This window comes from Nitrospirillum pindoramense, assembly GCF_007827955.1.
Taxonomy (GTDB): Bacteria; Pseudomonadota; Alphaproteobacteria; order Azospirillales; family Azospirillaceae; genus Nitrospirillum; species Nitrospirillum amazonense_B.
The window spans coordinates 114,514-172,184 of the sequence record NZ_VITR01000011.1 but is presented as its reverse complement, the minus strand read 5'-3'; the positions used below and the strand labels follow the sequence as shown (position 1 = coordinate 172,184).

The window sequence follows — 57,671 nt, the reverse complement described above, 5'->3', positions numbered from 1 at the left end:
GCGGCGTATGTACCGATCGACCCGGACATGCCGGCGGCCCGCTTGGCCCTGGTGTTCGAGGATGCCCAACCAGCGGCCCTGTTGACCACGCCGGACGTCGCCGCCGGCCTGCCGGACAGCGCCATTCCCCGCCTTATGGTGGACCTGCCGCCCGATGGCGTGGATCTGGACTGGCTCACCTCCCTGAACCCCACGGACCAGGAACGACGGCGGCCATCCCGGGCCCTTGATCCCGCCTACGTCATCTTCACGTCCGGCTCAACCGGCCGTCCCAAGGGTGTCGCGGTGTCCCAGGGGAACATCGTGAACTTCCTGGGCGCCATGAAGGCGACGTTCCCATTGACCCCGCGGGATCGCCTGTTGGCGGTCACCACCGTGTCCTTCGACATCGCGGCCCTTGAACTGTTCCTGCCCCTGCTGGCGGGCGCGCGCATCGACATCGCGCCCCGCACGGTGGTGCGGGATGCCCCCGCCCTGGCCGAGGCGATGCGCGTGGCCGGCACCACCCTCATGCAGGCCACGCCGTCCCTGTGGCAAAGCCTGGTGGAACAGGCGTCGGACATCTTCCCCGGCTTGCGCGTGCTGGTGGGCGGGGAGGCCCTGCCCCCCTCCCTGGCCCAGGCCATGATGGATCGCGGGGCCGTCGTCACCAACCTGTACGGTCCCACCGAAACGACGGTGTGGTCCACCGCGCGGACGCTGAACCGGGCGGACCTGGATGCGCCCCCCATCGGCAGTCCCATCTGGAACACCCAGGTCTATGTCCTGGATCCGGCCCTTCAACCGGTGCCGGTCGGCGTGGCCGGTGACCTTTACATCGCCGGCGACGGTGTCGCCATCGGCTATCTGAACCGGCCCGGCCTGACGGCCGACCGCTTCGTCGCCAACCCATTCGGCCCGTCGGGAAGCTGCTTCTACCGCACAGGCGACCTGGCCCGTTGGCGGGAGGACGGCATGCTGGAGTTCCTGGGCCGCACCGACCACCAGATCAAAATTCGCGGCTTCCGCATCGAACTGGGGGAGGTTGAGGCCGCCCTGGCCGCCTGCCCCGGTGTGGCGCGGGCCGTTGTCACGGCCTGGGACGACCCCGCGTCGGGCGCGAAGCGGCTGGTGGGATATATCGTCCCGGCAACGGGCGTCTCCCTGGATATCGCCGTCCTGCGGCGCGATCTGGCCGGCCGGCTGCCCGATTACATGGTCCCGGCGCTTTTCGTGACGCTGGACGACCTGCCCCTGACGGCGAACGGCAAGGTCGACCGCCGCGCGTTGCCGGCCCCCGAACGCACGGCCGTGTCCAGCTATGCCGAACCCCGGACCCCGACCGAACAGGCCCTGACCATACTTTGGGCCAAGGAATTGGGCGTGCAGCGGGTGGGCATCCATGACAATTTCTTCGATCTTGGCGGGGATTCCCTGATGGCCACGCGCCTGCTGACGCGCATACAGAACATCTTCCCCGGCAAGATATCACTGGGCACCCTGTTCGAGGGGGCGACCATCGCCGAACTGGCGGCGCAGTTGGAGCATAGTTCCAGCAGCGACCCGCTGGGCGTACTGCTGCCCTTGCGCACTCAGGGCCACGGCGCGCCGCTGTTCTGCATCCACCCCGTGGTCGGCCTGGGCTGGGCCTACGCCGGACTGCTGCGCCACATCAGCCCCGAACATCCCGTCTACGCCCTTCAAGCCCGGGGATTGGCGGACGAGGCCCCTCTGCCCCGGTCGGTGGAGGAGATGGCGGACGAATACCTGAAGCACATCCGGCGGGTGCAGCCGCAGGGCCCCTATCATCTGCTGGGCTGGTCTTTCGGCGGCCTGGTGGCGGTGGCGATCGCCCACAAGCTGCAACGGGAGGGGGAGAAGGTCGACCTGCTGTCGCTGCTCGACGCCTACCCCTTCGTGCAGAGCCCCGCCGGCCAGGAACCGTCCGAAGCGGAGCTGGCCACCGCGGCGCTGGGCTTCCTGGGATACAGCCCCGGGGACGTGGCCGTCACGGGGGGCGACCGCCCCCTGGACATGGCCGCCGTCGCCGATTTCCTGTGTCGTGAATACGACGTGCTTTCCATGCCGCTGGTCCAACAGATGCGGCAGGAAAACAGGGACATCGTTTCATCCGTCCTGAGGGTCATCCAGAACAACCTGGCGATCGCCCGGAAGTTCAAGCCCCAGCCGCTGAACACCGGCCTGCTGTTCTTCCGCGCCACCCACCTGACCGGTCCGTCGCTGAAGGGCCTGCTGATGCATGAGACCGAGGCATGGGCCCCCCATGTGCGCGGCCCCGTCCAGGAGCACCGCCTGGCCTGCCACCACCAGGCCATGATGGACCCGGTGCCGTTGGAGGAAATCGCCCGCATCGTGGCCCGTGAGCTGGCCGGCGGCCGGAAAGTCCCCCCCGTCCCCGGCCCGTCCAGTCCCCGCATGGCGCAGCAGGAATTCGAGGTCATCCCGTGCGCGTGACCATCTTCACCGTCGGCACCCAGGGCGACATCCGTCCCTTTATCGCCCTGGGACGCGGCCTGGCGGAGGCGGGCCATGCCGTCCGCATCGCCACCGGCCAGTCGTTCCAGCCCATGATCACGGGGGCGGGGCTGGACTTCGCCCCCCTGGCCGCCGACTTCCGCCACATCATGAGCAGCGAGCCGGACACGATGAACCGGGCGCTGAACCCCCTGGTGGTGGCCCGGACGGCCCGCCGCCGCTTCAGGGAGGCGGCGGACCCCTGGGTTGAGGCCGGACTGGCCGCCGCCCGGGACAGCGACCTGATCATCGCCAGCGGCATCGTCACGCGTCTGGCCACCGCCGTGGCGGAGGCGACGGGGACCGCATGCGTGCAGGCGCAGCTTTTGCCCATGACACCGGCGCCCGACCTGCCGCCCATGATGCTGACACCCCCCCGCCGCCCCCTGCCCGGCATCGTCAACCTGGCGCTTTATCATGCGCTGCGCTTCGCGACATGGCAGGTGATGGCGCCGGCCATCAACGACGTCATCCGCAAGCGCCTCGGCCTGCGTGCCCTTCCCTGGTATGGCCCCTACTTCGACGACGCCGCCAACAACCGTATCCTGTATGGCTTCAGCACACATGTGGTGCCCAAACCCAAGTCCTGGGGTGAAGGGGAGGTGGTGACGGGTTATTGGCACCATGACGAGGCCGACACCTGGACCCCGCCCCAGGACCTGGAGCGCTTCCTGGCGGACGGTCCCCGGCCGATCTATCTCGGCTTCGGCAGCATGTTGAGCCATGACGCCGAAACCTTCACCCGCACCGTCATGCGCGCCCTGGCGCTCAGCGGCCAGCGGGCCGTCCTCGCCCGTGGCTGGGGCGGCCTGGCGCCGCCGCCCGAGCTTGACGACCGCGTCATGGTCATCGACCACGCGCCGCACGATTGGCTTTTCCCGCGCGTGGCCCTGGCCGTGCATCATGGCGGCGCTGGCACCACGGCGGCGGCCGTGCGCGCTGGCATCCCATCGGTCATCGTTCCCTTTTTTGGCGACCAGCCCTTCTGGGGATGGCGTCTGAACCAGTTGGGGGTGGCGCCACCGGCCCTGCCCCGCGCCCGCCTGACGGCGGAAGCCTTGAGCGCCGCCATCACCGCCGCCGGGGGCGATACCATGCGGCAGCGGGCCGAAGCCCTGGGCCGGCAATTGCGCGCCGAGGACGGCGTGGGACAGGCGATCGAGACCCTGAACCGCTGGGGATTGTTGTCGGACCGCCGGCCGGGAAGCCAGCAGGGTGACGCCCAGAAGGGGAGCGCGCCGCCGCTACCGCGCCGGTTCATCGACGCCGCGGGCGCTGCGGCGTTGGTGTTGATGCTGTCGCTGCCCGGGATCGCCATGCCCCCGATATCCGCCGGGGCGCAGGCGGCGGAAGCGCCCAGTGAGCCTGCCGTACCCGTCGTCGTGGCCCCCGTCCGCGCCGAGGACGTGCCCCTGTATCTGGGCGGCATCGGATCGGTCCAGGCCTACAACACCGTCGCCATCCGCAGCCGCATCGACGGGCAGCTCATGGACCTGCGCTTCCGGGAGGGCCAGGAGGTGGCGAAGGGCGCGGTGCTGGCGATCCTGGACCGCCGGCCCTTGGAAGCGAACCTCAAGCAGGCCGTGGCCACCCTGGCCAAGGATCAGTCGCAACTGCAGAACGCGCAGGCTGATTTGGTTCGGTATCAGGGCATGAAGGAATACGCCAGCCGCAAGACCCTGGATACGCAGCAGGCGCAGGTGGCGCAATACCAGGCGCAGGTGACCGCCGACGAGGCGCAGGTCGACTATGCCCGGGCGCAGCTGGACTACGCCACCATCACATCCCCCATCGCCGGGCGAACCGGCATACGCCAGATCGATGCCGGGAACATCGTCCACGCCGCGGATACGGCCCCTATCGTCACCGTCACCCAGTTGCACCCCATCTCGGTCATCTTCACCGTGAACGCCGACGATTTGCCGGCGTTCAATCTTGGCGCTTCTGGAGCGGCCTCCGGGCCGGCAACCGCCTTGCCGGTCCAGGCCTACGCCAAGGACAACAAGACCTTGCTGGCGGATGGCACGCTGGAGCTGGTGGACAATCAGATCGACCAGAGCACCGGCACCGTGAGGCTGAAGGCCAGCTTCCCCAATGAGGACAACCGCCTGTGGCCCGGCCAGTTCGTCAACGCCCGCGTCCGCGTTGCGGTCCGGCGCGGCGGCCTGACGGTGCCGGTCACCGCCGTGCAGCAGGGGCCCACCGGCGCCTATGTTTGGGTCGTGTCCGCCGAGGGCCGGGCCGCCATGGCGGCCGTCACCGTGGCGCGAACGGACGAGGGCCGCGCCCTGATCGACAAGGGCTTGACCGCCGGGCAGCTGGTCGTGACCGACGGGCAGTACAACCTGAAACCCGGAACCCGGGTGGCGCCGCAGCCGTCCCGGTCGGCTGACGGCCGGTCTGGAACGGGGGCCGGGCCGGCATGAACGTTTCGGGCCCCTTCATCCGGCGACCGATCGCGACCACCCTGCTGGTGGTGGGGGTCCTGCTGCTGGGGTGCCTAGGCTATCGCCTGCTGCCGGTGGCGGCGTTGCCGTCGGTGGACCTGGCCACCATCCAGGTTTCGGCCCAGTTGCCCGGGGCGGGGCCGGACGTCATGGCCTCCTCCGTGACGACACCGCTGGAGCGCCCGCTGGGCGCCATTTCCGGCCTGACGGGCATGAATTCGATCAGCGCCTATGGCACCAGCCTGATCACCCTGCAGTTCAATCCCGGCCGCGACATCGATGCCGCCGCCCAGGATGTGCAGGCGGCACTCAACGGCGCCGCAGGCCTGCTGCCCCTCTCATTGATGCCCAGCCGCCCCAGCTACAGCAAGGTCAACCCGGCCGACACGCCGATCCTGATCCTGGCGCTGACCTCCGACACCCTGCCCCTGAACACGGTGGGCGATTATGCCGACACGGTGCTGTCGCAGAAGCTGTCGCAGATCAAGGGCGTGGGCCTGGTGACCCTGGAAGGGGGCCAGAAGCGGGCGGTGCGGCTTCAGGTGAACCCGACGGCGCTGAGCGGCTTGGGCCTTTCCCTGGCGGATGTCAGGACCGCCATCGCGGCGACAACCGCCGACCTGCCCAAGGGCAGTCTGGACGGCCCCCGACTATCGTACCAGATCGACGCCGACGACCAGCTGTTCGACGCCGCCGCCTACCAGGACACCATCATCGCCTACAGCGATGGGGCGCCGGTTCGCCTGCGCGACGTGGCGCGGGCCGTCGACGGGGTGGAAAACGACACGCTGGCCGGCTGGTACAACGGCAAGCCGGCCATCATCCTGGACATCCGCCGCCAGCCGGGCGCCAACATCATCGACACGGTCGCGGCCATCCGCAAACAGATGCCGCAGTTGCAGGCCGCTCTGCCGCCATCGATCGGCATCGCCGTCGTGGCCGACCGCACGGAAACGATCCGCGCGTCGATCGCCGAGGTGCAGACGACCCTGGTGGTCACCATCGCCCTGGTGGTGATGGTGATCTTCCTCTTTCTGCGCCGGTTCTGGGCAACGGTCATTCCCAGCGTCACCCTGCCCGTCTCGCTGATCGCCACCTTCGGCGTCATGGCCGTCGCGGGTTTCAGCGTCGACAACCTGTCCCTGATGGCCCTGACCATCGCGTCGGGCTTCGTCGTGGACGACGCCATCGTCATGATCGAGAACATCGTGCGGCATATGGAGGCGGGACATCCGCCGCTGCACGCGGCGCTCAAGGGCGCCCGCCAGATCGGCTTCACCATCGTGTCGCTGACCGTGTCCTTGGTGGCCGTCTTCATTCCCCTGCTGTTGATGGGGGGCATCATCGGCCGGCTGTTCCGCGAGTTCGCGGTGACGCTGAGCGCCGCCATCATCATCTCGGCCGTGGTGTCGCTGACCCTGACACCGATGATGTGCGCCCGATTGTTGACAGGGGCACCGTCCGATAGCCGTCCCAACGCCCTGTTCCGGTGGAGTGAGGGTGTCTTCACCCGCGCGGTCGGGGCTTATGAAAGGGGCCTGCTGTGGGTGTTCCGGCACCGGCGGCTGACCCTGGCGGCAACCCTGGCGATGCTGGCCGGGGCCGGCCTGCTTTATGGCGTGGTCCCCAAGGGCTTCCTGCCGCAACAGGATACGGGCCTGATCATCGGCGTGCTGGACGCGGCGCCCGGCATGTCCTTTTCCGCCCTGTCCGACCGGCAGCGTCAGATCGCCGATATCCTGGGGCGCGACCCGGCTGTGGCGACCGTCGCCGCCGTGACGGGCGGCGGCTCACTGAACACCAGCGGCAATGCCGGCCGCCTGTTCATCGGTCTGAAGCCACGTGGCGAGCGGCCGGCGGCGGACGTGGTGGCGCGGCGCCTGGCCGCTGCCACGGCCGGGGTCGGCAATGTGCGGCTGCACCTGCAACCCGCCCAGGACATCCAGGTTGACACGCGCGCGGCACGGGCGGGCCACGTCCTGACCCTGCACGCCGCCGACCGATCGGACCTGACCACCTGGGCGCCCCGGCTGATCCAGGCCATGGAACGCCGGCCGGAGTTGGCGGACGTAGCCGGCGAGCCGCTGGGGGGCGCCCCGCAGGCCCGGCTGCGCATCAACCGCGACGCCGCCGCCCGCGCCGACATTAGCCTGCAGGCCATCGACGACGCGCTCTATGACGCCTTCGGCCAGCGGCAGGTCGCCACCGTCTATGGCCAGCAGAACCAATACCATGTGATCCTGGAGGTCGACCCCCGCTTCCGCGACGGGCCCGCCACCTTCCAACTTCTGCGCCTTCGGTCAGCGTCGGGGGACATGGTGCCGCTGTCGGCCCTGGCCACGGTGGAGATGGGGGACACGCCCCCCGCCTTGATCCACGAGGGCCTGTTCCCGGCGACCACCATCGCCTTCAACATCGGTGACGGATACGCCCTGGACCAGGCGCTGACAGCGCTGGACCAGGCCATCGGCACCGTTGGGCTGCCCCCCGCCATCACCACCAGCCTGTCCGGCGTGGCGGGTGAGTTCCGTGGCTCGCTGGGCAGCCAGGCCGGCCTGGTCCTGGCGGCGCTGGTCACCGTCTACATCGTGCTGGGCGTTCTGTACGAAAGCTACATCCACCCGGTGACCATCCTGTCCACCCTGCCCTCGGCCGGCGTGGGCGCCCTGCTGGCGCTGATGCTGACCGGCCATGACCTGAACCTGATCTCGCTCATCGGCATCGTGCTCTTGATCGGCATCGTCAAGAAGAACGCGATCATGATGATCGATTTCGCGCTGGAGGCGCAGCGCGGCGGGCTGTCCGCCCAGGCGGCCATCCATCAAGCCTGCCTTCAGCGCTTCCGCCCCATCATGATGACGACCCTGGCGGCCCTGCTGAGCGCCCTGCCCCTGGCGTTGGCCGGTGGGACGGGGGCGGAGCTGCGCCAGCCGCTGGGCATCGCCATCGTCGGCGGGCTGGTGGTTTCCCAGGTCCTCACCCTCTATTCCACCCCGGTGGTGTACCTGGCCTTTGAAAGGGTCAGGGTGTCCTTCGGGCGGTGGCGGGGCGACAGGGACGGGACGGACGCGGTGACCACCGCATCCCCGCCCGTGCACCCCATGCCCACGCCCGCGCGGCAAGTGGCGGAGTAGCGGGCATGGGCTTCTCCTCCCTTTTCATCCACCGCCCCGTGGCCACCGGCCTTTTGGCCGCCGGCCTGCTGCTGCTGGGCGCCGTCGCGTATCGGTCCTTGCCGGTGGCCTCGGTTCCCAGTGTCGACCTGCCCACCCTGTATGTCCGCGCCGACCTGCCGGGGGCCAGCCCGGAAACGATGGCGGCCACGGTGGCGACGCCCCTGGAACGCCAGATCGGGGTGATCGCCGGCCTGTCCGAACTGACCTCGGTGAACACGGTGGGGGGTAGCACCATCGTGGCGCAGTTCGACCTGACGCGGGACGTGGACAGCGCCGCGCGGGATGTGCAGGCGGCCATCACCACCGCCGGGGGCTTGCTGCCCTCCAGCCTGCCGGCACCCCCGTTCTATGTGAAGGCCAATCCCAGCGCCTTCCCCATCCTGACCCTGGCGTTGACCAGCGACACCCTGCCGGGCAGCCGGGTCTATGACTACGCCAGCACCGTGCTGGCCCAGGCGTTGATGGAGATCGACGGCGTCGCCCAGGTGGAAATCGGCGGCGCGGAGAAGACGGCGATCCGCGTCCAGGCGGATCCCGGCGCCCTGGCCAGCCGCGGCCTGGGCCTGGAGAACGTCCGCCAGGCGCTGGCAAACGCCACGGTCAACCTGCCCAAGGGCAGCCTGGACGCGGGCGACAGAAATTTCCTGGTCGCGGCGGACGATCAGGTTTTTGAGCCGGCCGCCTATCGCGACCTGGCCATCGCCTACCGGGATGGCGCCCCGGTGCGCCTGGGCGACGTCGCGGCCGTCCAGGCGGGCACGGTGAACAACAAGCTCGCGTCCTGGTGGAATGGCCGCCCGGCCATCATCGTGCAAGTCCGCAAGCAGCCCGGGGCGGACATGGTGGCGACCGTGGACAGGATACGCGCGGCGCTGCCCCGCCTGGCGGCCTGGCTGCCACCCTCCATAGCGCTTCACATCACGGGGGACCGCACCCGCGTGGTGCGCGCTGGCATCGGTGACCTGTACGTCACCCTGGGGCTGACCCTGACCCTGGTCATCCTGGTCATCGCGTTGTTCCTGCGCCGGCTGTGGGCGGTGGTCATTCCCGGGGCCACCATCGCAGTGTCCGTCGCGGGCACCGTCGCGATCATGGCGGCGACGGGCTGCGGCCTGAACAACCTGACCCTGATGGCCATCACCGTGTCCATCGGCTTCCTGGTGGATGACGCCATCGTCGTCATCGAAAACATCACCCGCCTGGTGGATCAGGGTGTTCCGCCCCTGACGGCCGCCATCCGCGGCACGCGGCAGATGACGTTCACCGTGGTGTCCATCACGGCGGCGCTGCTGGCCGCCCTGATCCCGGTGGTGTTCATGGACGGGGAGCTGGGCCTGTTCTTCCACGAATTCGGCATCACGCTGTGCGCCGCCATCCTGGTTTCGGCGGTCGTGTCCCTGAGCCTGACACCAGCGATGTGCGCCCGCCTGCTGACGCCGTCCCCCAAGCCGAGCGGTACGGGAACGGGATCGGAGGCCGCCAGCCGCCGATACGGGGCGGGATTGGAACGGGCGTTGCGCCATCCCCGGCTGATGCTGCTGGGCGTGGGGTTGAGCGTGGCCGCCACCCTGGCGCTGTTCGCGGCGCTGCCCAAGGGCCTGCTGCCCAGCCAGGACACCGGCGTCATCCGTGGCGTGACCGAGGCACCGCCCGACATCTCCTTCACCGCGATGCGCGACCGTCAGCAGGCGGTCGACGCCCTGGTGCGCGCCGATCCGGCGGTGGAGAGCGTGACCTCGTCCATCGGCGTCGGGCTGTGGAACGCGCTGAACACCGGCACCCTGTCCATCACCCTGAAACCGCCGGGGGAGCGCCCAGGGGAACGCGACATCGCCACCGACGCGGTGGCGGCCCGCCTGCGCCAGGCCCTGGCCCGGGTGCCGGACCTGGCGGTCTACCTGTCGGCCGTCGATGACTTCGGCGTCGGGGGTCGGATGGGCCGGGCGCGATACCAATACACCCTGCGCGGGCCCAAGCTGGATGACCTGATGGCCGTCGCCAGCCAGGTGCGCGACCGCATGCGTACCCTGCCGGAATTGACCGACGTCTCCACCGACCAGGAGGCCAACGGCCTGCAGGCCAACCTGGCCATCGACCGCGCCAGCGCGGCCCGCCTGGGGGTTTCCACCCAGGCCATCGACCAGACGCTGTACGACGCCTTCGGCCAGCGGCAGGTCGCGACCCTGTTCACGGAATTCGACCAGTTCAAGGTGGTGCTGGAGGCGGACCCCACCTTTCAGAAGGACCGTCAGTCCCTGACGCGGCTCTACGTGCCGTCCAACGCCGGACCGCAGGTGCCGCTGTCGGCGGTGACGCGGCTGGACAGCGGGTATGCCCCCCTGCTGCTGAACCATGAGGGGCAACTGCCGGCGATCACCCTGGGCTTCAACACCCGCGACGGCATCGCCATCGGCCAGGCGATCACCGTCATCGACGATGCCGTGCGATCCTTGCGCCTGCCCCCCGGCGTCACGGCGGGCTATGCGGGAACGGCCAAGGCCGCGAACCGGTCCAACGCCAACCAAGGATGGCTGCTGCTGGGCGCCGTCGTCGCGGTCTATCTGGTGCTGGGCATCCTCTATGAGAGCGTCGCCCATCCCCTGACCATCCTTTCCACCCTGCCATCCGCCGGACTGGGCGCTGTCCTGGCCCTGTGGATCACCCGGACGGAGGTGTCGGTAATCGCCATGATCGGCCTTATCCTTCTGATCGGCATCGTCATGAAGAACGCCATCATGATGGTGGATGCGGCCCTGATGGCGGAACGGGTCCTGGGCCTGGCGCCGCGCGCCGCCATCGTCCGCGCGGCCACCTTGCGTTTCCGGCCCATCGTGATGACCACCCTGACGGCGGCGCTGGGCGCCCTGCCCCTGGCCTTGGGGCTGGGCACCGGCGCGGAACTGCGCCAGCCCCTGGGGATCGCGGTGGTGGGGGGCCTGCTGCTGTCCCAAGTGGTGACCTTGTACACCACCCCCGTCGTCTACCTGGCCGTGACCCGCCTGCGGGGGCGCAAAGCGGCGCTGCCCGTCCTGCAACCGGCGGCATGAGGAGGGGGAAGCCATGCGCATCGCCATCGTGATCCCAGGTACGCAAGGGGACGTGCGCCCCCTGGTGGCGTTGGGGCTGGGCCTGGCAGCCCGCGGGCATACCGTGCGCATCGTCACCGTCGACGAGTTCAAACCCCTGGTCCGGGGGGCGGGGCTGGAGTTCGGCGGGCTGTCAGGCGACCTGAAGGCCACTGCCGCCCAGCACCAGGCGGCTTTCGAGCGCGGCCAGGGCATTGCCACCATGCTGCGCACCGCCCAGCAGGTCATGCGCGCCCTGGTCGCCCCCTGGGTGGCCGAGGGGCTGGCGGCCTGCCAGGACACCGACCTGGTGCTGGCCGGCGGTGGCGCCGTTCCCCTGGGCGCCTCCCTGGCGGAGGCGCTGGGCCGCCCCTTCGTCCAGGCCTATCTTCAGCCCAACGTACTGTTCGGCCATCTGCCGTCTCTCCGGCTTCCCGTTCCGGCGCGCACCCTGCCGTCCCCGGTCAACCGATCGCTCAACCGAGTGTTGGATCTGCTGGCCTGGCAGGCGCAACGACCGGCCGTGAATGACGTCGTGCGGAAAGGGCTGGGCCTGAAACCTTATCCTTGGCCGGGCCCGGGTGCGCAGATGCGCACCGCCTGGCCGATCCTGTTCGGTTTCAGCCCCACCATCGTCCCGCCCCCGCCGCACTGGCGGGCGCGGGCCCGCGTGACGGGCTATTGGTCCCTGACAACGGACGCGGCGTGGACACCGCCGGCCCGGCTGGTGGACTTTCTGGCGGCTGGGCCGGCGCCACTGTACATCGGTTTTGGCAGCATGACGGACCAGCAGGCGCCGGCACGGGCGGAGCTGGTGAAGCGCGCCCTGGCGCTGACCGGCCAGCGGGCGGTGCTGGCGACAGGGTGGGGCGGTTTGCCCCCAGGCATCGACGCACCGGAAGACCAGCTGATGGTCATCGATGGCGCGCCGCATGACTGGCTGTTCCCCCGCGTCCGCGCCGCGGTGCATCATGGCGGTGCCGGAACCGTTGCCGCCGCCTTCGCCGCCGGCATTCCGTCCATCATCGTTCCCTTCCTGGGCGATCAGTTCTTCTGGGGATGGCGGGCCCGGCAACTGGGCGTCGCGCCCGCCCCCCTGTCGCGCAAGACCATAACGGCAGATGATCTGGCGGCCGCCATCGGACGCACGGAGGAGTCCGGCATGCGGGATCGGGCGCGGGCGCTGGGCATGCGCATCGCGGCGGAGCGGGGCGTGGACGCCGCCGTGACGGCGCTGGGCGACTGGGGCCTGCTGGCCGACGCCGCGCTGCCGGCCCTGGATGTCGCGTAGGGGGATGGGAATGCCACGCAACGTCCGCGAAGCGCTCATCCTGCTCGTTCTGCTGTTGGACGCCCTGGGCTGCGGGGTGGTCACGCCGGTGCTGCCCACCCTGGTGCTCGGCTTGTCCGGAAACGAGGCGGCGGCCGGGCGTGACATCGGCCTGCTCAACGCCACCTATGCGGCGGCCTTGTTCCTGTTTTCCCCCATTCAGGGCCGCCTGTCCGACCGCTTCGGCCGGCGACCCTTCATCCTGCTGGGCTTGATGGGCGGACTGGCGCATTACGTCACGGCGGCCTTGACGCCATCCCTGTGGCTGCTGTTCGCCGCCCGCCTGCTGGGCGGCCTCTGCGGCGCCAACGCCGCCGCCGCCAATGCCTACATGGCGGACATCGTGCCGCCGGACCGGCGCACGGCGATGTTCGGCTGCATGGGGGCGGCCTTCGGCCTGGGATTGGGCCTGGGGCCGGGGTTGGGCGGACTGTTGGGCGGTCTGGATCCGCGCCTTCCCTTCTGGATGGCGGCGGCATTGACCGGCACCACGGCCATCCTGGGCTGGGTCCTGCTGCCGGAAAGCCTTCAGCCCGCCGCCCGGCGCACCCTCGACTGGACCGCCGCCAACCCCTTGGCCCCCTTCCTGTCCCGGAGGCAGACCGCCACGGCCCATGATCTGCTGGCTGGGATCTTCCTCTATGTCGCGGGGCAGACCGCCTTGCAGACCACCTGGGTTCTGTTCCTGCGCCAGAGCCTGGGATGGGGGGCGGCGGAGGTGGGCTTGTCCCTCACCGTGCTGGGCTTGGTTTGGGGAGTCGCCCAACTGGGGCTGACGCCCCTGGTCACGCGTCATCTGGGGGACGGACGCGCCCTGCTGCTGGGCCTGACCATGACCATCGTGGCCTACACGTTGTATGGCTTCGTCCAGGAGGGGTGGCAGCTTTACGCCATCATGGCGGGCACGGCGGTGGCCTTCGTCACCGGCCCCACGGCGCAAGGCGTGCTGTCACGCCAAGCCCCCCCCGGCCGCCAAGGCGAGCTGCAGGGCCTGGCGACCAGCATTACCAGCCTGGGTGCCATCGCGGGGCCCATTTTGGGCGGCGCCAGTTTCAGCTACCTGACGGATCCCGAAGGGTCCATGGCCCTGCCGGGCGGCGCCTTCCTGGTCAGCGCCCTGCTGTCCCTGATGACACTCGGCTTCGCAATCCGCGCGCTATCCCGTGAGCGGCGCCAGCAAGGCGGCATGGCGGGCGGCGACGGCGGACTGATGGAGGTCCGGCTGGCCTCCGCCCTCGATCATAACGGCAATGGGAGATAGATCATGGCGTTTGAAGACGATGCCCCGTGCCAGGTTCTGGCCAACCTGAGCGGACGTTATTCACTGTGGCCCCTGAACCACGCCATACCGGATGGATGGCGTGCCATCGGCTTCTCCGGCCCCAAGGCCGACTGCATGGCCTATGTGGACAAAGTCTGGACCAACATCCTGACCCAAGATAGGCCGACCCCCAGCGCTTAACGAAACGCGTCATCGCGCAAGACGAACCGATCATCCCGCCGCCCGGCCGACCCGTGGCGGCGGGTTCACCCTCATTGGTTCGCCGCGATGTAGGACGCCGCATCACGGACGGTGATCATTTTCCGGATCGCCTCGTCCGAGATGGGACAGCCGAACTCCCCCTCGAAGGCCAACACCATTTCCATGGCATCCAGGCTGTCCGCGCCCAAATCGTCCACGAAACTCATGTCATTGCTGAGCGCGTCCTCCGGAACACCCAGTTGGCGCACGACAATTCTTCTGATACGCGCAGGAATATCGTCCATTTTCAGCTCCTTTCATCATCCAAGGTCAAAGTGAAGGCCAAGGTCAAAGTGAAGGCGTTGAAATTCACTCGATCATGAAAAGCGGCTGGTCGAATTCGACGGGCTGCCCATCCTGCACCAGGAATTGTACCACCCGACCGGCCCGCGGCGCGGGAATGGCGCGCCGGATGGTCATCATTTCCACCGCCATGACCGTCTGTCCCCGCCGGACCTGGGTGCCGGCCACCTGGGAGCCGGTGAGATTATGACGGCCGGCCTCCTCAGCGGGGCCGAGCAGGCGCGCCACCCCGACAAAGGGGCATGTTACGGTTATCGGAAGAGCGGGTGGCGCATCGGCCCGCTCAATAGCCGCGCCATAGGATGCCGGCGTGGCAAGGGCGATCCCGAGGTCGGTCGTTATCCCATCGCGACTGATCCGCAGCCGGCGGTTATGCCAACTGCACTCCATCTCCCCTAATTCCGTCTGGTGCATCAGCTCCACCATTTGGCGCACCATGGTCGAGATGACCGTCAGTTCCTGAGACGCCGCAACCCGATAGCTTTCAACCATATGTCCCCCTTGCCCGGTCTAATCCTTCCGGGACCGCTGATTTCATGGATGAAGAAAGCCAATTGACCTTTCGACACATCCCACCGCCGTTCAGACAAGGCTGTCACTATACTAAAGGATAGAGCATTATAAAAATTTATGCATTCTCCTATAAGTAAAATTTTTGATGTCGCTGCGATATGTGGTCAAATTCGACAGAAATATATAATCAATGAGGGTGTCAATCTCCGGCAACACCATCATCAAAACCGCATAAAATTTTATTTTTCTGTGGTGCATGCTATGAGTATTTATTTTTTTCTATATCGCACAAGCGAAAAAGGTTGAGATGAAAGATAAGCTATGTTGATATGTTAATTATGCGCCAATCTCTCGAACTCGATCTGTTGCAAACCCTGGTCGCTATCGCGGATAGCGGCAGCTTCGCCGCGGCTGCGGCGCGGGTGCATCGAACCCAGTCCGCGGTATCCATGCAAATGCGTCGGCTGGAATTGATCGCCGGCAAGCCGCTGTTCGATCGGGACGGACGTCGGGCACGCCTGACACCGACTGGGGAGACCCTGTTGGCCTATGCGCGCCGCATCCTCAATTTGCAGGATGAGGCGTTCTCGCTGCTGAATGAGGGGGAGATCGCGGGAACGGCGCGGCTGGGCATCGATGAGGTCTATGCCGACCCCCTATTGCCCCTGATCCTGACGCATTTCGCCCGCAATCATCCCCGGGTGGAGGTCATGCTGCGGTGTGAACCCAGCGCCACTTTGCGCGACCTGATTATGTCAGGTGATCTTGACATGGCCCTGGTATCCAAGAAAAGCGCCACTTGGATGGATGTCGAGACTCTGCGACACGAACCCCTGGTCTGGATAGCGGCGCCCACCTTCGACCATACGGCATCACCCCTGCCCCTGGCTTTGCCCGAACCCGGCTGCCCCACCCGGGACCATGCCTTGAAGGCCCTGGCCCGCAGCGGGCTGGCCCATCGCGTGGCCTACAGCAGCCCGAATTTTTCCGGTCTGCTGACACCGGTGCGGGCGGGCCTGGCGGTCACGGTCGTCGCGCAGTTCAGCGCCCCGCAGGACTTGCGCATCCTGGAGGAGGGGCACGGCTTCCCCCGTCTGCCGAACATAGAGATCGGCCTGTTGCGCGCACAAAACCGGGGGAAGCCGGCCGACGCCTTGGCCGAGTGCATCACCGGCAACATAGAGCCCCCGGTGTGGTGGCCGGAACCCCGGCGCCGCGCCGCGCCCCTCCCCGTTTTCATGGATGCCCTATGCAACCCGGAAGACTGAAAATGGTGGCCGATCTGCTGTGGGGCGGCGGTGTCGCCGCCGCGCTGTTGGCCAAAGGGCTGTTCCAGCGGCTGCCTGCCGTCTCGACGGAGGAACGGCTGGCGAGCCTGCCCACCCACGGTTTGCCGATCACGCACCCGGTGACGATCCATTGGAACAAATACCAGGTTCCCTTCATCGAGGCGGAGACGGACGAGGATTTGGCGGTGGCGCTGGGCCTGGTCCATGCCCACCTGCGCCTGGGGCAGATCGAGATCATGCGCCGCGCCGCGTTTGGGCGCGTGGCGGAAATGATCGGCCCCCTGGGCATTGAAATCGATCGGTCCCTGCGGCTGCTGGACGTCGGCCGCGCCGTGCCCGAGATCGCCGCAGCCCTGGCCCCGGACAACCGGCGCTGGATAGAAGGGTTCGTGGCGGGACTGAACCATTATCTCTCTCACACCCCCAGCCTGCCTCCGGAATTCGCCGTGCTGGGCCTCAAGCCCGAACTCTGGACACTGGAAGACCTGCTGACCCTGATGCGCTTCAACTCGGCCGATATCAGTTGGCTGATCTGGGTGCGCCTGCTGCCCGTCAGGGCACGGATGCCGCAGGGGGATTGGCGCCAACTGTGGCTGCGGCTGTTGGCGGGCGGCGCCCCGCCGTCGCTGGCGGGGGCCACCAGCGGCCAGATGGAACGCGCCATGGCGGAGACGGCCTTGGCGGCCGCCACCCGGAGCGGCAGCAATTCCCTGGCCGTGGCCGCCGGCCGCAGCAGCAACGGCGGTGCCATGATCGCCAGCGACCCCCACCTGCCCCTGGGGCTGCCCAACCCCTGGCTGGCGGCGGGGTTCAAGTCCCCGTCCTACAACGCCGTGGGCCTGATGATGCCGGGCCTGCCCTTCGTCGCGCTGGGCCGCAACCCCTGGATGGCCTGGGGTGGAACCAGCCTGCACGCGCAGGGAAGCGATCTGGTGGATGTCAGCGGCCTGCCCCCCACCGAATTCCGCGATCGCCCGGTGACGGTCCGCGTGCGGGGTGGTCGGCCGCGGCGGTTGCGCCTCAGGGAAAGCCCGCTGGGCCCGGTGGTGTCCGACGGCCCGTTGATGGCCAATTCCCAAGCCACGGCATTGCGGTGGATGGGGCACCGGCCCAGCGACGAGATCGGCGCGATGATGGCGGTGGCCCGCGCCCGGGACTGGGACGGATTCCGCACGGCGCTGTCCGGCTTCGCCGTGTCGGGGCTGAACATGGTGTATGCCGGGAGCGACGGCCGGGTGGGGCACTTCCTGGCCGCCCATCTGCCCCGCCGGCGGGCTGAGCGGCCGACGGATCTGATCATCCCGCCGGACGCGGCCGAGCATTGGCACGACGTCGTGGATGGGCGGCAGTTGCCGATACGGGTCGATCCCACCGACGGCGTGATCGTTTCCGCGAACGACGCCCCCGACACAGCACAAGGTGCCGCCCCGGACGCGGGCGCCTTCCCCATCGGCTTCTTTTTCGCGCCCCCGGACCGCGTCACCCGCATTCAACAGTTGCTGGCTGCGCGCACGCTGCTGTCCCCCCAGGATCTGCAACGCGTCCAGGGCGACGTGGTCGTACCCGGCGCCCTCGCGCTCCGCGACCTGTTGCTGGCGCACGCCCCCCGGGCCCCCGCGCGCCAGTCGGTGCACGCCCTGGTGGATACGCTGAGGCAATGGGACGGCAGCTATGACCAGCGGCAACCGGGGGCCTTGGCCTTCGAACTGGTGTTGGCGGGCGTGGCCAGGGAATTGGGCAGGGCACGCCTGGTGAAGCCTTACCAGATCATTTGGCATGCCCAGTCCCTGTTGCTGGAGGATTTCCAGCGGGCGGACCCGGCGGCGCTGCGTCGCGGGGTGGAACGGTCCCTCACACGGGCGGCGCGCACGCTGGCCCGGCTGGGGACGTGGGGACGCTTCCATCAGTTCCGGCTGCAGCATCCCTTTGGGCGTCTGCCCCTGGTGGGCCGGCGCTTCCGCCTGCCGCCCTTCCCGGCGGATGGGGGCAACAACTCCGTCTACAAGGCGGGGCACGCGATCAGCGACAAACCCCATGGCGTCAGTTTCGGGTCCTGCGCCCGGCACATATCCGAACTCAAGGACGCGGACGCCAACCGCTTCGTACTGCTGGGCGGGCAGGATGGCTGGCTGGGCAGCGCCAATTATGCCGACCAGATCGACCTTTGGCGGCAGGGCGGCTATATGACCCTGCCCCTACGCCCGGAAACGGCGCGCGCGGCCTTCCCGCACAAGACATATTTGCGGCCCCGGTCGCCGGATGACGCGCCGCCCGCCCCAACGCGTCGCCCAGACCGACCTTTCTAGGGATGCAGATAAACGAAGCCCAATCCCTGGAGGCGGGCGACCTCGGCCACGCCGCTGGGCACGACATCCTCCGCCTTCACGCCGTAAAGGTCGGACGGTGACAGTTTCATCCCCTCCAGCGTGTTGCGGCAGATCAGGAAGCGAACGCCCTTCCCGCGCAGCAGATCGAGCTGGCGGGCCAGATCCGGGTCCTGCTGGGCCATTATGAACAGTTGCACGCCAGCGGCGAAGTTGACCACGCGGATCTCGACCTTGCCATCCGTGGCGGCGATGTGATTGCCGATATGATGGAGCAGACGCTGGAAATAGGCCTTGTTGTCCGGCCAACCGCCATCGTTCTGATAGGCGACCTTTTGGAAGGTGTAATACGGGCCGGTGGCCTCACCCCTATCCTGCCCCTGCATACAGCCCGTCGTGATCGCCGGGAGGCCCAGCGAGAGCAGGATGAGGCCGAACCGGGCCGCCGCACTCCGAAAATTCCGCAAGGGCTTCTTCCTTTCCTGACACGCTTTCCTGCCACGGGGTGTTCGGCGCCACCCCGTGGCACCTCACGAACCTACTCGGCCCGCCGGCAGGCCGCCGCGCCATCAGCCTCCGACAGTTCCAGCCACATGGCGTTCAGGACGGAAAAGGCGCACGCCAAGCCCAGGCCCAGAATCCAGCTAAAGTACCACATCGCTTCGCTCCTCCTTCAGCAATCAGTAGAACGCGCCGCCATCGGTGGTGATGTCCCGGGCCCGGACGGGGCCGCGCAGCACGCGAAAAACCCAGGCGGTGTAGGCCAGGATCAACGGCATGAAGATCAGCGCCGCCACCAGCATGATCCGCAACGTCGCCGGCGACGACGAGGCATCCCACACCGTCAGGCTGGACGCGGGATTGCTGGACGAGGGCAGCAGGAAGGGGAAGACGCTGACGCCCACCGTGCCCACCACCCCGGCCACCGCCAGGGAAGAGGTGATGAAGGCCAAGCCCGAACGGCCAGCGCGGACGAGGCCCCAGGTCGCCAGGGCGCCGGCATAGCCCAGGGCCGGCACGGCGACGCTGATGGGGAAGCGGTGGTAGTTTTCCAGCCAGGCGCCGGGCGCGCGGGCCACCGATTTCATGAGCGGGTTGGAGGGCCCATCGGGCACCAGGGCGCTGGTGATGGCGTAGCCGTCGATGCCCGCCGCGATCCAGGCCCCCGCCAGGCTGAACAACGCCAGCAGCAGGATAACGGCCCAGGGCACGACACCCCGCGCCCGCGCCGCGATTTCCCCGTCCGTCTTCACCGCCAGATAAACCGCACCATGCATGACCACCATGGCCAGGCTGACGAAGCCACACAGCAGGGCGAAGGGGTTGAGCAGGCCGAAGAAGCCACCCGTGTAGGTGACGCGCAAATCGGTGTCGAAGTGGAAGGGCACGCCTTGCAGCACATTGCCGAAGGCGACACCGAACACCACGGCCGGCACCACCCCGCCCACCACCAGCGCCGTGTCCCAGGCGTGGCGCCAGGCGGTCCCGTCCAGCTTGGACCGGAATTTGAAGCCCACCGGCCGCAGGATCAGAGCGCACAGCACCAGGAACATGGCGATGTAAAAGCCGGAAAAGGCCGTGGCGTAGAGCGCCGGCCAAGCGGCGAACACGGCGCCAGCACCCAGGATCAGCCACACCTGGTTGCCTTCCCACACCGGGCCCACGGTATTGATCATGACACGGCGGTCAAGGTCGGTCCGGCCGAGGATGGGCAGCAGGGCCGCGACGCCCAAATCGAAGCCGTCCATGATGGCGAAGCCGATCAGAAGGACGCCCAGCAGGGCCCACCACAGCAGGCGCAAGGTTTCATAGTCCAACATGGCATGTTTCCTTATTCACCGGCCGTGACGACGGCGTGAAGGGGCGCTGACGGCGCCGGTGCGGATGCCAGCGGCCCGTGACGGATGACCTTGACCATCAGGTACAGTTCGATGACCGCCAGCGCGCTGTAGAACAGGATGAAGCCGGCCAGGCTGAACCAGACATTGGAGGCGGGCACGCTGGACGCCGACAGGAAGGTCGGCAGGATGCCGTCGATGGTCCATGGCTGGCGTCCGCCTTCCGCCACGTACCAACCCAGCTCCGCCGCCACCCACGGCAGCGGCAGGGCGGCGGCGGCGACCTTGAGGAACAGGGGATGCTCCAGCCGCCGGCGGGCCGACAATACGAAGGCGGTGGTGAACAGGGCGATGAAGAAGAAGCCCAGCCCCACCATGACGCGGAAGGACCAGAACAGCGGCGCAACCCTCGGAACGGTGTCGCGGGCCGCCGCCGCCACCTGGGCATCGGTGGCATCGGTCACCAGGGGGGTGTAGCGCTTCAGCAGCAGGGCATATCCCAGGTCCTGCACGTGGGCGTCGAAGGTGGCGCGGGCATCCGCGTCACCCCGATCCTGGCGCAGGCGCTGCAACGCCTCGTACGCCACCATGCCGCTGCGGATACGGTCTGCCGCCCCCTCCACCAACTGGTTGATGCCCATGACTGGCTCGCTGATCGACCGGGTGGCGATCAGGCCCATGACGTAGGGGATGCGGACGGCATAGTTGGTACGTTGCCCTTCCTGGTCAGGGAAGCCGATGACGGTGAAGGACGCAGGCGCCGGCTCCGTCTCCCACATGGCTTCGATGGCGGCCAGCTTCATGCGCTGGTTCTGCCCGGCGGTGTAGCCGCTTTCGTCACCCAGCACGACCACGGACAGCGATGCGGCCAGGCCGAAGCTGGCGGCGACCGTCATGGAGCGGCGGGCCAAAGCCTTGTGCCGCCCCTGCAAGAGGTAGAGCGCGCTGACCGCCAGCACGAACACGGCCCCGGTGACATAGCCGGCGCTGACCGTGTGCACGAACTTGTCCTGGGCGACGGGGTTGAAGATGACATCGGCGAAGTTCGCCACCTCCATCCGCATGGTGTCGGTGTTGAAGGTGGCCCCCACCGGATGTTGCATCCAGCCGTTGGCGATCAGGATCCAGAGCGCGCTGAAGTTGCTGCCCAGAGCCACCAGCCAGGTGACGACCAGGTGCCCCACGGCGGAAAGCCTGTTCCAGCCGAAGAAGAACAGGCCGATGAACGTCGCCTCCAGGAAGAAGGCCATCAAGCCCTCGATGGCCAGCGGCGCGCCAAAGATGTCCCCCACATAATGGGAGTAATAGGCCCAGTTGGTGCCGAACTGGAATTCCATGGTGATGCCGGTGGCCACCCCCATGGCGAAGTTGATGCCGAACAGCAGGCCCCAGAACTTGGTCATGTCGCGCCAGATGGTCCGGCCCGTCATGACATAGACGCTTTCCATGATGGCCAGCAGCAGGGACAGGCCCAGGGTCAGCGGCACGAACAGGAAATGGTACATGGCCGTCAGCCCGAACTGCAGGCGTGACAGCGAAACGACATCGATATCGGGCATCATGGCCCCTCGTCCTTGCGCGTGGCCGGCGGAGGATCGAACAATGCCGATCCCACCGCGCTGGGTGTGACCGTCGGCCGATGCGGCGGTGAGAAGAACAGGAAGAACAGCGCGACCATCAAGGCCAGCTTGAGCGCGGTGAACATCAGCACCCGCTTCAGCAATATCCGCCCCGTCAGCGGGGCCGGTGCCGTTTGCCGGGCCATGGGTCTTTCCTTTCCTTTGGAACCGGCGCCCGTCAGGCTGCCGGATCGCTGGCCGCGGCCCGGCCGGCGAACTGGTCGAACGCCTCCAGCGCCTGGGCCGCGTACATGACCGAGGGGCCGGCGCCCATGTAGATCGCCATGCCCATGGTCTCCAGCACCTCATCCCGGCTGGCGCCCTGGCGATGAGCCGCTTCGGCATGGAAGCCGACGCAGCCGTCGCACCGCGTGGCGACGGCGATGGCCAGCGCGATCAGTTCCTTGGTCTTGGTGTCCAGCGCACGGGCTTCCAACGCCGACCGCGCCATGGCGGAGAAGGACTTCATCACCTCGGGCGACCCGCCCCGCAGCTCGCGGATGGCGCCGGTCAGGGTGGCCGTAAGGTCGGGCCAGTCATGATACATGGTCTATCACTCCCAAAGTCCCATCAATTCAAAGAGGTATGCGGTGTGGGCGCGGCGGTGTCACCGGCCTGGGTGGCCTCCTGGGTGGCCCAGTGCCGCCAATCGCCGCCCATGGCCACGTACAGGCCGATCACATCGGCCCACCGGCGGCCCAGGACGGTGGCGCGCTGGGCGCCGGCCAGGTTCCAGTCCCGCTCCGCCGCCAGCAGCGCCAAGCGGTTGACGGCGCCCCGGTCGAAGGCGGCCCGCATCCTGTTGCGCTGCTCCGCCGCCGCCGCCAGGGCGTGCTCAGCGCTGGCCAGGGCGTCGCCGTCGTGGCTGAGCGCCATGAGGATGTCGCCCACCTGCTGGAACGCGGTCAGCACCGTCTGGCGATAATCGGCGGTGCTGGCCTCATAATCGGCCTGGGCGGCATGGCGCGCGGCGTTCAGGGCGCCGCCATGGAACAGGGGCGCGACCACACCCGCCGCCACGCCGCCCTGGGTGGAATCGCTGCTCCAGAACAGGGCCGTGCTGGCGGCCGCCTGCTCCAGGCCGGCGGTCAGTTGCAGGCGGGGGAACATGTTAGCGGTGGCCACGCCCACGGCGGCGCTGGCGGCATGAAGGTCCGCCTCCGCCGCCATGATGTCGGGCCGCTGCCGCACCAGTTGGGACGGCAGGCTGAGCGGCAGGTTCGCCGGCGCCGCCAAGTCCGCCAGGCTGAGCGGCGGGGACCGCCAGTCGGCCGGCGCCACGCCGGCCAGCACCGCCAAGGCGTTCTGGGCGGCCGCCGCGCGTTGCCGCAAATCGGGCAGCAGCGCCTCGTCCTGCGCCAGGCGGGCCTCGGCGGCGGTCACCGCCGTCCCGGGCAAGGCGCCGGCCGCAAGCCCGGCCCGCGCCGCCGCCAGCGCCTCGCGGTCGGCATCAATCGCGGCGGCGGTCGCCTGGGCGGCGTCGGACGCGGCGGCGAGGGTGACGGCCTGCACCGCCGTGTTGCCCGTCACCATGACGTAGGCGGCGGCGGTGCGGTATGCCGCCGCCTCTGCCTTGGCGTCATCCGCCTCCACCTGCCGGCGGTCGCCGCCGAACAGGTCCAGGCTGTAGCTGATGGTCGCCCCCACCGAATAGAGGTAGAAGATGGGGGAGTGTCCCTGCATGCCGAAGGTGACCAAGTTGACGCGCTTGCGGGCGACGCCGCCCTCCAGGTCAACCTGGGGCCAGAAACGCCCGGCCGACGCGTTCGCCATTTCCTGCACGCCCCGCAGCCGGGCCTTCGCCGCCACCAGTGTCAGGTTGTCACTAGCCGCCTTGTCGATGATGGCATCCAGGGTGGGTGATCCGAAACCGCGCCACCACGCCATCCCCACCGCCGCACCCGGCTTGGCGGGGACCGGCGCGGGCGACGGGGTGTAGGCGGTCGTGGCGGGGGCGTCCGGCTGGCGGAAGTCAGGCCCGACCGCGCAGCCCGCCAGGACCAAGCAAAGGCCGGGGATCAGAAGGGATCGGCGGGCGGCGGAGCGCATGGGGTTTCCCTCCCGACGGCTCAGTGGAAGGCGCAGCCGGGCTTGACCCCCAGGCGCTTCAGGATCAAGGCGGCGGGACAGAAGCCGGTGAAACCCGCCTGCAGCAGGTTGGCGCCGACGAAGGCCGTCAGCAGCAGCCAATAGGGGCTGACCAGCCACCCCAGCAGGAGGCTGAGCAGCACCATGAAGCCGGCGAAAGAGAGGATGGAGCGGTCGATGTTCATGGGGGACACTCCTGGGAAAGGGGTTACTCAGCCGGCTTCATCTTGTGGATGTTCAGCCGGTTCAAAACGAAGCGTTCGAAGAAAGGCTCGCTGGTGCCGCGGCGGACCTTGCCGATGAAGTATTTCTCGAAGGCGACCTTGGCCACGTGCACCCATTTGCCTTCGGAGGACCAGTTGACGTTGCGTGGGGGGATTTGTGGCTGAGCCACGAAGGCGACGCCGCGATCGCCGAAATCGGCCAGGCAAATGGCATGCAGTGTCGGCTTCCACCGCACCGCCTCGCCCCGCAGCAAGGCGCCGATGTTGTGCGCCGTCGCCGTCACCATGGATTCGATCATGAAACCCGTCTTGGGCACGCCCACCGGCACGGGCGTCGGCCCGATGGGCGGGATGGCGACACAGACGCCGACGGCGAAGACGTTGGGAAACGCGGGATTGCGCTGGAATTCGTCGGTGAGGACGAAGCCGCGGGGATTGACCAGCCCCTCCAGCCCGCGAACCGCCCCCACACCGCGAAAGGCCGGCAGCAGCATGGAATAGGCATGGGGCAGGGTATGGGTGGCGACGACCGCGCCGCACGGCCCCACCTCTTCCACCGTCAGGGTGTCGGGGCCGACCCCGGTCACCCGGGCGCTGGTGATCCACTTGATGTGCCGCTGGCGCAGTTCGTGTTCCAGCGTGCTCTTGGTGTCACCCACACCGTCCAGACCCAGATGACCGATATAGGGTTCCGACGTCACGAAGGTCATGGGTACCCGATCGCGCAGACCGCGGCGGCGCAGTTCGGTGTCCACCAGCATGGCGAATTCATAGGCCGGGCCGAAGCAGGAGGCGCCCTGCGCCGCGCCAACGACGACGGGCCCCGGCTTTTCACAGAAGCGGTCGAAGGCGGCATACGCCTGCTGGGCGTGGCTGACCTGGCAGATGGATTGCGTGTGGTGCTCGGGACCGAAACCGGGGATTTCATCGAAGGCCAAGTCGGGCCCGGTAGCGACGATCAGATAGTCGTAGGACAACGACCGGCCATCCTCCAACTCAACCCGGTTCTCGGCCGGATGGACGCGACGGACCCCGGCCGTCTCGAACCCGATCTTCTTCTGCGCCATGACAGGCTGCAGGTCGACCTCGATATCGGCGCGGTCGCGCCACCCCACGGCCACCCAGGGGTTCGATGGCACGAAGTGATAATGCCGCCCCTGGCCCACCAGGGTCACCCTGTCCTCCGCGCGCAGTTCCTGGGCGACCTCATAGGCCATCAGCGTACCGCTGAGGCCCGCGCCCATGATCACGATGTTCGCCATACATCCTTCCTCCCGATACCCCCCTGGCGACGCCTGCGCCGGATCAATGGGGGACGGCCTGATGTCGTTCATGCTGGCACCGTCGAGGTACCGCCCAGCAGCGCCACCGCGCGTATCCGGGCAATGACCTGGCGCAACCTGGATCGACGGCGGCGTTCGAAGGCCCTTGCCGAACGCTGATGGGGTGGTTATATTCGCGTTATCGAATATACGCAACTACGAAGATTTATAGGTTCAGGCGTCCGGTCATTGCCTCGGGGGGCGCCCTCTGGCAAGCAGAAGGCCCCAGGCCCATTCGTCACCAGGAACACCCCGATGACCTTAGACGCCCAGTTGATGTCCGAAGCGGCGGAACAGGCCGCCGAGTTGCTGAAGTCGCTGGCCCACCGCACGCGCCTGCTCATCGTCTGCCAGTTGGTGGGCGGGGAACGGTCGGTGGGTGAGTTGGCGGACTTTCTCGGCATCCGGGATTCCACGGTGTCCCAGCACCTGGCGCTTTTGCGGCGCGAGGGGCTGGTGGGCGCCCGCCGCGACGGACAGACCATTTGGTATTCCATCACCAGCGAACCTGCCCGCCAGGTGCTGGAGGTGCTGTACCGCCACTACTGTCCCCCCAACCCCGCGTGTGAGCCGCCCCGGCCTGATTGATTCCTGGGCGGGCGCGCTTCTTCAGGAACCCCCGTCATGATCGCCCGCGACGCCTATCTTGACCTTGACCCCGTCACCGCCCACGGCCTGGTCCGGGATGGCCACGCCATCCTGATCGACGTCCGCGAGGCGGGTGAACACGCCCTTGAGCGCATTCCGGGCGCCGCACTGCATCCGCTGTCCAGCTTCACCCCCGACGCCCTGCCCCAGGGCGGGCCCGCCGTCATCCTGCACTGCGGCTCCGGCAAGCGGTCCGCCACCGCCATGGCCAAGTGCCGCGCGGTTGGCGTGCCGTGCTGCGGCCATGTCGAGGGCGGCATCATGGCCTGGAAGGCTGCCGGCCTGCCCACCACGCGCTGACCGTTCCACACCAATCCCGAAGGACGGCCCCATGCGCGCGCCCCTCACCTTGGCCATCGCTCCCCTGGCCCTTGCCCTGGCCTGCGCGGCGGTGTCCGCCACGGCCATGGCCGCGGAAACCGCCCTTCACGGCGATGCCCCCCTGACCGTGGCGCTGACCACCATCGTGGACCAGAGGCCGGTCGCCGCGACCATCGAAGGCACGAAGACCGTCCCGGCCCGGGTCCGGAGCGGCGGCACGGTAGCCAGCCTTCTGGTCCGGGAAGGGGACACGGTCACCGCGGGCCAAGTGCTGGCCGTCCTGAAGGACGCCAAGCTGCTGGCGCAGAAGACCGGCGCCGACGCGCGGGTAGAGGAGGCGAAGGCCCGGCTGGCGCAGGCCCGCCAGGACGTGGCGCGCAACCAGCCGCTGGTCGGACAAGGGGTCACCAGCCAAGCCCAGCTCGAAGCCCTGCAGACGGCGGCCTCCGCCGCTGCCGAGGCCCTGCGCGCGGCGGAAGCCGAACGGGGGGTTCTGACCCAGCGTGTAACCGAGACCCAGGTGCTGGCCCCCACGGCGGGCCGGGTCGTGCACATCGCGGTTGCCACCGGCACGGAGATGATGGCCGGCGAGGCGCTGGCCCAGGTCGCCACCGATCCGGCGGTCGTCCGCCTGCGGCTACCCCAAAGCGCCGGCATCCCCCTGAAGGCCGGGGACGTGGTTCGCGTGGACGATATCGCCACCACCGGCCCGCTCACCGCCACCGTCAGCCTGGTTTATCCCCGGGTCGAGGACGGGGCCGTGGTGATCGACGCCGCCGCCCCCGGCCTGGCGGGCGCTCTCATCGGCGGACGGGTGCGCGCCTGGGTGCCGGACGGACACCGCCAAGGCATCCTGCTTCCCGCCGACTATCTCATCACCCGCTTCGGTATGGATTACGCCCACCTGCGCGATGGCGGGGGGCATGTCAGCGAGGTGCCGGTGCAGCGCGGCGCGCTTCATCCCGCAACGGCGGGCCAAATGGCGCTGGTCGAGGTGCTGTCCGGCCTGCATGCCGGCGACGTGGTGGTGAAGCCATGACGGGTGACGCCATTCCGTTGGGCCTTTCCGGCCGCCTGACCCGGGCAACCCTGCATTCACCGCTGACGCCCCTGTTCCTGCTGGCGGCGCTGGCGGTCGGCCTGCTGGCGCTGCTGACCATCCCCCGGGAGGAGGAGCCGCAGATCAGCGTGCCCATGGTGGATGTCATCGTCGACGCCGACGGCCTGCGCGCCCAGGACGCGGCGGAGCATTTGACCCTGCCGCTAGAGGCCATCGTCAAGGGCATCAACGGGGTGGAGCACGTCTACAGCCAGACACGCGACGACCAGGTCATGGTCACCGCCCGCTTCAAGGTCGGCACCAGCGAGGATGACGCCGTGCTGCGCGTGCATGAGCGCATCCGCGGCAACTATGACCGGCTGCCGGTGGGCACGCCGGAGCCGCTGATCGTGAAGCACGGCATCAACGACGTGGCCATCGTCACCCTGACCCTGACGCCCAAGCCGGACCCGGCCGCCCACTGGGCCAGCCGCGGGGCCAGCCGCTGGAACGACGCGGCGCTGTATGACCTGGCGGAGAAGCTGCGCCTGGAACTGGTGAAGGTGGATGACATTGGCCTGACCTACCTGGCCGGCGGGGTGCCCGGACAAGTACGGGTGGAGCCGGACCTGGACCGTCTGGCGCAAAACCATGTCACCCTGGAGGAACTGGCGGCCCGCCTGCGCGCCGCCAACGGCAGCGGCCTGGCGGGTGCCGTGCGGGATGCGGGCGTGCAGCGTGACGTCGTGACCGGGCACAGCCTGGTGGGCGTGCCCGACATCGGCCAGCTGCTGCTGACCACCCGCGACGGCCGACCCATCTATGTGCGCGACGTCGCCCGCGTGGTGGTGGGCCCGGCAGACACGGAGCATCGCGTCTGGGACCTGTCGCGGGCGGCGGACCCCAATGGCGCCCCCAATGGCGCATCGGATGGCGCCTGGCAGCAGACCCCGGCCGTCACCCTGGCCCTGGCCAAGCGCGCCGGCGCCAACGCGGTGGTGGTGTCCCAGGCCATCCTGGAGCGGGTGGAACAGCTGAAGGGCCGCCTGATCCCCGATGACGTGACCGTGCGCATCACCCGCGACTATGGCGAGACGGCCAACGAGAAGGCCAACGAGCTGCTGCTGCACCTGGGCATCGCCACATTGTCCATCGTCGTGCTGATCCGCCTGGCCATCGGCTGGCGCGAGGCGGTGGTGACGCTGGTCGTGATCCCCGTGACCATCCTGCTGACCCTCTTCGCGGCGGAACTGATGGGCTACACCATCAACCGCGTCAGCCTGTTCGCCCTGATCTTCGCCATCGGCATCCTGGTGGACGATGCCATCGTGGTGGTGGAGAACATCGCCCGCCACTGGGCCATGCGCGACGGCCGTGACCGGGTGCGGGCCACCATCGACGCGGTGGCGGAGGTGGGCAACCCCACCATCGTCGCCACCCTGACGGTGGTGACGGCCCTGCTGCCCATGCTGTTCGTCTCCGGCCTCATGGGGCCCTACATGGCGCCCATTCCGGCCAACGCCTCCGCCGCCATGGTGTTTTCCTTCTTCGTCGCCATGGTCATCGCCCCCTGGCTGATGCTGCGCCTGGCGCGCTGGCGCCGGGGCAAGGGGGAGGATGGGCACGCCCACGGCGATCACGCCGATGGCGGGGAGCTGGGCCGGATGTACCTGCGCCTGGCCGCACCCGTGGTCGCCAGCCGGCGGCGGGCCGGCTTCTTCCTGGCCGCCGTGGGCGTGGCCACGGTGCTGGCATGCGGCCTGTTCGCCACCAAGGGCGTGACGGTCAAGCTGCTGCCCTTCGACAACAAGTCGGAACTGGACGTGGTGCTGGACCTGCCCCGGGGCGCCACGCTGGAAGACACGGAGCGCAGCCTGCAAGCCATCGCCACCGTGGCGGGCGGCCTGCCCGAGGTGCGGTCGCAGCAGATCTATGCCGGTACGGCGGCCCCCTTCAACTTCAACGGCCTGGTCCGCCACTATTACCTGCGCCAGGCGCCCGAACTGGGCGAGCTGCAGGTGAACTTGGCGCCCAAGGGCGACCGGGCGCGCAGCAGCCACGCCATCGCCCTGGAACTCCGGCGGCGGCTGGCGGGCCTAGCCCTGCCCGCCGGCGCCGTCGCCAAGGTGGTGGAGGTGCCGCCCGGGCCGCCGGTCATGGCCACCCTGCTGGCGGAAATCTATGGCCCCGATGCCGCCACCCGGCGGGCGGTGGCGGAAAAGGTGAAGGGCCTGTTCGCCCAGGTGCCCTATATCGTCGACATCGACGATTCCTATGGCAAGCCCCAGCCGCGTCTGCATGTGGTCATCGACCGCGACAAGCTGGACTATTACGGCGTCGATGAGGCGGGCGTGCGCGACAGCCTGCGCCACCTGCTGGGCGGCATGCCCCTGGGCTATGTCCGCCGGGGGGATGAGCGGCGGCCCCAGGAACTGGTGGTCGCCCTGCCCAAGGCCGACCGCGCCTGGACGGCGCGACTGCTGGCCACCCCCATTGCGGCGACCCGGCATGCGGGTGCCGCGGGCGTCGTGGCGCTGGACCAGGTGATCCATGTGGAGACCGAGGCCGGGTCGCCCGCCCTGTACCGCCGCGACGGCCATTACGCGGACATGGTCACGGCGGAACTGGCCGGGGCGTTCGAGGCGCCGATCTACGGCATCTTCGCCGTGGACGACGCCATCCGCGCCGCCGACTGGGGCGCGCTGCCCCCGCCCGCCATCGCCTTCCACGGCCAGCCGACCGACGAGTCCAAGCCCACCCTGCTGTGGGATGGGGAGTGGGAGATCACCTACGTCACCTTCCGCGACATGGGGGCGGCCTTTGGCGTGGCCATCCTGGGCATCTATATTTTGGTGGTGGCGCAGTTCGGCAGCTTCCGCCTGCCGCTGGTCATCCTGACGCCCATCCCCCTGACCCTGATCGGCATCGTGCTGGGGCATTGGCTGTTCGGCGCGCCCTTCACCGCCACCTCGATGATCGGCTTCATCGCGCTGGCCGGCATCATCGTGCGCAATTCCATCCTGCTGGTGGATTTCATCCGCCACGGGTCGGCGCGGGCGGCGGAAACGGGCCAACCCCTGCGCGCCATCCTGCTGCAGGCCGGGGCGGTGCGCTTCAAGCCCATCCTGCTGACGGCACTGTCCGCCATGATCGGCGCCCTGACCATCCTGCTGGACCCCATTTTCCAAGGGCTGGCGATATCCCTGCTGTTCGGCCTCGCCTCCTCCACCCTGCTGACAGTGCTGGTCATCCCCGCCATTTACGTGGTCCTGCGCGACGCGGACAAGGTGCCAACCCCGAAGCCGTCCGCATGAGCGGGCGGCCTTGGGCTTAACGTAGCAAGGGATCGTGCCCCGGAACGTCGCCCGGCCGTTTTCTTTCGTCCCGACGCTCCCGAAGGCGAATAAGCAAGGCGGTAGCGACGACGGCGCTGCCCATACCCTGGATAACAGCCTCGATCCCGGCGTCCAGAAGCATCCCAAGGGAGGTTATGCCGGTAAGGCTGTCGCCATCGGCCCAACGATTGAGCTGCAAATGCGGCGGCAGGAGCGGCAGCGCGACAACAAACGGCATCAAGCCCAGCGCCAAGGCCCTGCCCCGACTGAGCGCCCAGATTTCAAGAAGGGTCGCGCGCCAACCACGAACGCGTACCCGGCCAATCGCAAGGCAAGGAAATACCAGCGCGAACCGGCCAGTAACATATAGCGAAACAAATGTGGTAAGCCCCAGCCAAGCGAGTTCAGGCCAGGCCCTGAGATCGACAGGGCGCAGGTATGATTTAAAAACCTGCGCCAAGCCATCTCCGAGGTAATCGCCCAGCCAGTCCAGGCCGGGATCCACCACAAACATTTCCAGTTCCGTCAGAACGAAGAACCAGAGCGCGAACCCGACTATACGGTTCGAGCGGCCTCCGAGCACGCCGCGCATCGCCGCAAGGCCAACCAGTGAAAGACCAAGATCCTTGAACACCCAGAGGAACGCGACGTGCCAATCCTGCCATACCTGGCTTTGGGGCTGCCCAAGCAGTTTGAGGTGAACGGATGTCAGTCCCTGGGTGGCAAGGATCAACCAGCCCGCCAGGAAAAGGGGATAGCACCGGCGGAGCGCGGCCGGTCCACGCCGGAGGGAAATCCATATCGACAGGGCGCATAAGCGCCACTGCCGGGCGGCGGCGGCCCCGCCACGCTTGAGCAAATTCAGCAAATAGGTCCGTCCTTGGACGAGGGCCTCATCCGGCGAGGCTACCATCGCCAAGGCAGGTCGTGTGCTGGCAGATCTGAAACTTCAGCTCGGAATCGGATAGACCAGAGGGAGGCCGATACGCGGCTCATCCCCGCCCCCCTTCCCGGAACGGCCAAAGCTTGAGAGCCGCGCCGGGCGCTAGGTTGGCGGACATGCTCCCGGGGGACATGCGCATTGACAGGCACCGCCCCGCTTTCATATCAGGAACCTTATGCAACCGCGTCGCCACCACCGCGCCAGAGGACTTTTGCCGCAGGGGCGCCAGCCCCGGCGCTGGGTCTGGCTGTTGGCGCTGGCCTTGTTGCTGCGCGGCTTGATCCCGGCCGGCTACATGCCCAATCCGCACGCGGGGGAGCCGGGCGCCAGCGCGGTCATCCTGTGTGACAGCGTGCATGACGCCCTGTCGGTGATGACCGACGCCCTGATGGCCAAGACGATGATGGCCGACCCGGCCATGACCCAGGCGATGCTGGCCAATCCCGGCATGCATCACCATGGGGACCATGCCGGTCACGGCATGGACGCGCCCTGCGTGTTCGCGGCGGTCGCGGCCCTGGCGGTGGGCCTGCTGGCGGTCATCCTGGTCCTGCCCACCCAGCCCCGCGCCCCCGGCTGGGCCCCCGCCCTGTCGGCGCCATGGCCCCGCCCCCGGCCACCGGGCACGCGGTTAGCCCGAGGGCCGCCGCCTATCTTCTCCTGACCTGACCCGATCCCATCCGGCCCCCTGTGGGCCGGTCTTCTCGTCATCGCTCGTGTTCCGGCGCGCCTGATCGCTGCCGTGAACACGTCTTGGCCGCCCTCTGGAACGTCCCTAGGGACGCCTTTTAGGCGGTCGCAGGAGAGTCATCCCGTGTTCCGTTCCCGACCCAGGACCGGCGGCGCCATCGCGCTGCCGGCCGCCATCGCCCTATCCGTGGCCTCAATCACCCCCGCCAAGGCCCAAACCGTCCAAAGCGCCGAGGCGGCACCGGCAACCAAGGCCGAACGACGGGCGGCCCTGCAACACCAGTTGGACCAGGTCCAGGCCGCACTGGCGGCCCTCGATGCCGAAGACGCGGCGCCGGCCACCACGGCTAGCCCGGCCACGGCGGCGCCATCGCTTCAGCACGAGGTGTTGGTGACCGCCGAGCGGACCGCGCGGCGTGTCGCCGACCAGCCCGCCGGCCAGACCATGGGCACGGTCAGCCGTGACCAGTTCAAGAACAGCCCGGCCTTCTCCGTCGCCGATATCCTGTCCCTGACGCCGGGCGTCACCATGCTGCAGGGCAACGGCCCGCGCGACGTGTCGGTGTCCGTGCGGGGATCGAACGAGCGGCAGACCTTCGGCATCCGCAATGTCCAGGTGTTCGAGGACGGCTTCCCCGTCACCCAGCCGGACGGCTTGTCCCGCACCGACCTGACCGACCCGCACGCCTATGCCGGGATCGATGTGATCCAGGGCCCCTCCTCCGCCCTGTACGGCAACTACGCCACCGGCGGCGCCATCAATTTCCGCACGCGGAGCGGCGCCGACATCAACGGGGCCGAGGCGGGAACGGACATCGGCGATCACGGCTACGTCAACGTCTATGCCACCGCCGGCGCGCAATACGACACGTTCGACTACAGCCTATTCGGCAGCCATGTGCGCGGCAATGGCACCACCGCCCACAGCTCCTTCAACACCACGACGGAAAACCTGCTGGCCACCTTCGATGCCGGCCCCAACGACCGGATCACGGTGAAGCTGGTCAACAACGACCTGGACACCAACCTGTCCCTGCGGCTGTCGCTGAACCAGTTCAACCAGAACCCCTATCAGGCCGGGTGCGCCGCCCTGGCGGCGGCCAGCTGCGCCGGGGTCAGCGTCTATGCCAACGGCGTCAACGGCGCCAAGCTGACCTTGAGCCCCGACCAGGCGGGCCTGGGACGGCACGACCGCCGCACCATCGTCGGCGCGCGGTGGGAGCATGACATCGACACCGACACCGTCTGGCGCACCCAGTTCGTTTTCGACAACCGGGACTATAACCAGCCGACCAGCCCCACCAGCGCCCGGGGCACCATCCCGTCCTTCAACCTGATGAGCGACGTGACGGCCCACGCCCGGGTGTTGGGCCTGGAGGCCACCCACTTCGCCGGCCTGTCCTTCAATTATGAGGACCTGAACTCCTACAGCTACAACCTGGCGCCGCCCACGGCCGTTGGCGGTGGCGGCACCCTGGGGGCCCTGACACAGACCATCTTCGGCCACCACTACAATCTGGGCGCCCGCCTGCGGGAAGAGGTGGCGCTGGCGCCGCAGTGGACCGTGGTGGCGGGCGTCGGCGGCGATTACACCGACATCGACGCCCTGCAGACCGCCTACGCCTACCCCGCGGGCGGCAATGTCACCACGACGCTGATCCGGGCCCAGCGCACCTTCTTCAACGTCGCGCCGGAGGCGTCGCTGGTCTATCGGCCCGACAGCGATTGGCGGCTGCACGCGCGCGTCGCCACCGGCTATGGCACGCCCCAGTCCGGCAACCTGTTCGTGACGCAGCAAGGGACCTTCGGCAACAACACCCAGTTGAAGCCGCAGTCCAACGTCGGTGTCGACCTGGGTGCCGAATGGACCCCGGCACCATCCCTGAAGACAGCCATCACCGGCTTCTATGAGTTCTTCTCCAACGAGCTGGTGTCGCAATCGGCCGGCGCCAACCTGCAGACCTTCACCTTCAACGCCCCCTCCTCCATCCATCGCGGCATCGAGGTGTCGGCCGAGTGGCAGCCTCTGCCCGACGCCCTGCCCGGCGCGCGGCTGTCGGCGGCCTATCTGCTGGATGACCAGTATTACGACGAGTATGTCGAGGTGCTGAGCACGGGCGCGCGCTCCGCCGCCTTCAACCGCTCGGGCAACAAGATACCCGGCGTCATGCCCTCCTACCTCAACGCCCGCGTGGCCTATGACCAGCCCAGCGGCGCCTTGAAAGGCCTGGGCGGCTTCGTCGAGGTCAACCACCGCGCCGCCTTCTACCTGGACAACGCCAACCTGCTGAAGGCGCCCGGCTACGACCTGGTGAACGTGAACCTGCATTACGAACCGTCGGCCCCGGGGCTGGCGGGCCTGCGCCTGTATGTGGAGGTGCGCAACGTGTTCGATGAAACCTACGTCGCCTCCGCCTCCAACATCACCGACACCTTGAGCGCGGCGGGCGGGCAGAACGGCGCCGGTACCCTGGCGGCCAGCACCGGGTCGATCTGGGCGGGGTCCCCCCGCACCGTGATCGGCGGCGTCCGCGTGAAATTCTGACCCACCCACCCCGAGCAGAGGCCCCGTGGGTGGAAGCCCACGGGGGAGAAACACGAGATGAGCATCGAAGCCCTTCCCGACCCGGCGATGACCGCCAGCCGTCGCCCCTGGCTGGACCTGCGGGCGGTGTGGCGCTGGCACTTCTATGCCGGGCTGTTCTGCATCCCCTTCATCGTCTGGCTGTCGCTGACCGGCGCGCTTTACCTGTTCAAGCCGCAGGTGGAGGCGCTGATCGACCGGCCCTATGACACCCTGACCATCACCGGGCCCTGGGCCTGCGCGGCCGACCAGGCGCGGGCGGGTGTGGCGGCGGTACCGGGCGGGGTGCTGAACGCCTATGAGCTGCCCAAGGCCCCAAACGCCGCCACCCGCGTCATCGTCGGACGGGGAACGGAGCAGTTCCGGGTCTATGTCCACCCACAGACCCTGGCCATCCTGAAGGTGGTCAGCGAGGATGACCGCCTGATGCGCATCATCTTCCGCCTGCATGGCGAGTTGATGATGGGGGACAAGGGGTCCTTCGTGGTGGAGATGGCGGCGTCCTGGGCCATCGTCATGATCCTGACCGGGCTTTACCTGTGGTGGCCCCGCCAGGCGGATGGCCTGGCCGGCGTGCTCTACCCCCGTCTGGGCCGGGGTAGGCGCACATTCTGGCGGGACCTGCATGCCGTCGCCGGCCTGTGGGTATCGTTCTTCGCCCTGTTCCTGCTGCTGAGCGGCCTGCCCTGGTCCAAGAACTGGGGCGCCTACTTCAAGGAAATCCGCCAGATCACCGGCACCGCCGTGGTCAAGCAGGACTGGACCACCGGCCGATCCGGCGAATTGGCGGAGCGTCTGGCCATGAATGGCGGTGCGGCTGGCGGTGACGAGCATGCCGGCCATCATGGCCACGCCCCGGCCGGCCTGACGGATTACGCGCCCCTGGACGCCCTGGCCGCCACGGTGGCCCCCCTGAACCTGGCGCCGCCGGTGCTGATCTCCCCGCCGCGCCAGCCGGGCGGGTATTGGACGGCGAAGTCGGATGCCCAGAACCGCCCCCTGCGCACCGACCTGACGCTCAGCACTGACGGCCAGTTGCTGAAGCGGGTGGATTTCAGCCAGCGGCATTGGGTGGACCGGATGGTGGGCATCGGTGTCGCGGCGCATGAGGGGCATCTGTTCGGCTGGCTGAACCAGGCCCTGGGCGTCTTCACCGCGCTCAGCCTGATCACCCTGGCCGTCAGCTCGGTAGTGCTGTGGCTGCGCCGGCGGCCGGCCATGGCGCTGGGGGCGCCGCCCGCCACCCGCGCCTCGCGACAGCCGGCCCGCGCGCCGCTGATGTTCGCGACCCTGCTGGTCGCGCTGGGGGTGTTCCTGCCTCTGTTGGGCGCTTCCCTCATCGTGGTGTTGGCGGTGGAGCGTCTGGTGCTGCGGCGCCTGCCGGCGGCGCGGGACTGGCTGGGGCTGCCGGCCTGACCGGGCACGGAACAGGCGGCCTGGGCGACGTCACCCCACCCAGGCCGGCCGTTCTCCGGTTCAGGGCCGGATGGGATAGGGCTGTGGTCCCCCGAGAGAACCGGGATTGCCCTTGATCCGGTCCAGCAGGTTCTGCACCGCCGCGGTCAACTGCGCGTCGGGAGCGCCCTTCAAGGCGGCTTGGTCGAAGTCCACCTCGATGTCCGGCGTCACGCCCTGCCCTTCGACGATCCATTCGCCGTGGGGACCGGCCAGGGCGAACTGGGGAACGGTCACGCTTCCGCCGTCCAGCAGCGGCCCGGTATCGCCGCCGCCGATGACACCGCCCCAGGTGCGTTTGCCGATCAAGGGGCCCCGGTGCGTCTGCTGGAAGGTCCAGGCCATGGTGTCGCCGTCCGACATGGTGTTCTCATTCACCAGCATGGCCATCTCACCCGTGAAGACCTGGGTGAAGTTGCCCCAGGGATAGGTCTGGGGGATCTGGAGCCCCCGCACGAACCCCCGGCTGTAGGCGGGACGCAGCAAGCGCTCCAGGATCATGCGCGAGACGTTGCCGCCGCCATTGCCACGGATGTCGATGACGATGCCGTCCTTGCGCAACTGGCCGTACCAGTCCTTCACGAACTCGGCGAGGCCGGCGGGCCCCATGTCGGAAATGTGGACATAGCCGATCCGGCCGCCCGACAGGCGGTCGACCAAGCGTAGGGCGTCCAGCTTGCGTTCCTGGCGGATCAGGGCGGTCTCACTGTGCAGGGTCTTGACCAGCACGCGGCGTTCGATGGTGCGGGACCGGCCCACCGCCACCTCCACCATCTGGTCCGCCTTGCCGACCAGCGCCTGGTCGGGACCGAACGCGGCGTCCAGCGGTCGCCCATCAATGGCCAGGATGTAGTCGCCCACCCCGACACGGCTGCCCACCTCGGTGAAGGGGGAGCGGTATTGCGGATCGGCGTTGTCACCCTCGAACACCTTGGCCACACGCCAGAGGCCCACCGCCGGGTCGAAGGTGAACCGCGCGCCCAGCAGCCCGGTCCAGGGACGGGGCGGCAGCCCCTCATCCCCACCCGCCACATAGGCGTGGCTGATGTTCAGTTCCGCGATCATTTCACCGATCAGGTAATTGAGGTCCGCCCGATTGCTGACCGCCGGCAGCAGGGCGCGGTAATGCGCGCCGATGGCCTTCCAATCGTGCCCCTGCATGCCCGGGTCGTAGAAGAAGTCACGATAGCGCCGCCAGACCTCATCGAAGATCTCGGCCCATTCCTCCCGCGGGTTTACGGTGGTGACCAGACGATCCAGCTCAACCGGCTTGGGACCGCCGGCCAAGCCGCCGCCGGCGTCCAGATGGGCGACCATCAATTGCCCGTGGTCCCCCTGGATCAAGGCGGTGGTCCGGGCGGCGTCCACTTCGTACCCCTGGGGCGCGTCGACCACCCGCACCGGCTTCCCACCCTTGAACGGCAGGCTGAACAGGGACGCGTGGCCCTCTTCCTCGCCGAAGGTCCAGGCGTCGTGCAGCCGGAAGACCAGCCTGTCGGCGGCGGCGACAAGATCGACGTAATTGTCCGGACCGGCCGGGGCCTGGATCAGGCGCTGCGCCAAACCGTCGTAATCCACGGCGGCGCGCTTCTTGCCCCCCTTGTCGTTCCCGGACGCCTTGGCCGCGGCGCCATCGGTGAAGGACCGCTGTCCCTCCTTCGTATCCTCGTTGAGGTTGGGCGGCATGAAGGGGTTGGGGACGTCCGGCCGCAAGGCCAGCGCGTAGAGGCGCGTCTGGCGGTTGCCAGCGTAGTTCCATTCCCCCTCGGCGACCTGAAGGTTCGGATCGCGCACGGACAGGAACCAAAGGTAACGCCCATCGGGCGACCAGGCGGGGTTAAAGGAATCGTATAGGGTGTCGGTCACAAGCTCGTTCCGGCCGGTCTCCGCATCCCAAATGTGGATGGCGCGCAGGTTGCTGGCCTGCATCTCCGCATAGGTCAGGTAGCGCCCGTCGGGCGACCATTCATAATCCCTTTGGAACCAGGCCCGGGTGGCGCCCACCGGGCGGCGGGTGCCGGTGGCGAGGTCGACCGCAAACAGGCCGCCATCCTTGTCCAGCACGGCGACGCGGCGCCCATCGGGCGACCAGACGGGGCGGTAATAGCGGGTGTGGCTATCGCGGGTGACGGCCCTCACGCCGCTGCCGTCGCTGGCCATGACCCATAGCTCCTCGTCGCCGCCGCGATCGGACACGAAGGCGAGGCTGCGTCCGTTGGGCGCCCAGGCAACGGCGCGCTCATGCGCATTGGAACTATGGGTCAGGTTCAGGGCGGGGCCGGGGCCGTCGGCGGGAAGAAGGAAGATGTCACCCCGGGCGACAACCGCGACCCGGCGCCCGTCCGGTGACAGGGCACTGTCCTCCACCTGCCCGCCAACCCTGACGGTGCGCGGCCTGCCCGCCCCATCCCCGGCGGGGATGTCCAGGGCCAGGGTCTGCTCGGCATTCGCCGACGCCCGGTAAACATGAAGCGTGCCTTCATACTGGAAGACGATGTTGCCCTCCGCGTCCGCGCTGGCCCATTCCGCATCCCCCGCCGTGAAGTTCGTCAGTTTGCGGACGGTCCCGCCGTTGACGTCGGTCTGGTACAGGTTCAGATGGCCGTCGCGGTCCGACAGGAAGAAGATGCCCCGGCGGGTCCACATCGGGTCCCGGTCGGTGCGGACATTATGGGTGATGTTCGTCAGGGACCTGGACGACAGATCGGCGATGAACAGGTCCTGCGCCCACCCGCCCTGGTACCGCTTCCAGGCGCGGAAATCGCGCGAGGTGGTGGAAAATAGCACCTTGCCCCCATCGGGGGAAAACACGCCCGCGCCCGCGCGCGCCATGGGCAGCGGCACCACCTCCCCACCGGCGGCGGGGACGGTGTAGAGCCGCGCCTCCGTCACCGTGGGCACATCGCGAAGCGACCGGAACAGGATGGCGGAACCATCCGGCCGCCATCCCGTCACCTGGTTGTCGTAGCCGGACCGGGCCGGCAACGGCCCCCGGGCGGGATAAAAGGTCAACTGGCGCGCGACACCGCCCTTGGCGGGCATTACATAGACCTGCTCGTCACCGCCATATTGGCCGGTGAAGGCGATCCACTGTCCATCGGGGGAGAATTTCGGGAACAGCTTCAGGCCGGGCCCGCTGGTCAGCTGGCGCGGCGTCCCGCCATCGGTCGTGGCCAGCCACAGGTCGCCCGCGTAAGAAAAGACCACCTCATCGCCATGAATGTCCGGAAACCGCATCAGCGCCCGGTCGGCCGCTTGAGCGCCGACAGGGGCCAGCAGGACGATGCAGGCCGCAACGATGGGACGCACCAGCCCCCCAATGGAAATCCCCAAAACTGCCTCCGTGCTTCATTGTTTGTCGTTGTTCGACAGGACGCCCGCGCACTCGGCTCGCCCCGCCGCCATCCGGGCCGGCCGAGACAACGCCCCCGACCGTTGATGGACGGACGGCACCGAACCTCGTGCCCGGGAAACCTCAGTCCGGAATGGTGAATTCAGGCATGGTCGCGCGCCCGCGGCGGATGGCCGTTGCGCCCCATCTGTCGGTTTGCCTGAGATCGCTACCCCTTCGGCGCCGGTTTACGGATAGCCCCGATCACCGGTCTCTCCCGCATCAGCCCTCAATTGAACGCCTGAGTCGCCACCGGGTGTCAAGCACCTTTTCCCAGTCCCGGGATGGGATTTATCGGGACGCACGGCAACGACATGAGGGGAGGGAAACGGTGGAAAAGGACCGGAATCATCGCAGGGGCGCACGAAAATAATTTCTGCACGAATGCAATTGACATTTCCTTTTTTGTGCCCGAACATCCGGACCGTCTTGTACGGGAGAGATCGGCTGGCGGGCTTTGCCCCTAGTCGACGCCGAAGGAGCAACCGCCCCGGAAACTCTCAGGCAAAAGGACCGTACAAACACTCAAAATCTGGAAAGAGATCGCTGGTTTTCAGCCGATCCGCCGACGGAGTAAATCTCTCAGGCAAAAAGACAGATGGGGCGCCGGAGTGGGCGGGGAACATCCCGCCGAATATTAGGCGCGTAAAAAATCAAACGCATTAGGTCCTGCTCTGTGAACGGGTGCATCACAGCCCCGATAACCGTTGCCCCTTCGCATGCCCAGGCTCACGTCCCGGGCAATGCCGTGTCACGCCTATCGTGGAGTCCGCCTACCAACCAACCCGAGAAAATACAACACGATCAATGGCTAAGCTCAGGCAGGCACCAGTCGGTGCCCTGCCGCGTTTCCCTGCACACTTCAAAAGCCGGTGGCTGAAACGCCCCCGGTTGCTGGAGGACTTTTAAGTTTTGATCATCTCGTTAGTCATTACTAACTTTAAAAAAGCAAAATAAAGAAATAATCGGCGATCGACACCGTGCCTGGACAGGGGCGCGGATGGGCATTTGTTGCCTGATCACCGGGCCCGGGGAGGGCGTCACAAGCAAAACGAACAGGGAAGCCAAATTCGTTGGGGACGAAGAATGAAAAAGCGACATTTGTTGGCCTCGGCGGCCTTCACCTTGGGCGGCCTGGTCCTGGGGCCGGCGCTGGCGCAGACATCGTCCAGTCAGGACACCGACAAGACGGCGCAGTCTGACAGCACCGACCTTGAGCCCATCATGGTCACCGGCACGCGGCTCAAGACCCCGTACAACGGCGACCGCCCCATCCAGGTCGTCCGGCCGGAAGATGGCTTGAATGCGGGGCTGGTCGACACCGCCGGCCTGCTGAGCCGCTCAACGGCGACGGGGTCGCAGCAAGTCAACAACCACCTGTCGGCCACGGGCGCCGCCGGTGCCGTATCGGTCGGTGGCACCAACGCCAACACCATCGGCCTGCGCGACCTGGGCGCGACGCGGACCCTGACGCTGATGGATGGCCGGCGCCTGACACCGGCCGGCGTGGGCAGCCAGGTGGGGCCGGTGGATTTGAACGTGGTGCCCGCGTCCATCATCGACCATATCGAGGTGCTGACGGACGGCGCGTCATCCATTTACGGATCGGATGCCGTCGCTGGCGTGGTGAACATCATCACCCGCCGCGCCTCCGATGGCCTGGAAGTCAACGCCTACAGCACCGTCAACACCAAGGGCGGCGGCAACTATCGCCAGGGTTCCCTGTTCTGGGGCAAGGAATTCGGCGGCGGCTACATCAACATCGGCGCGGAATTCAACGACCAGCAGTCCCTGAAGGTCCGGCAGCGTCCGGAAACGGCCTGCGCGCAAGACTATGTCTATAATCCGACCACGGGCGCGCGCATGGATTTGCAGGACCAGAACGGCGCCATCAAATGCCGGAACCTGAATCCCACCGGCGTGTTCTTCGACGAAACCTTTTATGGCGGCTGGTTCCAATACGATCCGACCTTGTCCAAGGCCAAATATCCCGCCGCGGCCCTTAACCTGAGGCAGTCGTTGCCGGACTGGGTGCGCGTGGCGCGTGGGGGCTATCCGGACACCTACCCGTACGGCACCTCCAATTCCGAGGCCTACCAGAACGCGGACTCCATTTCGCCCCTGCGCCGTTCCTCCGTCTATGTGTCCGGCGCCTACAAGTTCGACAATGGCATCGAGGCGTACGGCAACCTGCTGCTGAACCGACGGGAGTCTGAATCGAACTCCTGGATGTTCCTCTATCCCATCCTGGACCCCACCAATCCCAACAACACGGTGGCCAACGGCCTGATCAACGCCAGCGGGGGCAACTCCTCCGGCGCGGTCCAGGTCCAGATGAACATGCCGTACAAGTCCACACAGACGGTCAACTACGGCCAGGCGACCGCGGGCTTGCGCGGCACCCTGCCATCCGTGCTGTTCCTGAAGGACGTCAGCTGGGACGTGAGCACGCAGTATGGGCGATCGGACGGCACCTACAGCCAGACCTTCTTTTACAATGACCGGCTGCAGGCCACCACCGGCCCCGGCACGGCCTGCGATCCCTCGCTGATCACCATCTCGGGGCCTGTCTCGTGCGTTTCCATCCCCTGGCTGGATCCTCGCTTCCTGGTCGACCAGAACTGGACACCGCAGGAGCGCGCCTTCCTGCAAGGCAGCGAAAAAGGCCACACCACCTATGATCAGGCCAGCCTGGACGGGTCAGTGTCGGCCTCGCTGTTCAAGCTGCCGGCCGGCACGGTCGACTTGGCGACCGGCTTCGCCCTGCGCTATCAGCGGCTGGACGATGTGCCGGGCGCCAACGCCCGCGCCAACAATTATTTCGCCCAAACCACCGCCGGCGTGACCGAGGGGTCGGACACGGTGCGCGAACTTTTCGCGGAAATGGGCGTGCCGATCCTGGCCGACCTGCCGATGGTCAACAAGCTGAACCTGAACCTGTCCGGGCGCTACACCGACTATAGGAGTTACGGATCGGACACGACCTACAAGGTCGGCCTGAGCTGGCAGGTCATTCCCGAGGTCACCTTCCGCGGTTCCATGGGCACCTCGTTCCGCGCGCCGACGCTGTACGAACTCTACCTGGCCAACCAGACCAGCTTCTTCCCCTATTCCGACCCCTGCGTCCGCTACGGGGATACGGGCAATCCGTCGCTCACGAAGAACTGCTCCGCCCTGGGCATCCCGTCGGATTTCCAGACCAGCACCGGCAGCATCCTGGCCACCCAAGGCGGCGGCAAGGGCGACCTGAAGGCCGAGACATCGCGCAACTACACGATCGGCGCGGCATTCCGGCCCCGCTTCGCCGACCTGCAGATCGCGGCGGATTACTATGACATCAACGTCAAGAACGAGGTCGCCGCGTACGGCGTCGATGCCATCATCAACCAGTGCTACAACAGCCCGGCACAGTCGGGGAACGTCTTCTGCAGCAAGGTCACCCGCGACCCGACCACCCATATCATCACGGCCGTGGACAACCGGCTGGTCAATCTCTCCCGCGAACGCAACCGGGGTGTCGACGTGTCGGTCGATTACAGCGTCGAGGTCCCCTTCGGCCGGCTGGGCGTGACGGGTGCCTGGACCTGGACGGTCCAGCACACCTTGCATCGGGATGAGACGTCCAGCCTGGACATCAACGGTCTCAGCGGCAACCCCATGACCAATGGCTGGGTCGAGGGCAGCATCCAGCACGGCGCCTGGCAGCTGTTCTACGGCATCAACTACATAGGTCCGACCAACGACGCCCGCCTGTACAGCAATGGGGACCTGATGACCTATTGCGGCGCGTACGCCGGCCTGACCACCTACGGCAACCGCAACAACTGCGCCCAGGTGCGTGAACTGCTGCGGGTGTCCTCGTACATCACGCACTACATGTCCGTCCGCTGGCAGATGGACGACAGCATGCGGCTGCAACTGGGCGTGAGCAACCTGTGGGACAAGAAGCCCCCGGTCGAGGGCTCTGACAGCTACACCTACCGCACCGGTTCCGTGCCAAGCACCCTTTACAACTTGACTGGCCGGTCCGTCTTCGCCCGCGTCAGCAAGACGTTCTGACCGACGGACCAAAGGCTGGCGGCCCCGACAGGTGGCCGCCAGCCTTTCCCGACACACCGTTCGGACGTCAGAACTTGGTGTCCAGCCGGATATACACCTGCCGGCCCAGCGCATCCTCCAGGCTGGGCAGATAGCCGGTGAACTTGGCCCAGGGCGGATCGCGGTCCAGCAGGTTGACCGCGCCCACGCTGACCCGCACGGCGTCGGTCGCCTGGAAGGCGTATTGTGCGTCCCACACCACCCAGGACCCCACCGTGGCGGAACTGGCGGCGCCCAGGTTCACGCCGTAATCGTCGACCACGCCGGAGGTGTAGCGCATGGTCACCGTGGCGGTATGGGGTCCGTGTTCCCAGGTCAGATAGGTGTTGTCGCGCCAGCGCGGCGTGACCGGGGCGAAGCTGTTGGCGTTGCGATGCCCCACCACCTCGTACACGGGACCGCCAGGACTGTTCTGGATCTCATAGCTGTGGATGTAGGCCAGCGTGCTGCGCAGGGTCAGCTGGTGGTCATCCAGGTCCCAGGTATAGGCGGCGGAGACGTCGATGCCGTCCGTGGTCACGGCCCCGGCGTTGAAGTAGCCGACATTGACGCCCACCAAGGTGCCGCTGGCGTCACGGATGACGGCCGGCCCCGTGGGATCGGCGTTGATCACGGCCTGCGCGTTCTGCAGGGCGATCTTCTTCTTGAAGTCATAATTCCAGTAATCGACCGAGACCTCGGCATGGCGGATGGGATTCCAGGTGATGCCCAGGTCGTAGTTGGTGGAGGTTTCCGGCTGCAGCTTGTTGTTGGGCACGGTGTTGACGTTGCGGAACGTCCCCTTGTCCCCGGCCACCAGCGGATCATACAGGTTGGAGGTGCCACTGGTCGCCGCACTGCCCACCGACTGCGCCAGGGCCGGCGCGCGGAAGGCGGTGCTGGCGGCGGCGCGCAGGGTCAGTTCCGGCGTGGCGTGCCAGTTGACACCGATCTTGGGATCGACGCTGTCGAAGGGGCCATAATCCTCATACCGGATGGCGGTGTCGACATAGAGGTCCTTCAGGATGGGCAGGCCCAGCTCGGCGAAGCCGCTGCCGATCTGGCGGGTGCCTGACCCCGACACCCCTGGCGGCAGGTAGGCGGTGCGGCCGCTGATGCGGAAGGCGTCATAGAGGATGGACCGGTATTCGTTGCGGAACTGCCCGCCCACGGCTAGCGCGCTGGTGCCGCCCGGCAGCTCGAACAGCTTCCCCGTCACCACCCCCTCCGCGATCATGTATTCGGAGACGGTGCGCGAGGTGGTGTAGGTGAAGAACTGGTCGATGACCGCCTGGCTGTTGACCTTCTGGTCCTTGCCGAAGGGGCTGAAGTAGGAACAGCCGTTGGTGCCGGGGGCAAAGCTGGCGGTACCGTTGAAGGACACCGGACAGCCGGCACCACCATAGCCGTTGACGGCGTATTGCAGCGACACCAGGTCGGTTTCCTTGACGTCGTAGACCTGCTGCTCACGGGAATAGACGCCGTCCAGCGAGTATTCCCAATCGCCCCACAGCTTGCCCTTGGCGCCCATTACCAGATGGGTGCCGGTCAGGTTGGTCTTGTCATCGTCGTAAGGGCCGTTCACGCCCATGACGCGTCCCAGAAACGTGACGGGGACGCCGAAGGGATTGCCGGGGTTGTTGGCGGGCACGATGATGTTGCCCCGGGTGATCGGCGTGCTGGCCACGCCGTAGCGGTCGGAATCCTGGACGTAATACCGGCCTTCAAAAAACAGCTGCTGGGTGTCCGTCAGGTCGTAGGTGCCGCGCACGTGCGACAGCACCTGCTTGTAGGCCGGCTGGATGGGGTTCATGGCCTGGTAGCTGAACTGGCAGGCGCCCAGGGGGAAGCGGCTGCCCACGAACACGCCGCCGGTGCCCGGCACGTCGCAGCTGGGGTCCGCCACCTGCACGTTCTTGGTCGCCGCCGCCGAGGGGCTGGCCCCGCCCGCCAGCCGGGCGGCCACGGTGCTGTTGTACAGCTGGGTATAGTTGATGGCGCCGTTGACGCCATTGTCGATGATGACGTCGCCGCCGTTGGCGGTGTGCGGCGCCGACGACAGGATGAAATTGCCCGGCTGCGACGTGCCCGACGGGCTGTAGAAGTTCGTCACCCGGCGTTGGGAGTTCTGCAGGTTCTTCTGGTGTTCGTAGCTGAACGAGCCGACGACATGGAAGCGGTCATTGCCGCCGCCATACATCCCTTCCGCCAGATATTTCGGCGCCCCGTCGATGAAGGTGTACTGCCCCCCCGCGGCCACGCCGTTGAACTTGTCATCGGTGATGAAGTTCATGACGCCGGCGATGGCGTCGGAGCCATATAGGGCCGACGCCCCGTCCAGCACCGTTTCCACCCGCTGGATCTCGATCAGCGGCACCAGGGTGTTCAGGTTGACGTAGGGATTGAGGTTGCCGTCGGTGTCCGTGGCCGCGGTGCGGTGGCCATTCAGCAGCACCAGGGTGGAGGACGGCCCCAGGCCGCGCAAATTGGCGGAGCGGGAGCCGTGGTTTTCCGGTCCGCCCTTGGACAAATCCTGCGCGCCCCCCATGCTGCCGATGTTGGCGGGGGTCAGGTTGGTCAGCTGGCTGAGGTTGCTGACACCCGAGCGGTTGATGGCGTCACGGTCCAGGGTCTGGGTGGGATCGGGGATGTCCGCCTGGCTTTTCACCTTGAGATAGGTACCGGTGATGACGATTTCCGCAATACCGTCATCCGCCTGATCAGCATCCTTTTGCTGCGCCGTCGCGGTTGAAATCCCCGCGCATAAATAAACCATCGCCGCCACCGAAACGGTGGCGCGCAGGTGGGTTGTCAATTTGCACGTGGATACACTTCTGGATTTCATTATCGCCCTCCCCGATCGGCGTTTTATGCCAGCCTGCGCCGGCAGCGCCTTCTCTATTCATGGGGAGTATTGTGGCCGGCGTTAGATTTGTAAAATTTGTTTTTTGCATGCATTAATATGCAAGATTTATAAATAGCCGTCGCATAATCGCTGTTGCCGGTCAGGCGCCCATGGCGGCGGCGATTGTGATGAATGACCCTGGCGTGATAAGGAATTTATATGGATGTCAATCTTCGGCAGATCCGCGCCTTTCTGGCGGTGGTCGGGCTGGGCGGCTTCACCCGGGCCGCGGCCGCGCTGAACATTTCCCAGCCCGCCCTGACCATCCGCATCCGCCAGCTGGAGGACCAGATCGGCCTGCGCCTGTTCGACCGCAACACCCGGTCGGTGCAGCTGACGCGCGTGGGCCAGGAACTGCTGCCCGTGTTCCAGCGCCTGATGAAGGATTTCGACAGCGCCATGGCCGACATCCGGGAATTCTCGGAAGAGCCACGCGGCACCATTCGGGTCGCCGTCCTGCCCAGCTTCGCCGCCGGCCCCCTGCCCGCCCTGATCGCGGGCTTCCGCGCCCGCAATCCCCGCGTCTCCTTCGTGCTGAAGGACGCGGTGGGCAAGCGGGTGCTGGCCATGGTGCGCAATGAGGAGGTGGACTTCGGCATCGGCGTCGGCGGGGTGGATGAGCCGGACCTGGACACCATCGATGTCTGCGAGGATCGTCTGGTACTGGTCTATCCCCGGGGCCACGCGGCGGGTGAGTTGCCCCTGGCCTCCGTGCCCGTCATTTCCCAATTCCCGCTGGTGCTGATGGACAAGGACACCAGCGTCCGCCGCCTGGTGGATGAGGCCTTCGCCGGCGCCGGATCCATCGCCACCCCGGCGTGCGAGGCGACGTACATGTCCACGGCGGTCAGCATGGTGCGCGCCGGCCTGGGCCTGGCCATCCTACCGGCCTCCGCCACCGAACTTCGGGGCTTCGCCGACATAGCCACGCGCCCCATCGACGATGCCGGCTTCGTCCGCCGCATCGTCATCATCAAGCGCCGGGGCAGTTCCCTGCTGCCGGCGGTGGAGGAATTCACCAAGGTGCTGCTGGCGGCGGCCAACTCCTGCGCCGCGACGCCGGGGCCTTGCCTAGATGTCGAGGTCCAGGATGGCGGAACTGAGGCACTTGCCGTGGGCGTCCAGGGCCAGTGACCGCGTGACGCCGCCGCCCAGCGCGCGGGTCAGGACGAAATTCAGCGCCCCCAGACCGGGCAGGGCATAGCGCACCACCTCCCCCTGCACCAGGGCGCCCAGGTGCTGGCGCACCCGCTCAACCGTCACCGTCGCCTCCAGCAGGGCGTAGTCTTCGGCACGGTAGGCGATGACGGAGATGTTGGAGGTATTGCCCTTGTCCCCCGTGCGGGAATGGGCCAGATCGCGCAGCTTCATGGCGTAACCTCCATCAGGTGGACCTGGGGGGTGACCAGGTCGCGGGGGATCAGCGTGGACTGCACGGCGATAACTTCCTTCGCGGTCTTGGTGGCGCCGCCGCCGCCGGCCGGGCCGTTGGTGTAAAGGCCTTCCACCTCATTACCGATGCGCTCCGCCTCCTTCAGGGTGTGGGTGCGGCCGGCGACACGCAGGCGGACCTCGTAGGGCTCGGGGGCCGTCGCCGACAGCTCGGGCCCATGGATGGCGTCCACGCCGATAAGGTCCAGCCGCACCTCGCGTAGGGGCAGGCCAATGATGCGCAGGCGCTCCGCCACGATGTCACGGGCCAAGCGCGCCCGCGCCAGGGCCCCTGGCCCGGCGTAGGAGATCTGGCCCTCGCCGATGTAACCGTCGCTGTACCCCAGCGAAACCTTGAGGCTATCGGGCCAGGCGTCTCCCTGGGCCCCCGCCACCCGCACCCGGTCGTGCCCCAGTTCGGTGATGGTAACGCCGCTGAAATCGGCCGTGACGTCGGGGGTCAGATACCGCGCGGGATCATGCACCTCATACAGCAGCTGCTCCCGGCAGGTGGCGGCGCTGATCAGGCCACCGCTGCCGGCGACCTTGGTGATGGTCGCGGCGCCGTCGGCCCCCACCTCGGCGATGGGGAAGCCCAGGCGCGCCAGGTTGGGCACGTCCTTGTAGCCCGGATCGGCGAAATAGCCGCCGCTGACCTGGCCCGCGCATTCCATCAGATGCCCCACCAGGGTGCCCTTGCCAATCAGGGACCAGTCATCCGCCGCCCAGCCGAATTCGTGGATCAGCGGCGCCAGGAACAAGGACGGGTCGGCCACCCGGCCGGTGATGACCACGTCCGCCCCCGCCTTCAGCGCCCGCACGATGGGATCGGCCCCCAGATAGGCGTTGGCCGACACCAGACTGTCCGACAGGCCGGAAACGGGGGCGCCCGTCTCCTCCAGCACCAGATCGCGGCGAGCGCGGATCACCCCGGTCACATCGTCGCCCGTGACAACGGCGATCCGCATCGGCCCCAGGCCCAGGAACCGCGCCACGGCGGCCACAGCGGCGCCCGCGGCATGGGGATTGGCGGCCCCCATGTTGGTGATGATGCTGATGCCGTTGCGTCGGCAGGCGGGAAGGACGGCGGCCATGCGGTCGACCAACAAGGGATCGAAGCCGGCGGACGGGTCGCGCCGCTTGGCCAACTGGGCCAGGGCGATGGTCCGTTCCGCCAGGCATTCGAAGACCAGGTAGCGGATGTCCCCCGCCTCGGCCAATTCCACCGCCGGCTCGATACGGTCGCCGGAATAGCCGGCACCGGTGCCTAGTCTGACGCGCTTCAACGCGGGGGCCTCCTGGTCACAGTCTTCAGAGGGGCAGCACGCCGATGACGACGGCCACCACCGTCATCAACAGCGTGGCGCCGAACAGATAGGGGATGCTGAATTTCTGGTGTTCCCCCAGCCCGATGCCGGTCAGCCCGATCACCAGGAAGGTGGCGGGCGTCAGGGGGCTGACGGGGAAGCCGGTGGTCATCTGGCCCAGCACCGCCGCCTGCGCCACGTGCACGGGCTGTCCCCCCAGGTCGGCATGGACGGAGGCGATGACCGGCAGGATGCCGAAGTAAAAGGAGTCCGGGTCGAACAGCAGGCTGAGCGGCATGGACAGCACGCCCAGGATGACGGGGATGTGCCCGGCCATGCCGTGGGGCATCACCGACACCGCAGCCGCCGCCATGGCCTTCAGCATGCCGCTGCCCTGCATGATGCCGGTGAAGGCGCCAGCGGCCAGCAGGATGCCGGCCATCATCAGCGCCGCCTTGGCGTGGGCGTCCACCCGGCGGCGCTGTTCGGCCACGTCGGGATAGTTCAGCACCAAGGCCACCACCGTGCCCAGCATGAACATGACCACCGGATCGACCCAGCCGCCCACCATGACCGTCATGACGGCGATGGTCAGGACCAGATTCACCCAGAACAGCCGGGGGCGACGCAGCGCCCGCTCCTCCGCCGTCAGCGGCCGGTCGGCCACCGGGACGGCAGCAGCACCCGGCAGCGTTCCAGCCAGGGCCAGGCGCCGTTCCTCCCGCCGGCCCAGCCACCAGGCGGTGGCGAAGACGAAGGCCAGGCCCGCCACCTGAACCGGCACCAACGGCCGGAAGATGTCGGACACGGGCAGATGCAACGCCGCCGCGGCACGGATCATGGGGCCCGTCCAGGGCAGGAAATTGACCCCCGCCGCCATCGAGGTGACGCAGGCCAGGACGCGCCGGTCCATGCCCAGCCGGTCGAACAGCGGCAATAGGGCGGGAATGGTGACCAGGAAGGTCACCGCCCCCGACCCGTCGAGATGGATCAGCAGGGCCAGAAAGGCGGCCCCCACGGTGATGCGCCAGGGCCGGTGCCCCACCAGGCGCAGAATGCGGCCGATGATGGGGTCCAGCATGCCGGCATCGGTGACCACCCCGAAATAGAGGATGGCGAAGACGAACATGCCGGCGACGGGGGCGATGGCCTTGATCCCGTCCAGGATGAAGCGGCTGGTTCCCAGCCCGAAGCCGCCCAGCAGCGCGCCAACGACCGGCACGGCGATCAGGGCCACCAGCGGCGACAGCCGGTTGCCCAGGATGGTCAGGAACAGGACGGTGACCGTGCCGAAACCCAGTACCGCGAGCATGCCCATTCCCCCTCTGCCGCCCCCGCCTCCGGTTCCGCCCGGACGTCAGGGTCGATCGGCGCCTGATCATTACGGTTCTAGGGTTAGGGAGAAAGACCCGATAAGGGAAATAGATTTGTTCTATATTTGCGATACAAAGATTTAATAAATTCGGGCGCCACCCCGCTGGTGGTGATGGCCCTGGTACGGCGGGACAGAAGGTCCGATTGGGTCGTGCGGCGGGTGCGGAAGGCTGGGCTTCGGGGCTTTCGCACAGGCGGCCCCCCATATGACAGCAGCGTGTCAATCGCGACCATCGCCCCCGACGACTCCATTCGTGAATGGAAACCCGACGGCCTCATCGCGTCAGCTATGGCGCTTCGCCAAGGTGGTTTCTGTCAAATATCTCCCGTGCCGCCCGGAAGCCGTCGGCGTTCTCGACGATCCAAGTCCATAGCGGAACCATCCGGACAAGAAGCTCGAAGCCGGAGTCAGACAGCTGATACTCGACGCGAGGGGGCACCTCCTCGAAGTCGTGGCGGATCACCAGTCCGTCACGCTCCAGCTGGCGAAGGGTGCGCGTCAGCATGCGCTGAGTAACACCATGCATGCGCCGGCCGATTTCCGCGTGGCGGAGTTGGCCGTACACGCCGAGCGTATGAATGACGCCGAGCGACCAGCGATTGCCGGCATGAGCCAACACCTCACGCCGTACCCCGTCGTCGTCCTCCCTGAGGCCGTCGCAGACGGTCTGGGCGTACCTGAGAATGTCGTCCCGGTTCAACGATCTGACCCCAGTATCACGCGTGTGCCTTCTTTCGCGCTTGCCGGCCGATTACCAGATCAGGGCGGCAATCAATCCTGAATGGGTCAGAACGATGAACGATGCAGTTTCCGCCGTAAAGTCACGAAACATCCTCGTGCTGGGTGCTGGCGAACTCGGTATGCCGGTACTGCGCAACCTGGCGCGCCGCGCGAAGGACGTGGACGAAGCCACGATTAGCGTGCTGTTACGCGCCAGCACCGTCGCATCCGACGAGCCGACCAAAAAGCGCGATATCAGTGAGATCCGTGACCTTGGAATAAACATCGTTGTGGGCGATCTGGTGAAGAGTTCCATCGACGAGCTCGCGTCGGTTTTCCAGCAATACGACACCGTGATCGGATGCGCGGGCTATGCCGCCGGGATCGACACCCCCATGAAGCTGGCCAAAGCCGCCTTGCGGTCCGGTATACCGCGCTACTTCCCGTGGCAGTTCGGCGTCGATTTCGAAGCGATCGGTCGTGGCAGCCCGCAGGACATCTTCGACGCACAACTCGACGTACGCGAACTGTTGCGCGCCCAGAGCAAGACCGAGTGGGTCATCATCTCGACCGGCATGTTCATGAGCTATCTGTTCGAACCGGAGTTCGGCGTTGTCGATTTGAAAAACAGCGCGGTTCACGCCCTCGGCAGTCTCGACACCGCCGTGACGCTGACCACCCCCGACGACATCGGCGCGCTGACCGCCGAGATTGTGTTCTTCGAACCGACCATCCGCAACGAAGTGGTATTTCTGGCGGGCGACACCGTTACCTATGGTGACGTCGCAGACAAGCTGGAAGCCGCCCTTGATCGTCCCTTCAGCCGGTCGGAATGGACCGTACCGTTCCTGATGGCGGAGCTGGCACGCGACCCGCAGAACATGATGCGGAAATATCGCGCCGCTTTCGCCCAAGGGCGCGGGGTTGCTTGGGACAAGGCCGGGACGTTCAACCAGCGCAATGGCATCCCGGTTACCGACGTGACGGCGTGGATAGGCGCAAACCTCACCCCGTAACGTGTCCGTCCGTCGGACGGTATGACCGAGAATGGGAGGATGGGTCAGACCTGCCCCCAAAACCTCCGAAGCATGGCCGGGAAACCCTATCGGATTGATTCCCTGTGCGGAAATCATTCCACTTGGGTTTCCCTACAGCCCTCCCGGTCCAATCGGACCTTCTGTTCCGTTGCCGCTGGGCCCGCCAGGACAGCAGTGATAATTAAAATCTATCAATCGCATAAAGTTAATCTAATTCCTTCAAGGGCGCCCGCATGGCATTCCCAAAGACAACGAACAGAACGGGACGGGAGGATGCGATGCGGGCGATGAATTGGACGGCGGCGGCGGGCGCGCTGATGGTGTGGGCGCTGGCCGCACCAGCGGCCAAGGCCGCGGCCCCAACCACAGACTGCGCCAGCTTGGCCGGACGCACCCTGCCCGAGGCCCGCGTCCTATCGGCGGAAGCCATTGCCGCCGGTCGCTACAAGGCGCCGGACGGCACCGTCACCTTCCCCGACCTGCCCGCCTTCTGCCGGGTGGTGGCCCTGGCGGAAACGGATGTGAAGGTGGAAGTGTGGCTGCCCCAGGCCGGATGGAACGGCCGGTTCCAGGGGGTGGGCAACGGCGGCTTCGCTGGCAACTTCAGCTATTACGCCATGGGCCCGGCCCTGCGCGCGGGCTATGCCGTGGCCGGCACCGATACGGGCCACGGCCCGGCGGAGGGCAAGCCGGGCACCCGCCTGGGTTGGATGCATGACCCGACGCAATTAGCCAACTGGGGGCACAACTCCATCCACCGCATGACCGTCGCCGCCAAGGCCATCGTCGCCGCCCACTACGGCACACCGGCCGCCCACGCCTATTTCGAGGGCTGTTCCACCGGCGGCGCCCAGGCCATGGCGGAGGCGGAGTATTTCCCCGGCGACTATGACGGCATCCATGCCGGCGCGCCGGGCATGAACTACACGCGCCTGATGATGAGCTTCCTGTGGAGTTCGCGGGCGACGCTGCTGGATCCCGCCAGCACCCTGCCAGCGGAGACGCTGGCCCTGCTGCACAAGGCGGTGCTGACCGCCTGCGACGCCGCCGACGGTGTCAAGGACGGGGTGATCGAGAACCCGCCGGCCTGCCATTTCGACCCGGCCACCCTGCAATGCCCCGCCGGCGCCACAGACACTGCCGCCTGCCTGACGGCACCGCAGGTGACGGCCGCGCGCGCGCTGTACGCCGGCCCCCGCAACCCACGCACGGGCGAGGCCATTTATCCCGGCCTGGTGCCGGGCAGCGAATGGGGTTGGGACCTGCAGCAGGGCAAGCTGCTGGAAGCCTACGTCATCCCCCTGTTCCAGAACATGGCCTACGATAACCTGTCGTGGCGATGGCAGGACTTCGATTTCGACCATGATGTGACGCTGACGGATGAAAAGGTCGGCGCCACCATCACCGCCGTCTCCCCCGACCTGTCGGCCTTCCAGGCGCGGGGCGGCAAGCTGATCATGAGCCAGGGCTGGGCCGACCAGCTGAACGCCCAGACCTATCCCATCCACTATTACCATGCCGTGGCGGGCACGTCCGACCCGGCGCAGGCGCGGGCGCGGTTGGGCGGCTATTTCCGCCTGTTCATGGCGCCGGGCATGGGCCATTGCTTCGGCGGCCCCGGCCCCAACCGCTTCGACGCGGTGGCGGCGTTGCGCGCCTGGGTGGAGCAGGGCAAGGCGCCTGAGCGGCTGGTGGCGGCCAAGCACGCCGACGACCGCGACCCCACCTCCGCGGTGCTGCGGACCCGGCCGCTATGCCCCTACCCCAGCGTCGCCCGGTGGTCGGGCAAAGGGTCCAGCGATGAGGCCGCCAACTTCACCTGCGGGGCGCCCCAGTGAAGGACGCCCCAGTGAAGGGATGGCCATCCCGCCTCACTCGGCGGGCATGCGCAGCACCGGCTTCACCGTACGGCCGGTTTCGGAATCCCGGATGGCCTGGTTGATCTCCGCCAAGGGATAGAAGGTGATCAGCCGGTCGAAGGGGAACTGGCCGGCGAGATACAGGCCCACCAACGTCGGAATGAAGCGGTGGGGATCCGCGTCGCCCTCGACGATGCCGCGAATGGTGCGGCCGCCGCTCATAAGGTGGCCGCCGTCCACCGGCAAGGGCTGGCCGAAGGGCATGGCGCCGACCAGGCCGCAGACACCGCGCGGCGCCAGGCAGCGCACGGCATCGCCGACAACCGGCAGGCGGGCTGTGGTGTCGAGGGCGAAGTCGACGCCGACCCCGCCGGTCAGCGCCATGATCTCATCCACCACGGCGGCGCGGCCGGCGTTGAAGACATGGCTGGCGCCCAGTTCCAACGCCAGGTCCAGCCGGGCGTCCACCAGATCGACGGCGATGATGGGGGCAGCCCCCGCCACCCGCGCCGCCATCACGGCGCTGAGGCCCACCGCCCCGGCGCCAAAGACGGCCAGGGAGCGACCGTGGGGCACCTTCAAGGCGTTCAGGACCGCCCCCGCCCCGGTGAGGATGCCGCAGCCCAGCGGCCCCAGGATGTCCAGGGGCACGGTGGAGGGAACCTTGACCACGTTGCGCTCATGGCACAAGGCATGGGTGGCGAAGGACGACTGGCCGAAAATATTGGCGCCCAGTGCCTGCCCCGCCCAGTGCAGGCCGCTGCTGCCATCGATACGCCGGCCGCTGAAGTTGCGGCCGAAGAAGTCATGGCAATAGGCCGGCAGGTGGTCGTTGCAGGAGGGGCAGGCGCCGCAGGAATTGAAGCTCATGACCACGCGGTCGCCGGGGGCGACGCCCGTCACCCCATCCCCCACCCGGACGACGATACCCGCCCCCTCATGCCCCAGGACCGCCGGCGGCGGCACCGGCAATTCCTGGTCGCGCATGGCCATGTCGGTGTGGCAGACGCCGGTGGCGACCACGCGCACCAGCACTTCCCCCGGGCGGGGGGCCTCGATCTCCACGGTTTCCAGGGTCAGCGGGGCCTTGATGCCGTGGGCCACGGCGGCGGTGATCTGCATGGGGAAAGGCATCCTTGACGTTTCACAGGGGCGAAAGGCGGGTGGTCACATGGGATAGGCCGGCGCCTGCGGCTGGGTGGTGACCCAGCGCCAGGTGCTGAACTCCTCCCAATTCGCCGGGCCGCTGATGCGGCTGCCGTTGCCGGACGCGCCCATGCCGCCGAACGGCGCCTGCGGTTCGGCCACCACCGTCTGGTCATTGATGTGGACATGGCCGGCGCGCAGCCGGGCGCCGACCCGCGTGGCCCGGTCCACCGACCCGCCGATGACACCGGCCGCCAGCCCGTAATCGCCCCGGTTGGCCAGGTCCACCGCTTGGTCCTCCGTCGCGAAAGCGGTCACCACCGCCACCGGGCCGAAGATTTCCTCATCGAAGGCCGGCATGCCCGGTGTCACCCCGGCCAGCACCGTGGGGGCGTAACAGCGGCCGTCGTGGGTGCCGCCGGTCACCAGCGTGGCGCCCGCCGCCACGCTGGCCTTCACGATGGCATCCACCCGCGCCACCTGGCCGGGATCGATCAGGGGGCCGATGATGGCACCGTCCAGCGGGTCCCCCACCGGCAGCGCCTGGGCCTTGGCGGCCAGGCGGGCGACCAGGGCGTCGTGCAAGCCCTCATGCACCAGGATGCGGCCCGTGCTCATGCAGATTTGGCCCTGGTGCAGCCAGGCGCCCCAGGCGGCGTTGGCGGCGGCCAGCTCCACATCCGCGTCTTCCAGGATCAGCAGCGGGTTCTTGCCGCCCAGTTCCAATTGCACCCGCTTCAGGTGGCGCCCCGCCAGCTCGCCCACCTTGCGGCCGGCGCCGGTGGAGCCGGTGAAGGTGATCATGGCGATGTCAGGATCGGCGCACAGCGCCTGCCCCACCTCCGCCCCGCCGGGCAGGACATGCAGCAGGCCGGGCGGCAGGCCGGCGGCGGCGAAGGCCTGCGCGATCAGGAAGCCACCGCTGACGGGCGTGCGGGGGTCGGGCTTCAGCACCACGGCATTGCCGGCGGCCAGCGCCGGCGCCACCGCCCGGATGGATAGAACCAGCGGGAAATTGAAGGGGGAGATCACCCCCACCACACCCAGGGGAACCCGCTCCGCCACGCTGGTCCGCGCGGGCGTGGACGCCAGGATGCGCCCGCCGGGTTCCAGCGCCATGGCGGCGGCATGGCGCACGAAGCCCACCGCGTGCTGGCCCTCCACCGCCGCCTTGGGTGCGGAGGACCCGCTTTCCCGCATCAGCCAGCGCGACACCACCTCCGCCATGTCCGCCAGGGCGCGGGCGGCGGCCTCCAGGACCTGGGCGCGCGCCTCGCCGCCCCGGGCGGCCCAGTCGGCCTGCGCCGCCGCCGCCGCCCGCGCCGCCGCGCGCACATCCGCCGGTTCGGCCCGGCCCACGGCGATCAGCGGCCGGCCGGTAGCCGGCTCCACCACGTCGATGACGCCGCCCGCCAGCGCCGGGGTCCAGGCGCCGGTGTACAGCCGGCCGCTCCACGGCCCGTCCATCATTTGCGTATCCATGTCGGATGGTCCTGTTCTGGCTCAGTATTTGTACTTGAGCGTCGCGTACCACTGGGCCGGCGGGCTGTAGGTGCCGAAGATGACGCCGGCGGCGTCGTTCTCGTTGCCGGTGGTCAGGTAGCGGTCGTTGGTGATGTTGCTGCCGCCCACGGTGGCCTGCCAGCGCTCATCCGCCGTGGTGTAGGTGACGGAGGCGTTCACCACGTTGGTCGATTGCCGTTCCAGCAGCGCGGTGTTGGCGGTGTCGTTGTACATCGGGTTGGTGTGGGTGTAGTCGACGGTGAACCGCAGGCTGGCGCCGTTGGCGAGGTCCGCGGTGTAGGCCGGGCTGATGCTGAACTTCAGGTCCGGC

The 57,671-nt window shown here is 67.7% G+C and carries 41 protein-coding genes and 1 riboswitch (2 of these 42 only partly in view); of the genes, 20 read left to right on the top strand and 21 right to left on the bottom strand.

The window, feature by feature from the left end; genetic code table 11:
- The 7 genes in view from FBZ90_RS18850 to FBZ90_RS18820 are tightly spaced (at most 13 nt apart) and all read left to right on the top strand, a layout consistent with a single transcriptional unit that may run on beyond the window.
- Positions 1 to 2,454, top strand: the 3' portion of a protein-coding gene (locus tag FBZ90_RS18850) for a non-ribosomal peptide synthetase (RefSeq protein WP_186455914.1). 1,632 nt of this gene lie to the left of the window's left edge; 2,454 of the gene's 4,086 nt are visible here — the last part of the coding sequence; the start codon falls outside the window, past its left edge; it ends in the stop codon at positions 2,452 to 2,454.
- Positions 2,445 to 4,940: an efflux RND transporter periplasmic adaptor subunit gene (locus FBZ90_RS28155; RefSeq protein ID WP_145734524.1), complete on the top strand. Its 2,496-nt coding sequence runs from the start codon at positions 2,445 to 2,447 to the stop codon at positions 4,938 to 4,940. The genes FBZ90_RS18850 and FBZ90_RS28155 overlap by 10 nt, the downstream gene beginning before the upstream one ends.
- On the top strand, positions 4,937 to 8,095 hold the full coding sequence (locus FBZ90_RS18840; RefSeq protein ID WP_145734523.1) for an efflux RND transporter permease subunit: 3,159 nt from the start codon (positions 4,937 to 4,939) through the stop codon (positions 8,093 to 8,095). The genes FBZ90_RS28155 and FBZ90_RS18840 overlap by 4 nt, the downstream gene beginning before the upstream one ends.
- A 5-nt stretch (positions 8,096 to 8,100) precedes the next feature.
- Positions 8,101 to 11,184, top strand: a complete 3,084-nt coding sequence (locus FBZ90_RS18835) for an efflux RND transporter permease subunit (RefSeq protein ID WP_145734522.1) — start codon at positions 8,101 to 8,103, stop codon at positions 11,182 to 11,184.
- A 13-nt stretch (positions 11,185 to 11,197) separates the two neighbouring features.
- Positions 11,198 to 12,493 carry a glycosyltransferase gene (locus FBZ90_RS18830; protein ID WP_145734521.1) on the top strand — a complete coding sequence of 432 codons (1,296 nt, stop codon included), beginning with the start codon at positions 11,198 to 11,200 and terminating at the stop codon, positions 12,491 to 12,493.
- Positions 12,494 to 12,503: 10 nt separating this feature from the next.
- Complete coding sequence (locus FBZ90_RS18825; RefSeq protein ID WP_186455913.1) at positions 12,504 to 13,793, top strand: MFS transporter; 1,290 nt, start codon at positions 12,504 to 12,506, stop codon at positions 13,791 to 13,793.
- Positions 13,794 to 13,796: 3 nt separating this feature from the next.
- The gene (locus tag FBZ90_RS18820; protein ID WP_145734519.1) at positions 13,797 to 13,994 is read left to right on the top strand and encodes an MbtH family NRPS accessory protein; all 198 of its coding nucleotides are present in this window, start codon (positions 13,797 to 13,799) and stop codon (positions 13,992 to 13,994) included.
- Between the two features lie 71 nt (positions 13,995 to 14,065).
- On the opposite strand, the gene acpP is transcribed toward FBZ90_RS18820, so the two are convergent.
- Positions 14,066 to 14,299, bottom strand: a complete 234-nt coding sequence (gene acpP, locus FBZ90_RS18815) for an acyl carrier protein (RefSeq protein WP_145734518.1) — start codon at positions 14,297 to 14,299, stop codon at positions 14,066 to 14,068.
- 64 nt (positions 14,300 to 14,363) lie between these two features.
- Entirely contained in the window at positions 14,364 to 14,849 is a 486-nt protein-coding gene (locus tag FBZ90_RS18810) for an acetyl-CoA carboxylase biotin carboxyl carrier protein (protein ID WP_145734517.1), read from the bottom strand.
- A 359-nt stretch (positions 14,850 to 15,208) separates the two neighbouring features.
- Here FBZ90_RS18810 and FBZ90_RS18805 point away from each other — a divergent pair, with 359 nt between their 5' ends.
- Both FBZ90_RS18805 and FBZ90_RS18800 read left to right on the top strand, forming a co-directional pair.
- Positions 15,209 to 16,138 carry a LysR substrate-binding domain-containing protein gene (locus FBZ90_RS18805; RefSeq protein WP_186455912.1) on the top strand — a complete coding sequence of 310 codons (930 nt, stop codon included), beginning with the start codon at positions 15,209 to 15,211 and terminating at the stop codon, positions 16,136 to 16,138.
- Between the two features lie 2 nt (positions 16,139 to 16,140).
- On the top strand, positions 16,141 to 18,465 hold the full coding sequence (locus FBZ90_RS18800; protein WP_186455911.1) for a penicillin acylase family protein: 2,325 nt from the start codon (positions 16,141 to 16,143) through the stop codon (positions 18,463 to 18,465).
- Here FBZ90_RS18800 and FBZ90_RS18795 read toward each other — a convergent pair.
- The 9 genes from FBZ90_RS18795 to FBZ90_RS18755 all read right to left on the bottom strand — a co-directional run bounded on the left by FBZ90_RS18795 (position 18,462) and on the right by FBZ90_RS18755 (position 25,514).
- On the bottom strand, positions 18,462 to 18,950 hold the full coding sequence (locus tag FBZ90_RS18795; RefSeq protein ID WP_211102164.1) for a DsrE family protein: 489 nt from the start codon (positions 18,948 to 18,950) through the stop codon (positions 18,462 to 18,464). The two genes, FBZ90_RS18800 and FBZ90_RS18795, sit on opposite strands and share 4 nt — an antisense overlap.
- Positions 18,951 to 19,021: 71 nt before the next feature.
- Complete coding sequence (gene cydX / locus FBZ90_RS18790; protein ID WP_145734514.1) at positions 19,022 to 19,141, bottom strand: cytochrome bd-I oxidase subunit CydX; 120 nt, start codon at positions 19,139 to 19,141, stop codon at positions 19,022 to 19,024.
- 22 nt (positions 19,142 to 19,163) lie between these two features.
- Positions 19,164 to 20,303, bottom strand: coding sequence for a cytochrome d ubiquinol oxidase subunit II (cydB, locus tag FBZ90_RS18785; protein WP_145734513.1), 1,140 nt, complete (start codon positions 20,301 to 20,303; stop codon positions 19,164 to 19,166).
- Between the two features lie 11 nt (positions 20,304 to 20,314).
- Positions 20,315 to 21,880, bottom strand: coding sequence for a cytochrome ubiquinol oxidase subunit I (locus tag FBZ90_RS18780; protein ID WP_186455918.1), 1,566 nt, complete (start codon positions 21,878 to 21,880; stop codon positions 20,315 to 20,317).
- Positions 21,880 to 22,086 carry a cytochrome oxidase putative small subunit CydP gene (gene cydP / locus FBZ90_RS18775; protein WP_145734511.1) on the bottom strand — a complete coding sequence of 69 codons (207 nt, stop codon included), beginning with the start codon at positions 22,084 to 22,086 and terminating at the stop codon, positions 21,880 to 21,882. Before cydP ends, FBZ90_RS18780 begins: the two co-directional genes overlap by 1 nt.
- A 32-nt stretch (positions 22,087 to 22,118) precedes the next feature.
- Complete coding sequence (locus FBZ90_RS18770) at positions 22,119 to 22,487, bottom strand: carboxymuconolactone decarboxylase family protein (RefSeq protein ID WP_145734510.1); 369 nt, start codon at positions 22,485 to 22,487, stop codon at positions 22,119 to 22,121.
- A gap of 23 nt (positions 22,488 to 22,510) precedes the next feature.
- A complete protein-coding gene (locus tag FBZ90_RS18765; RefSeq protein ID WP_145734509.1) occupies positions 22,511 to 23,989 on the bottom strand; it encodes an efflux transporter outer membrane subunit in 1,479 nt (492 codons plus the stop codon).
- A gap of 20 nt (positions 23,990 to 24,009) precedes the next feature.
- Positions 24,010 to 24,213: a YgaP family membrane protein gene (locus FBZ90_RS18760; protein ID WP_145734508.1), complete on the bottom strand. Its 204-nt coding sequence runs from the start codon at positions 24,211 to 24,213 to the stop codon at positions 24,010 to 24,012.
- Positions 24,214 to 24,236: 23 nt separating this feature from the next.
- Positions 24,237 to 25,514 (bottom strand): NAD(P)/FAD-dependent oxidoreductase, encoded by a 1,278-nt coding sequence (locus FBZ90_RS18755; protein ID WP_145734507.1) that lies wholly within the window; start codon positions 25,512 to 25,514, stop codon positions 24,237 to 24,239.
- Between the two features lie 315 nt (positions 25,515 to 25,829).
- Between FBZ90_RS18755 and FBZ90_RS18750 the strand changes: the two genes are divergently transcribed.
- Genes FBZ90_RS18750 through FBZ90_RS18735 form a run of 4 tightly spaced genes read left to right on the top strand, consistent with a single transcriptional unit; the run spans position 25,830 to position 30,896 of the window.
- Positions 25,830 to 26,162, top strand: a complete 333-nt coding sequence (locus FBZ90_RS18750) for an ArsR/SmtB family transcription factor (protein ID WP_145734506.1) — start codon at positions 25,830 to 25,832, stop codon at positions 26,160 to 26,162.
- A 36-nt stretch (positions 26,163 to 26,198) separates the two neighbouring features.
- Positions 26,199 to 26,522, top strand: a complete 324-nt coding sequence (locus FBZ90_RS18745) for a rhodanese-like domain-containing protein (RefSeq protein WP_145734505.1) — start codon at positions 26,199 to 26,201, stop codon at positions 26,520 to 26,522.
- 31 nt (positions 26,523 to 26,553) lie between these two features.
- Positions 26,554 to 27,582, top strand: coding sequence for an efflux RND transporter periplasmic adaptor subunit (locus tag FBZ90_RS18740; RefSeq protein WP_186455910.1), 1,029 nt, complete (start codon positions 26,554 to 26,556; stop codon positions 27,580 to 27,582).
- On the top strand, positions 27,579 to 30,896 hold the full coding sequence (locus FBZ90_RS18735) for an efflux RND transporter permease subunit (RefSeq protein WP_246130492.1): 3,318 nt from the start codon (positions 27,579 to 27,581) through the stop codon (positions 30,894 to 30,896). Before FBZ90_RS18740 ends, FBZ90_RS18735 begins: the two co-directional genes overlap by 4 nt.
- A gap of 16 nt (positions 30,897 to 30,912) precedes the next feature.
- Here FBZ90_RS18735 and FBZ90_RS18730 read toward each other — a convergent pair whose 3' ends face one another.
- Positions 30,913 to 31,785: a hypothetical protein gene (locus tag FBZ90_RS18730; RefSeq protein ID WP_145734503.1), complete on the bottom strand. Its 873-nt coding sequence runs from the start codon at positions 31,783 to 31,785 to the stop codon at positions 30,913 to 30,915.
- Positions 31,786 to 32,035: 250 nt separating this feature from the next.
- On the opposite strand from FBZ90_RS18730, the gene FBZ90_RS18725 reads away from it, so the two are divergent.
- The 3 genes from FBZ90_RS18725 to FBZ90_RS18715 all read left to right on the top strand — a co-directional run bounded on the left by FBZ90_RS18725 (position 32,036) and on the right by FBZ90_RS18715 (position 36,550).
- Positions 32,036 to 32,524, top strand: a complete 489-nt coding sequence (locus FBZ90_RS18725) for a hypothetical protein (RefSeq protein ID WP_145734502.1) — start codon at positions 32,036 to 32,038, stop codon at positions 32,522 to 32,524.
- A 150-nt stretch (positions 32,525 to 32,674) separates the two neighbouring features.
- Positions 32,675 to 35,095, top strand: coding sequence for a TonB-dependent receptor family protein (locus tag FBZ90_RS18720; protein ID WP_145734501.1), 2,421 nt, complete (start codon positions 32,675 to 32,677; stop codon positions 35,093 to 35,095).
- Between the two features lie 57 nt (positions 35,096 to 35,152).
- Positions 35,153 to 36,550: a PepSY-associated TM helix domain-containing protein gene (locus FBZ90_RS18715; RefSeq protein WP_211102162.1), complete on the top strand. Its 1,398-nt coding sequence runs from the start codon at positions 35,153 to 35,155 to the stop codon at positions 36,548 to 36,550.
- 60 nt (positions 36,551 to 36,610) lie between these two features.
- On the opposite strand, the gene FBZ90_RS18710 is transcribed toward FBZ90_RS18715, so the two are convergent.
- Positions 36,611 to 39,898, bottom strand: a complete 3,288-nt coding sequence (locus FBZ90_RS18710; RefSeq protein WP_145734500.1) for a S41 family peptidase — start codon at positions 39,896 to 39,898, stop codon at positions 36,611 to 36,613.
- A 506-nt stretch (positions 39,899 to 40,404) separates the two neighbouring features.
- A riboswitch (glycine riboswitch) is annotated at positions 40,405 to 40,506 on the top strand.
- Positions 40,507 to 41,066: 560 nt separating this feature from the next.
- Here FBZ90_RS18710 and FBZ90_RS18705 point away from each other — a divergent pair.
- Positions 41,067 to 44,039: a TonB-dependent receptor domain-containing protein gene (locus FBZ90_RS18705; RefSeq protein ID WP_145734499.1), complete on the top strand. Its 2,973-nt coding sequence runs from the start codon at positions 41,067 to 41,069 to the stop codon at positions 44,037 to 44,039.
- Between the two features lie 67 nt (positions 44,040 to 44,106).
- Here FBZ90_RS18705 and FBZ90_RS18700 read toward each other — a convergent pair whose 3' ends face one another.
- On the bottom strand, positions 44,107 to 46,833 hold the full coding sequence (locus tag FBZ90_RS18700; RefSeq protein ID WP_186455909.1) for a TonB-dependent receptor plug domain-containing protein: 2,727 nt from the start codon (positions 46,831 to 46,833) through the stop codon (positions 44,107 to 44,109).
- Positions 46,834 to 47,121: 288 nt separating this feature from the next.
- Between FBZ90_RS18700 and FBZ90_RS18695 the strand changes: the two genes are divergently transcribed.
- Positions 47,122 to 48,096 carry a LysR family transcriptional regulator gene (locus FBZ90_RS18695; RefSeq protein WP_145734497.1) on the top strand — a complete coding sequence of 325 codons (975 nt, stop codon included), beginning with the start codon at positions 47,122 to 47,124 and terminating at the stop codon, positions 48,094 to 48,096.
- On the opposite strand, the gene FBZ90_RS18690 is transcribed toward FBZ90_RS18695, so the two are convergent.
- From FBZ90_RS18690 to FBZ90_RS18675, 4 genes are all read right to left on the bottom strand, one after another.
- The gene (locus FBZ90_RS18690) at positions 48,034 to 48,333 is read right to left on the bottom strand and encodes an AtuA-related protein (protein ID WP_145734496.1); all 300 of its coding nucleotides are present in this window, start codon (positions 48,331 to 48,333) and stop codon (positions 48,034 to 48,036) included. The genes FBZ90_RS18695 and FBZ90_RS18690 overlap by 63 nt on opposite strands.
- A complete protein-coding gene (locus tag FBZ90_RS18685; RefSeq protein WP_145734495.1) occupies positions 48,330 to 49,679 on the bottom strand; it encodes an acyclic terpene utilization AtuA family protein in 1,350 nt (449 codons plus the stop codon). Before FBZ90_RS18685 ends, FBZ90_RS18690 begins: the two co-directional genes overlap by 4 nt.
- Before the next feature lie 25 nt (positions 49,680 to 49,704).
- Entirely contained in the window at positions 49,705 to 51,012 is a 1,308-nt protein-coding gene (locus tag FBZ90_RS18680) for a CitMHS family transporter (RefSeq protein ID WP_145734494.1), read from the bottom strand.
- Between the two features lie 349 nt (positions 51,013 to 51,361).
- On the bottom strand, positions 51,362 to 51,775 hold the full coding sequence (locus FBZ90_RS18675; RefSeq protein ID WP_145734493.1) for a winged helix-turn-helix transcriptional regulator: 414 nt from the start codon (positions 51,773 to 51,775) through the stop codon (positions 51,362 to 51,364).
- Here FBZ90_RS18675 and FBZ90_RS18670 point away from each other — a divergent pair.
- Both FBZ90_RS18670 and FBZ90_RS18665 read left to right on the top strand, forming a co-directional pair.
- Positions 51,759 to 52,811, top strand: a complete 1,053-nt coding sequence (locus FBZ90_RS18670) for an aromatic alcohol reductase (RefSeq protein ID WP_246130490.1) — start codon at positions 51,759 to 51,761, stop codon at positions 52,809 to 52,811. The genes FBZ90_RS18675 and FBZ90_RS18670 overlap by 17 nt on opposite strands.
- Positions 52,812 to 53,110: 299 nt before the next feature.
- Positions 53,111 to 54,670, top strand: a complete 1,560-nt coding sequence (locus tag FBZ90_RS18665; protein ID WP_186455908.1) for a tannase/feruloyl esterase family alpha/beta hydrolase — start codon at positions 53,111 to 53,113, stop codon at positions 54,668 to 54,670.
- Between the two features lie 33 nt (positions 54,671 to 54,703).
- Here the strand turns inward: FBZ90_RS18665 and FBZ90_RS18660 are convergent, their stop codons facing one another.
- The 3 genes in view from FBZ90_RS18660 to FBZ90_RS18650 are tightly spaced (at most 45 nt apart) and all read right to left on the bottom strand, a layout consistent with a single transcriptional unit that may run on beyond the window.
- On the bottom strand, positions 54,704 to 55,813 hold the full coding sequence (locus FBZ90_RS18660) for an NAD(P)-dependent alcohol dehydrogenase (protein ID WP_145734491.1): 1,110 nt from the start codon (positions 55,811 to 55,813) through the stop codon (positions 54,704 to 54,706).
- A gap of 45 nt (positions 55,814 to 55,858) precedes the next feature.
- Complete coding sequence (locus tag FBZ90_RS18655) at positions 55,859 to 57,319, bottom strand: aldehyde dehydrogenase family protein (protein WP_145734490.1); 1,461 nt, start codon at positions 57,317 to 57,319, stop codon at positions 55,859 to 55,861.
- 21 nt (positions 57,320 to 57,340) lie between these two features.
- Positions 57,341 to 57,671 carry the 3' portion of a TonB-dependent receptor gene (locus tag FBZ90_RS18650; RefSeq protein ID WP_211102160.1) on the bottom strand. The gene runs 2,120 nt beyond the window's last position, so only the last 331 of its 2,451 coding nucleotides appear in the window; its start codon lies off the right edge, out of view; its stop codon occupies positions 57,341 to 57,343.

Coding starts and splice junctions, on each gene's coding strand:
- FBZ90_RS18840 (WP_145734523.1), top strand. CDS start 4,937: ATGAACGTTTCGGGCCCCTTCATCCGGCGACCGATCGCGACCACCCTG.
- FBZ90_RS18835 (WP_145734522.1), top strand. CDS start 8,101: ATGGGCTTCTCCTCCCTTTTCATCCACCGCCCCGTGGCCACCGGCCTT.
- FBZ90_RS18830 (WP_145734521.1), top strand. CDS start 11,198: ATGCGCATCGCCATCGTGATCCCAGGTACGCAAGGGGACGTGCGCCCC.
- FBZ90_RS18825 (WP_186455913.1), top strand. CDS start 12,504: ATGCCACGCAACGTCCGCGAAGCGCTCATCCTGCTCGTTCTGCTGTTG.
- FBZ90_RS18820 (WP_145734519.1), top strand. CDS start 13,797: ATGGCGTTTGAAGACGATGCCCCGTGCCAGGTTCTGGCCAACCTGAGC.
- acpP (WP_145734518.1), bottom strand. CDS start 14,299: ATGGACGATATTCCTGCGCGTATCAGAAGAATTGTCGTGCGCCAACTG.
- FBZ90_RS18810 (WP_145734517.1), bottom strand. CDS start 14,849: ATGGTTGAAAGCTATCGGGTTGCGGCGTCTCAGGAACTGACGGTCATC.
- FBZ90_RS18805 (WP_186455912.1), top strand. CDS start 15,209: ATGCGCCAATCTCTCGAACTCGATCTGTTGCAAACCCTGGTCGCTATC.
- FBZ90_RS18800 (WP_186455911.1), top strand. CDS start 16,141: ATGGTGGCCGATCTGCTGTGGGGCGGCGGTGTCGCCGCCGCGCTGTTG.
- cydX (WP_145734514.1), bottom strand. CDS start 19,141: ATGTGGTACTTTAGCTGGATTCTGGGCCTGGGCTTGGCGTGCGCCTTT.
- cydB (WP_145734513.1), bottom strand. CDS start 20,303: ATGTTGGACTATGAAACCTTGCGCCTGCTGTGGTGGGCCCTGCTGGGC.
- FBZ90_RS18780 (WP_186455918.1), bottom strand. CDS start 21,880: ATGCCCGATATCGATGTCGTTTCGCTGTCACGCCTGCAGTTCGGGCTG.
- cydP (WP_145734511.1), bottom strand. CDS start 22,086: ATGGCCCGGCAAACGGCACCGGCCCCGCTGACGGGGCGGATATTGCTG.
- FBZ90_RS18770 (WP_145734510.1), bottom strand. CDS start 22,487: ATGTATCATGACTGGCCCGACCTTACGGCCACCCTGACCGGCGCCATC.
- FBZ90_RS18765 (WP_145734509.1), bottom strand. CDS start 23,989: ATGCGCTCCGCCGCCCGCCGATCCCTTCTGATCCCCGGCCTTTGCTTG.
- FBZ90_RS18760 (WP_145734508.1), bottom strand. CDS start 24,213: ATGAACATCGACCGCTCCATCCTCTCTTTCGCCGGCTTCATGGTGCTG.
- FBZ90_RS18755 (WP_145734507.1), bottom strand. CDS start 25,514: ATGGCGAACATCGTGATCATGGGCGCGGGCCTCAGCGGTACGCTGATG.
- FBZ90_RS18750 (WP_145734506.1), top strand. CDS start 25,830: ATGACCTTAGACGCCCAGTTGATGTCCGAAGCGGCGGAACAGGCCGCC.
- FBZ90_RS18745 (WP_145734505.1), top strand. CDS start 26,199: ATGATCGCCCGCGACGCCTATCTTGACCTTGACCCCGTCACCGCCCAC.
- FBZ90_RS18740 (WP_186455910.1), top strand. CDS start 26,554: ATGCGCGCGCCCCTCACCTTGGCCATCGCTCCCCTGGCCCTTGCCCTG.
- FBZ90_RS18735 (WP_246130492.1), top strand. CDS start 27,579: ATGACGGGTGACGCCATTCCGTTGGGCCTTTCCGGCCGCCTGACCCGG.
- FBZ90_RS18725 (WP_145734502.1), top strand. CDS start 32,036: ATGCAACCGCGTCGCCACCACCGCGCCAGAGGACTTTTGCCGCAGGGG.
- FBZ90_RS18715 (WP_211102162.1), top strand. CDS start 35,153: ATGAGCATCGAAGCCCTTCCCGACCCGGCGATGACCGCCAGCCGTCGC.
- FBZ90_RS18705 (WP_145734499.1), top strand. CDS start 41,067: ATGAAAAAGCGACATTTGTTGGCCTCGGCGGCCTTCACCTTGGGCGGC.
- FBZ90_RS18700 (WP_186455909.1), bottom strand. CDS start 46,833: ATGGTTTATTTATGCGCGGGGATTTCAACCGCGACGGCGCAGCAAAAG.
- FBZ90_RS18695 (WP_145734497.1), top strand. CDS start 47,122: ATGGATGTCAATCTTCGGCAGATCCGCGCCTTTCTGGCGGTGGTCGGG.
- FBZ90_RS18690 (WP_145734496.1), bottom strand. CDS start 48,333: ATGAAGCTGCGCGATCTGGCCCATTCCCGCACGGGGGACAAGGGCAAT.
- FBZ90_RS18680 (WP_145734494.1), bottom strand. CDS start 51,012: ATGCTCGCGGTACTGGGTTTCGGCACGGTCACCGTCCTGTTCCTGACC.
- FBZ90_RS18670 (WP_246130490.1), top strand. CDS start 51,759: ATGTCGTCCCGGTTCAACGATCTGACCCCAGTATCACGCGTGTGCCTT.
- FBZ90_RS18665 (WP_186455908.1), top strand. CDS start 53,111: ATGCGGGCGATGAATTGGACGGCGGCGGCGGGCGCGCTGATGGTGTGG.
- FBZ90_RS18660 (WP_145734491.1), bottom strand. CDS start 55,813: ATGCAGATCACCGCCGCCGTGGCCCACGGCATCAAGGCCCCGCTGACC.
- FBZ90_RS18655 (WP_145734490.1), bottom strand. CDS start 57,319: ATGGATACGCAAATGATGGACGGGCCGTGGAGCGGCCGGCTGTACACC.